The following is a 56,306-nucleotide window of genomic DNA, read 5'->3' on the forward strand; positions in this document are numbered from 1 at the left end:
TGTGAAGCTGGCTCATCAGGTTGGCGTGTTCCGCCGTGCTGGTAGGGGCGCATTATAGGGAGCCGCGCCGGGATGACAAGGGCTTTTTGAAGAAATGCGTTCGTTTGCTGAAAAAGCAGGCTATAGCCCCTGAAACCAAGGCTTTAGCCCCCTTTTACGCCGCTTTTTTGCTCAACTCTTCGCTTTGAGCCTGAATATAGTTGACCCAGCTGGTTGCCCGCTGTTGCCAGTCATCCTGTTGCTGAAGTTCACGGGCCAGTTCCAGCGCCTGTGCATACTGCTCCTTATTAAGGTGTGCTTGCACCAGCAACGCTTTGGCGCGATTGCCTTGCTCACCTTTCACCGACTTGATGGCCACGAGCTGAGTCATGGCGGCATCCGTCTTGCCCTGTTGCAGCAACAGTTCGGCGGCGCGCATGGCGGCTTTGGGCTGACCATGCTGTTTGGCCAGCAGTTGCCAGCTATAGACCGCCTTCGGCCATTCCCGGGCACCTTCCCACAGCTGGGCCAGCAGTTGCTGGTTCTCGGTACTTTGCTTCATCTGTCCCTTCGCCATGGCGGTTTCCAGCAGACGGGCACCGCGATAGGGCAGCCCCTGCCACGCATAGAGGCGGATCAGCTGGTTGCGAGCGGCAGCGTCATCCATCAACTGACGGTCGATGGCGGTCTGCAACAGGGCCAGCGCCTGATCGCCGCGTTTGGCAGAGAGGTTGAGCGACACCGCCTGTTGCCACCACTTGCTCTCTTGCGGCTCGTGGCGGATCAACTCGGCGGCCTGATCGGCAGCTACACCGTAGCGCTGCAAGGCGGTGAGGGCGGAGAGGCGAATGATGGCGGCCTGCTTCTGCCAACCCTTCTTCAGTAACTGTTCGCTTTGGCTGGCAGCATCACCGTACTGCTTGTTGTGGTAATAGAGACCGGCCAGACGAAGACGCAGGGCATCGTCGGGTTTGAGTGCCAGAGCGGCCTTGTAGCTGGCGATGGCGCCGGTCCAGTTGGATTGCTGTGCCTGAATATCGCCACGCAGACGCAGCAACTGGAGTTGCTGCTGCTCCGGCCACTCTTTATAGGCCAGCGCCTGTTCGACGTAACGGCTCGCCTGGGCGGTCTGCTGCAAGTTGGCTGCCAGGGACGCCTGCAGCTGGGCCAGCCAGGCGCGCTCGGCATCGGACCCCGGCTTGAGCCCCGCCGCCTTGCTCTGGGCCTGTTGCCACTGACCGGATTGGTAGAGCTTCATCACAGGCTCAAGCTGACGAGAGAAATGGGGGCTCACCTCCATCGCCAGACAGGCTTGGCTGACCAGGGCCAGCAGGCAGATCCAGATCCGCAACATAGTTATGACTCCAGTTTGAATTTGAGCGTGATGACTTGCACCAGCTTGTCGCTGGCGCCGGGTCTCGGCTGATAGCGCCACTTGTTGATGGCCTGAATGGCTGCCCGCTCGAACTGACGCTTGGGTTTGGCCTCGATCACTTCCACATCCTGTACTCGCCCCTCGGCATCGACGCTGAAGCGCAGGGTCACTGCGCCTTCGATCCCCGCCTGCTGGGCGCGATAGGGGTAAACAGGCTCGATCCGTTGCAGCGGCATCAGCATGTCGCCGGCACCGACACCGGCACCCTGCTGCTGACCATGAAAATTGCCGCTCAGCACGGGGGCCGTGCTGGTCGCCACACCGGGGGCATAGACCTGCACAGCACTGAGGCTGGAGACCAGATCCAGGCTAGGTTGCACCGAAGGCAGCGGCGCCGCTGCCGGCAAGGGCATGGGGGTCGACGCCAGGGCGGCGGGAGGTTCCGGCAGAGGTTCGGGCTCTTGCGGCACAGGGCGTTCACGCACCTGCACCTCGGTCACTTCATTCTGCATGTTGATGACGATGGATTTTTGCTCACTCGCCACCTTCTTGCCCTTGGGGGGCTCCACCAGAGTGGCCATGAACAGCAGGATTGCCAGACTGAGGGCGATCCCCAGTCCCAGGCTCATCAACTTGAACTTCATTTCGGCGCCACCGCCACGGCGATGTTGGCAATGCCCGCCGCCTTGGCTTCATCCATCACCCGTACCACCTTGCCGTGGGGCACCCGCTCGTCGGCCTGGATCACCAGGCTGGCATCGGGCTGCTCCGTCAGCAGGCGGGCGATACTGGCCTGAACCCGCTCCACGTCTATCTGCTTGCGGTCGAGGAAGATCTGACCCTGGGCACCGATCGCCAGCATGATGCTGGAGGATTTCTGCGCCTTGGCCTGACTGGCCTGGGGTCTGTGCACCTCGAGCCCGGCTTCGCGCACGAAGGAGGTGGTGACAATAAAGAAGATCAGCATGATGAACACGATATCCAGCATGGGGGTCATGTCGATCTGTACTTCGTCACGCTGGCGTTTGGATTGCCGTCTCATTGCATTACCTTCTCTTCTCGCAGGCCGTCCCGGGTCTTGGCCAGCGCACGCCTGGCCTGGCTCTCGAGCCGGCTGAGTAACAAGACGCCGGAGAGGGCCACCACCATGCCTGCCATGGTGGGTATGGTGGCACGGGAGATACCGCCTGCCATGCTCTCCGGGTTAAAGCGGTTGGCCGCAGCCAACGCATCGAATACGCCTATCATGCCGGTCACTGTGCCCAGCAACCCCAGCATGGGGCAGAGCACCACCAGGGTGCGGATGAAGATCAGATGACGGTTCAGCTCCAGCTCGGCCTGGGCCAGCCAGCGGCTGCGAATGGCCCTGGCATGCCAGCTGTGGCGCTCGCTGCGCCCCTGCCAGCGGCTCAGCAGCTGTTGCTGCAAGGGACCAAAGCCCAGATTGAGGTAGAGCAGCCGCTCGATCATCAAAATCCACATCAGCACCAGCAGGGCCAGAATGACCCAGAGCACGGGGCCGCCACGGCCCATGAAGCTCTGCAACTGTTGCCAGATGTCGAGCATCATGCTGCTCGCTCCATCCCGCCGTTATTGCTCTCGGCGCGCTCGGCTAGGATGCCGGCGACTTGCTGCTCCAGCACATTGGAGAGCTCGGTGAAGCGGGACTGCAGCAGGCTGTGAGCCAGGATCAGCGGAATGGCCGCGACCAGACCCTGTACCGTGGTGATCAGCGCCATCGAGATGCCGCCGGCCATGATCTTGGGATCACCGGTACCGAACTGGGTGATGGCCTGGAAGGTGCCGATCATGCCGGTCACGGTGCCGAGCAGACCCAGCATCGGGGCTATGGCCGCGATCACCTTGACCATGCCGATGCCACGCTCCATGCGGGGCGTCTCCTGCAGTATGGCCTCGTCCAGCCTCAGTTCGAGGGTCTCCATGCTCAGCTCGGGATGCTGCTCCGCCACCGTCAGCACCCGGCCGAGGGCGTTGTCGGCGTGATATTCGCCGCTCTTGAGCTGGCGACGCACCCGGCCCAGTTCACGGGAAAGGCTCCACAGCCGCGCGGCGGCAATGCCCAGACCTATGGCTGCCAGCAGCACTATGATGGCGCCAACCTGACCACCCTGCTGGACTTGCTGCCAGAAGGTGGGGGCCTGCGCCAGCATCTCCAGCAGGGAGCCATGGGATGGATCCAGCGGCAGCGCTTCCCCTTCCTGACCCTGATAGGCCGCAACGTCGGAGAGCACGCCACTTGGCAGACCCAGCACAGGGCTCAGACCCTCTGCGGTGGGTTGCAGAAAGCCTTCCCCCCCCAGCAGGGCAAAGCTGCCGACCCGGGTCAGCGGCTGCTCGCTGGCAGCTCCCTGGGCATCGAGCACCTTGCCGTCGAACCGGGCGATCCGGCCAGACTCGTTGATCTCTTGCAGCAGAGTCGCGGGCAACAGGGCGAGGGCGGCGCGATCCGGCACCTGCTTCTCCTGCGCCATAGCCTTGAGCGGGGCGAGGCGCTCGGGATACTGGCCCTCGACCGCGGACTCGGCCAGCAGCTTGACCGCATCGCTTGCGCCCTGACGGGTGACCGCGAAGATCTCGTTCATGTCGCCGGAGGCCTGCTCCCACTGGGCGTTGAGCTCCACCAGCTGCTTCTCGTTGCCGGCAAACTCGGCCGCCAACTGCTTGCTGAGGCTCTGGGCCGCGGCCAGTTTGGCACGAGCATCGTTCAGCTCCTTGGAGACGGAGGCCAGATCCTGCTGCGCCTGCTGTTCACGGGCTTGCTCCTGCTGCTGCCAGGCTTCATCGGCAACGGCGGCAGTGGTGCCCAGAGAGAGGGCAATAGCGAGGGGGAACCACTTCATGGTGACGCTCATGACTGGGCCTCCTGACCACGGCTGACGGAAAGGGGGACATTCAACAACTGGGGGACCTTCTTGTCGGCAGCCATCTCCAGCGCCTCGGCGATGGGAGAGAGCCACTGGCTGTCGAGGGCCTGCCACTGCTTGCTCTGCGCAGACCAACGCCACGCCTGGGAGCGATCGGCGGTCATCGCCAGCAGGGAGACCCGGCCCACTGCCAGCACATCGACCCGGCGCGGTGCGCCGTCCAGCGCCAGCTCGGCGGAATAGCTATCCAGCCGGCTGCCGTATTCGGCTTCGATCTGATAGGCCTGCAGCAGCTGACGGAATTTCTCCGCCTCGCTCACGTCGGCTCTGGCAAGGGTCGCTTTCAACTGTTCAACCCGCGCCAACCGATCTTCCCTGCGCAGCGGGATGTCATTTTGTACCAGCTGTTCCAGATCGGTTTGCATCTGCAGCATCAGCGGGATCAGGCCCTTCCGGGTCTCTTGCACCGCCTCCAGCTGTTGGCTCAGCTTGCCCAGCTCATTTTGCTGATCGGCTACCAGAGACTGCATGTAGCGGTTGTAGGCTTCCAGATCGCGCAGTTGCAGCTGGGCATTTTGCAGCTCCAGCCGGGCGGCAACGGCCGCATCGGCGGCTTTTTCCACCCGCTGCTGGGAGACTTTTCCGGCAGCTATGCTGCTCTTCAGTGCCGGTGCGACCAGCTCGTCGGCGCCGGCAGCAAAGTGGACTGACAATGGCAACAAGGCCAAACCCCAAAACTTATTCATGATATAAATCTTAACAATGATAACTATTCTCATTGTCTCAAAGAGTGGGGTCAGTGGCAATCAGATGATTTTCTTGGCCTTCGGCCGAAAAAACAGGATAATTTTTAAGCAAGCACGGGAGTCACTGGCGTTGGTAGTCACAACACCAAATTAATAAATAAAAAATATCTTTTCGATCAATGTGATAGAGATCGAAAAAGGAGATGTACATGTTTAACGATGCGATCTGGGAACACATCGATCGGTTCACCAAGGCCAAGAAGACCAGCGATATCCAGCAGCAACTGGAGCGCTTCAGTCATCAGATGGGCTTTGATTACTTCCGTCTGCTGATTATTTTCCCCATCAGCATGCAGAAATCCCACGTGGCGTTGTTCAACAACTGCCCCACCAGCTGGTTCGATGCCTACACGGAGCGGCACTACCTGACCCAGGATCCTGTGGTCTTCCTGGGCCTGAAGCAGACCCAGCCCATTTTCTGGAACAAGCTCGACTGCGACTCTCCCTGGCTGCCCAGCGCCAGCCGGGAGGTGATGAATCTAGCCGCCGACTTCGGGGTGAGGAACGGTGTCTCCTTCCCGCTGCACACCCCGCAGGGGGAGCACGGCATCCTCTCCTTCATCAGCAAGGAGAAATCCAACTCCGATCTGATGTTTGAAAACGTTCCCCTGCTGTCGTTCTGCGCCAGCTACATCTTCAACTCGGCGCTGCAGCTGATAAAGAGCAGGCCGGATCTGATGAAGTACCTGACCGAGCTGTCGGACCGGGAGAAGGAGTGCCTGTTCTGGGCCAGCGAGGGCAAGACCTCCTGGGAGATAGCCACCATACTCGGCATCAGCGAGCGGACCGTGAACTTCCACCTCAACCAGGTCACCAACAAGACCGACTCGAAGAACCGCAACCAGGCGATCGCCAAGAGCATCTCCAGCGGCATCATAGTGCCCTCGCTGGACGACGTGACCATCACCAACCTGCGGCTGTCATAGCGCCCCCACCAGACAACCAAAAAGAGCCGCAATGCGGCTCTTTTTCATTTCTGACTACGGCTTATTCCACGGTCACGGATTTCGCCAGGTTGCGTGGCTGATCCACGTCCGTGCCCTTGATGAGGGCGACGTGGTAGGAGAGCAGCTGCAACGGCACAGTGTAAACGATGGGGGCTATCATCTCTTCCACATGGTTCAGGCTCATCACCCGCATGGTCTCGTCGCTCTTGAAGCCGGCATCGGCATCGGCGAACACGTAGAGAATACCGCCACGGGCACGCACCTCTTCCACGTTGGACTTGAGCTTCTCCAGCAGATCGTTGTTCGGCGCCACCACTATGATCGGCATCTCGGCATCGATCAGCGCCAGCGGGCCGTGCTTCAGCTCACCGGCGGCATAGGCTTCGGCGTGGATGTAGGAGATCTCTTTGAGCTTGAGCGCCCCCTCCATGGCGATGGGGTACTGGCTGCCACGGCCGAGGAACAGGCTGTGGTGCTTGTCGGCGAACTCTTCGGCCAGGGCTTCGATATCCTTGGCCAGCGCCAGGCTCTCCTTGATGCGCAGCGGCAGGGCTTGCAGCGCCTTGACCAGCTCGGCCTCGGCGGCGGCGCTCAGGTTGCCACGGCAGTGACCGACCGAGGCCACCAGCATCAGCAGGCCGGCCAGCTGGGTGGTGAACGCCTTGGTGGAGGCCACACCGATCTCGGCACCAGCTCGGGTCATGAAGGCCAGATCCGATTCACGCACCAGGGAGGAGCCGGGCACGTTGCAGATGGCCAGCGAGCTCATGTAGCCGGACTGCTTGGCCAGCCGCAGGGCGGCCAGGGTATCGGCAGTTTCGCCGCTCTGGGACAGGGTCACCAGCAGGCTGTTGGGGCGCACCACGGATTTGCGATAGCGGAACTCGGAGGCGATCTCCACGTCGCAGGAGACGCCGGCTATCTCTTCGAACCAGTAGCGAGCCACCATGCCGGAGTTGTAGGAGGTGCCGCAGGCGACGATCTGGACGTGCTCGACCTTGTCGAAGATGGCGCGAGCGCCGTTGCCGAACGACTCGACCACAACGTGATCCGTGCCCAGACGGCCTTCCAGGGTGTTGGTGATGGCCTTGGGCTGCTCGTAGATCTCTTTGAGCATGTAGTGACGGTATTCGCCCTTGTCACCGGCATCGTGGGAGAGCTCGGATTCCAGCTCTTCGCGCACCACGGCGTCACCGTGGGTATCGAAGATGTGCACGTCGCGGCGGGTCACCTCGGCCACGTCACCCTCTTCCAGGAAGATGAAGCGACGGGTCACCGGCAGCAGTGCCATCTGGTCAGAGGCAATGAAGTTCTCGCCGATGCCGCGACCGATCACCAGCGGGGAGCCGGAGCGGGCCACCACCACACGGCTGTCGTCACGGCTGTCCATCACCACGGTACCGTAGGCGCCGCGCAGCTGCTTCACCGCTACCTGCATGGCCGCCAGCAGGCTGGGGGCGGATTTCAGCTCGTGGTGCACCAGGTGGGCGATCACCTCGGTGTCGGTGTCTGAGCTGAACACATAGCCCAGCCCTTGCAGCTCGGCCCGCAGCTCTTCGTGGTTTTCGATGATGCCGTTGTGCACCACCACGATATGCTCGGAGATATGGGGGTGAGCGTTGCGCTCGGACGGCTCGCCATGGGTAGCCCAGCGGGTGTGGGCAATGCCGGTACCACCGTGGACGGACTGCTCTTCCAGCGCCTTGGCCAGCTCGGCCACCTTGCCCAGACGGCGAACCCGCTGCAGCGGCTGGCTGGCGCTGAACACGGCCACACCGGCGGAGTCATAGCCACGGTATTCCAGACGGCGCAGGCCTTCTACCAGGATTTCAGCCACATCACGTTGGGCGACGGCCCCGACGATGCCACACATACACTTCTCCTCGATTGAATTCAGAAATAGGTTTGGATAACGGGATATTTGATTGGCGATATCAGCCGGCCACGGGGGCGCAGATCAGCGTGATCCCCCGGGCTTGAATTTGTTCTCTGGCCGAGCTGGCCAGCCCTTCGTCGGTCACCAGGGTCTGGATGTTTGCCCAGGGCAGCTCGAGGTTGGGGATCTTGCGGCCTATCTTCTCCGACTCGACCATGACGATGACCTCCCGCGACACCTCGGCCATCACCCGTGACAGACCCACCAGCTCGTTGAAGGTGGTGGTGCCCCGCTCAGGGTCTATGCCATCGGCGCCGATGAACAGCTGGTCGAAGTCATAGGAGCGCAGCACCTGCTCCGCCACCTGACCCTGGAAGGATTCGGAGTGGGGATCCCAGGTGCCGCCGGTCATCAGCAGGGTGGGTTCGTTCTCAAGCTCGCGCAGGGCGCCGGCCACGTTGAGGGAGTTGGTCATGACGATGAGACCGCGCTTGTTGCCCAGCATGGGGATCATGGCGCTGGTGGTGCTGCCGCTGTCGATGATGACGCGATTGTGATCTCGGATCCGTTCGGCGGCGGCACGGGCTATGGCCAGCTTTCGTTTCGAAACTTGCTCGGGATTGCTGTCCACCACCATCTCGCTGGGCAGGGGCACGGCACCACCGTAACGACGCAACAGCAGGCCACCGGTTTCCAGCACGGCCAGATCTTTGCGGATGGTCACTTCGGAGGTGGAGAAGTGCTTGGCCAGGGTATCGACGCTCACTTCCCCCTGCTCCTGCACCAGGCTCACTATGGTGTGGCGGCGCTGCTGGGTATTACGTTTGGTCATCTTTAAGTTTCGATTCGAAAGAATATCGAAATGTTAGCGCCTTTTTTGGAAAAATAAAACAGCAAATAGGATCCGATTTGGTTCGATGCCAGAATGGGACAACGGATTTACGACGAGGACGCCATGCAAAAACGAGTCATCTGGCTGGTGGAAGATGAGGCCAGCATAGCCGACACCCTGATCTATGCGCTGCAAACCGACGGCTTCGAGGTGGAGTGGTTCCCCCTCGGCCAGCCGCTGCTGGCGCGACTGGAACAGACGCGACCGGATTTTCTGATCCTGGATGTGGGGCTGCCGGACATCAGCGGTTTCGAGCTGTGCAAGCAGGTGCGAGCCCGCTGCGACACTCCGCTGATGTTTCTCACCGCCCGCAGCGAGGAGATAGACAGGCTGATCGGGCTGGAGATAGGGGCCGACGACTATGTGGCCAAGCCCTTCTCGCCGCGGGAGGTGTGCGCCAGGGTGCGGGTCATCCTGCGCCGCAGCCAGCCAACCACGCCCCCACAGAGCCAATTGCTGGCGCTGGATGAGGAGCGGGCCCGCATCAGCTTCCACGGCCAGCCGCTGGCGCTCACCCGTTACGAATACCTGCTGCTCAAGACCCTGATGCAGGCGCCGGGCCGGGTCTACTCCCGCCAGCAGCTGATGGATCTGGTGTGGAGCGGGGCGGAAGAGAGCCTGGATCGCACCGTCGATACCCACATCAAGACCATCCGCGCCAAGCTGAGGGAGCGCGACCCGGACGCCAACCTGATCCTGACCCATCGCGGGCTGGGCTACAGCCTGGAGCTGGCATGAACATGCTGCTGCCGTGCAGCGGCCGGGAGCCGACATGAGAATTGGACTGCAACTGCTGTGCGGACTGGTGCTGATCTTCGCACTGGCCGCCTGGTTCGTGCTGGAGATCTTCGTCGAGGAGATAAAACCCGGGGTGCGCAGCGCCACCGAAGATACCCTGGTCGACATGGCCCAGATGCTGGCGCCGCTGGCACTGGACGATCTGCAGGAAGGAAAGATGGCGGATGGCAGGCTGGCCAGCGCCTTCGCCCGCCTCAACCAGAGTCCCATCAACGCCCTGATCGACGGCCACCTCAAGCAGCAGGCGGAGTACCGCATCTATGTGGTCGACCGCTGGGGCAAGGTGGTCTACGACTCGGACGGGGTGGATCTGGGCAAGGACTACTCGCGCTGGAACGATGTCTATCGCACCCTGCGCGGCGAATACGGAGCCCGCAGCACCCGCAGCGACCCCGACGATCCCGCCAGTTCCGTGATGCACGTGGCCGCGCCGTTGCGGGAGGGGGACGACATCCTGGGATCCCTCACGGTCGCCAAGCCCAACCGCACTTTGCTGCCCATGATAGAGCGCAGCGAACACCAGCTGTTGCAGGGGGCGGCCCTGCTGCTGTTCATCTCGCTGCTGATCGGCGCCCTGCTGGTGTGGTGGCTCAACCGCGCCATCGGCAAGCTGGTGCACTACGCCGATGCGGTCAGCCACAACCAGCCGGCCAGCCTGCCGCGCCTCTACAGCCCCGAGCTGGATCGGCTCGGCCGATCTCTGGAGACCATGCGTCGCCAGCTGGACGGCAAGGCCTATATCGAAGCCTATGTGCACAGCCTGACCCACGAGCTGAAGAGCCCGCTGGCCGCCATTCGCGGGGCAGGGGAGCTGCTGGCCGAGGCGCCGCCGCTGGACGTCGCAAAGCGCTTTATCGGCAACATCAATCTGGAGACGGCCCGCATGCAGCAGCTGATAGAACGCATGCTGCAACTGGCCAAACTGGAGTCGGGGCAGGGGCTGGACAGACAGTCCATAGCCCCCGCCACACTGGGCAGGCGGGCCCTCGATGCCCGCCAGATCCTGGCCCAGCGCCGCCAGGTGACGCTGGTGGCCGAACTCGGCGAGGCCCAGAAACAGAAGTGGGACTCGCTGCTGGTGGAGCAGGCCCTCGGCAACCTGCTGGACAACGCCCTCGATTTCTCGCCCGCCGGCAGCACGGTCAGATTGACCGGCGAGATGAGCGCAGACGGTTACTGTTTCCGGGTGCGGGATCAGGGACCCGGCATTCCAGACTATGCCCTGCCACGCATCTTCGAGCGTTTCTACTCCCTGCCCAGGCCCGACAAGGGCAAGAGCAGCGGCCTGGGGCTCAGCTTTGCCACCGAGGTGGCCCGCCAGCACGGCGGCCACCTGAGCCTCGGCAATCAGCCCGATGGCGGTGTGCTGGCCGAGCTCTGGCTGCCCACCGGCTGACACTTCACACTGGCCACATAAAGCGGCGTTATGCTGCCGCCTCCCGGCCCTCAGCCCCATTTGTCCAAGGAGACCCCATGTCCCGCATTCTGTTACCCGGCCTGCTCGCCGCAGGCCTGCTATTCTCGCTGCCGGCCAGCGCCGCCTCCGGCTGCATGCTGTTTGCCGATGGCAGCGGCAAGCCCATCAGCAGCCAGGGGGATTGCTCAAGTCAGCTGCCTCCCGCCTCCACCTTCAAGATCCCGCTGGCACTGATGGGGTATGACAGCGGTTTCCTGGTGGATGAAAAACTGCCGGCCCTGCCATTCAAGCCCGGCGACGACGACTGGCTGCCCGCCTGGCGCGAGACCACAACCCCGAGCCGCTGGCTCACCTACTCTGTGGTCTGGTACTCCCAGCGCCTCACCGAGTGGCTGGGGATGGAGCGCTTCCAGCAGTACGTCGATCGCTTCGACTACGGCAACCGGGATCTCTCTGGCAACCCCGGCAAGCACGACGGTCTGACCCAGGCCTGGCTCAGCTCCAGCCTCGCCATCAGCCCGCAGGAACAGGCCCGCTTCCTCGGCAAACTGGTGAGCGGCAAGCTGCCTGTCTCCGCCCAGACCCTGCAGCACACGGCCAATATCCTGCGTCAGCCCGACATCGACGGCTGGCAGATCCACGGCAAGACCGGCATGGGCTACCCCAAGCTGCTGGATGGCAGCCTCAACCGGGATCAGCAGATCGGCTGGTTCGTCGGCTGGGCCAGCAAGCCGGGCAAGCAGCTCATCTTCGTCCACACAGTCGTGCAAAAGCCCGGCAAGCAATTCGCCTCGATCAAGGCGAAGGAAGAGGTGTTTGCCGCCCTGCCCGAACAGCTGAAGAAGCTGTGATGCCAAGACCGGCGCAAGGCGCCGGTTTTTTTATCGCCCTTCACCCCCACTTCACACGGCCCCATCGCCTCTTCACCCGAGCCAGACACACTTGTTCCCGTCAACAAGGAGACGTGTCATGGTCAAACAGATATTCAGCCACAAAATCTTTCTGCTGCTGTTGCTCAGCCTGCTGCTGATGGTGCCGGTGCAATCCATCATGGAGCTGAACCGGGAGCGTCAGGCCTATCGCAGTCAGGCCATCCACAGCATCATGGCCAGCAGCAGCGGACCGCAGCGGCTGCTGGGGCCTGTCGTGGTGCAGCCTTACACCCGCACAGTCACTGTGGAGCAGGATGGCAAGCGCTTCGAGCGCAAGCTGCAGCTCTACCGCTACCTGCTGCCGGAGCAGCTGGATGTGCGGGCCAGCATGGAGGTCACCCCCCGCAAGCTCGGCATCTATCAGGCTCAGGTCTATCACACCCGGCTCTCCCTCTCGGGGCGCCTGCCCACCGGGCTGAACGGCAAGGCCCTGATAAGCGGCGAACCAGACCTGATCGTCGATAGCGCCGATCCGGCGCTGGTGGCGGGTACTCCCTATCTGAGCCTGGTGCTGTCCGATGCCCGCGGCATCAACAGCGTGCCGGAACTGCAGCTGGGTGAGCAGCGCATCCCGTTCACCCCCGGCGCCCTGCTGGGTGACGGTCTGGCCGGTATCCATGCGCCGCTCAATGCCCTGCCGGGTGAGGGAGACGCCTTTCATATCGAGCTGGATCTGCAGGGAATGAATGAGCTGGAAGTGGTGCCCCTCGGCCAGGACAGCAAGCTGCAGCTGAGCGGCAATTGGCCGCATCCCAACTTCATCGGTGACTTTCTGCCAGGCAGCCGCACCCTCACAGCCCGGGGGTTCGACGCCAGCTGGCAGAGCAGCTGGTTCGCCACCGACATGGAGACCCGTTTCAACCGCATGATGAAGGGCGCCGGCGGCGATCTGCCCGCCTTCAGCGTCAGCCTGGTGCAGCCGGTGGATCACTATCAGCTGAACGAGCGGGCGGCCAAGTATGCCCTGCTGTTCATCGGCCTCACCTTCCTCAGCTTCTTCATGTTCGAGCTGCTCAGGGGATTGCGGGTACACCCGATCCAGTACGCCCTGGTGGGCATGGGGCTGGCCATCTTCTATCTGGTGCTGCTGGCGCTGACCGAGCACCTCGGCTTTGGCTGGGCCTACCTGCTTGCCAGCCTGGCCAGCGTTGCCCTCAACGGTTTCTATCTCAGCCATGTGCTGGGCGGCCCCAAACAGGGGCTCGGCTTCGCGGCCCTGCTCGGGCTGGTCTACGCCATCCTGTTCGGCCTGCTGCAAGCACAGGAGACAGCCCTGCTGCTCGGCGCCCTGCTGCTGTTCGCCATACTGGCGCTGGTCATGGTGCTGACCCGCAAGCTGGACTGGTATCGGGTGATGGGCAACCCCACCCAGCATCAGGATCCATAACCCGCAGGCCATAACAAAACCGGCGCCATCAGGCGCCGGTTTTATTTTATTGATCGGGCATCACTTCTTCTTGACCGGACGAGCCCAGTTCTTGATGTGACGCTGGGGCACCCGGGTAATCACGAGTTCATGCTCACCCACATCCTTGGTAATAGTAGAGCCCGCACCCAGGGTTGCTCCCTTGCCGATGCGAACTGGCGCTACTAATTGAGTATCGGAACCGACGAACACATCGTCCTCGATGATGGTCTGGAACTTGTTGACCCCGTCGTAGTTGCAAGTGATGGTACCGGCCCCGATGTTCACCTTAGCGCCGATCTCTGCATCCCCCAGATAGGTGAGATGACCACACTTGGAACCAACCCCGAGACGGGATTTTTTCATCTCGACGAAGTTGCCAACGTGCGCATCCTGCTCCAGAACGGAGCCGGGACGCAAGCGGGCAAATGGACCGACCGAACACTGATCCGCGACCTGGGCGCCCTCGATGACGGAGTAGGGCTTCACCTCGGTGTGGTCGCCGATCACGCAATCCTTCAGCACGCAGCCGGCCCCGATGCGCACGTGGTTGCCGAGCGTCACCTTGCCCTCAATGATGACATTTACATCAATAACCACTTCCTCGCCAATTTCCAAAACTCCCCGTAAATCAAAGCGTGCGGGGTCGATCATGGTGACGCCGGCGATCATCAGCTGCTCGGCCTGCATTTGCTGATAACTGCGCTCCAACTGAGCCAGTTGAACCCGGTTATTGGCCCCTTCCACTTCCATGGCATGGTCCGGATGCACGGCGGCTATGGGGCAATTATCCCCGTGCGCCATGGCAATCACATCCGTCAGATAGAACTCGCCCTGGGCATTCTTGTTGTCCAGACGTGACAGCCATTGACGCAACTGGCCACCGTTGGCCACCAGCACGCCTGTGTTGACCTCGCGAATGGCGAGCTGCTCGGCGTTGGCATCCTTCTGCTCGACGATGCCGACCACCTGGCCGTTGGCGCGCACTATGCGGCCATAACCGGTCGGGTTGTCCAGCACCACTGTCAGCAGCGCCATGCCGTCGTCGGCCTTGGCGGCCAGCAGCCGCTGCAGGGTTTCCGGCTGGATCAGCGGGGTGTCGCCGTACAGCACCAGCACGTCATCCTCATCTTTCCAGAACGGGATGGCCTGGGCGACGGCATGACCGGTACCCAGTTGCTGGGCCTGCAGTACCCAGTTCAGATCGGCGGCCTGGATCCGCTCCTTCAGCAGCTCGGCACCGTGGCCATAGACCAGATGCAGTTGCTCGGCACCGACCTTGCGGGCGGTGTCGATCACATGGGAAACCATGGGTTTATTGGCTACCGGGTGCAGCACTTTGGGCAGGGCTGAGCGCATGCGGGTGCCTTTGCCTGCGGCCAGAATGACAACGTTAAGAGACATGACTGCGACCTTGAATTCGTGTGGAAATATCCGCCGGAGTCTATCCAACGAGTAAAAAAAAAGCGACCCGAAGGTCGCTTTTTGCATCACCGAACTTAACGGTAATTCTTTTTGACGATATCGATAACCCGCAGTTGGGCCATCGCCTTGGCCAGCTCGGTAGCGGCCTGGGCATAGTCGATATCACCATGGGAGCTGTGGATCCGCTCTTCGGCCGCACGTTTGGCTTCCTGGGCTTTCGCCTCATCCAAATCATTGGCACGAATCGCAGTATCCGCCAGCACGGTCACGGCTTCGGGTTGCACTTCCAGCATGCCGCCGGAAATATACAGCACCTCTTCGCTACCATTTTGCTTGATCAAGCGGACCAGGCCCGGCTTGATGGCAGTCAGCAACGGAGCATGACCGTGACGGAGACCCAGCTCACCTTCGGAGCCTGATACCTGAGCAGATTGCACCCGACCGGAAAAAAGTTTCCCTTCGGCGCTCACCACATCCAGGTGAAAGGAGATCATCTCAGCCATGGGCCCTCCTATCGAGGCTTACAGTTTCTTGGATTTCTCGACGACTTCGTCGATGCTGCCAACCATGTAAAACGCCTGCTCAGGCAGATCGTCGTACTCGCCTTTCAGGATGCCCTGGAAACCACGGATGGTCTCTTTCAGCGGCACGTATTTGCCCGGAGAACCGGTAAACACTTCTGCCACGAAGAACGGCTGGGACAGGAAACGCTCGATCTTACGGGCACGGGCTACGGTCAGTTTGTCTTCTTCTGACAGTTCATCCATACCCAGGATGGCGATGATGTCCTTCAGCTCTTTGTAGCGCTGCAGTACTGTCTGAACACCACGAGCGGTCTCGTAGTGCTCCTTGCCTACCACCAGCGGATCCAGCTGACGGGAGGTGGAGTCCAGCGGGTCAACGGCCGGGTAGATACCCAGAGCCGCGATCTGACGGGACAGAACGACGGTGGCGTCCAGGTGGGCGAAGGTGGTCGCCGGAGACGGGTCGGTCAAGTCATCCGCAGGCACGTAAACGGCCTGGACTGAAGTGATGGAACCGGTCCGGGTGGAGGTGATGCGCTCTTGCAGAACACCCATCTCCTCGGCCAGGGTCGGCTGGTAACCTACTGCGGACGGCATACGGCCCAGCAGTGCGGATACCTCGGTGCCCGCGAGCGTGTAACGGTAGATGTTGTCCACGAAGAACAGCACGTCACGACCCTCGTCACGGAACTTCTCGGCCATGGTCAGGCCGGTCAGCGCCACGCGCAGACGGTTTCCGGGCGGCTCGTTCATCTGACCGTAAACCAGAGATACTTTGTCCAGTACGTTGGACTCCATCATCTCGTGGTAGAAGTCGTTACCCTCACGGGTACGCTCACCTACACCGGCGAACACGGAATAACCGCTGTGCTCGATAGCGATGTTACGGATCAGCTCCATCATGTTGACGGTCTTGCCTACACCGGCACCACCGAACAGACCGACTTTACCACCCTTGGCGAACGGGCATACCAGGTCGATAACCTTGATGCCGGTCTCCAGCAGGTCGTTGCTGTTGGACTGATCTTCGTAGCTGGGAGCCGCGCGGTGGATGGACCAACGCTCTTCTTCACCGATCGGACCTTTTTCGTCGATCGGATCGCCCAGTACGTTCATGATCCGACCCAGAGTCGATACGCCGACCGGCACCTGGATGGATTTACCGCTATTCATTACTTCCAACCCACGACGCAGACCGTCGGAGGAGCCCATGGTGATGCAACGAACGACGCCGCCGCCGATCTGTTGCTGCACTTCCAGCACCAGACCCAGGCCTTGACCTTCGCTGACGACCTTCAGTGCATCGTACACCTGGGGCACGGCATTCTGCGGGAACTCGATGTCCACCACAGCGCCGATGATTTGGACGATGAAACCGTTACTCATGTCAAATCCTCTAAACCTTTGATAACCCTTGCCTTACACCGCAGCAGCACCGGATACGATCTCTGTCAGCTCCTGGGTAATACTGGCCTGACGGGCCTTGTTGTATACCAGTTGCAGATCGTTAATCAGGTTACCGGCGTTGTCAGTCGCGGCTTGCATGGCAACCATTCGGGCTGCCTGTTCACTTGCCAAGTTTTCTACCACCCCCTGGTACACCTGGGATTCGACGTAGCGAATCAACAGGGTATCCAGCAGCTGCTTGGGATCCGGCTCATAGAGGTAATCCCAGTGTTGCTTCTTGGCGAGCTTGCTGTCTTCAGTTACGGGCAAAGGCAGCAGTTGATCGACTCGTGGTTGCTGCACCATGGTGTTGACGAACTTGTTGTACACCAGGTACAGCTTGTCAATCTCACCGTTGTCGTAAGCCTTCAGCATGACCTTGACTGAACCAATCAGGTCATTGACGCTCGGGTTGTCACCCAGTCCTGCGACATGAGCTTTCACCTTGGCGCCGTGCCGTTCAAAGAAGTTGGAGGCCTTGTTGCCGATCAGAGCCAGGTCAACCTTGGCACCTTTCGCGCTCCATTGCTTCATATCATTGAGGGCAGCCTTGAACAGGTTGATGTTCAAACCGCCACACAGGCCACGGTCGGTGGAGACGACTATGTAACCCACTCGCTTGACCTCACGTTCCATGAGGTAGGGGTGCTTGTATTCCAAGTTCCCCTGGGCGATATGGCCGATCACCTTGCGCATGGTTTCAGCGTACGGACGGCTGGCAGACATGCGTTCCTGCGCACGGCGCATCTTGCTTGCTGCCACCATTTCCATAGCGCCGGTGATCTTCTGAGTGTTTTTCACACTCCCGATCTTGTTACGTATCTCTTTTGCGCCGGCCATCTCTTACTCTCCATCAGGTGGCAGCTCGCGCTGCCACACACGCTTACCAGGTCTGGGTTGCCTTGAAGTCATCCAGCAACGCAGTCAGCTTGCCAACGATCGCGTCGTTGTAGTCTGCTTTGGCATTGATTTCAGCCATCAGCTCAGCATGCTGGGTATTGGCGTAAGAGAGCAGAGCGGCTTCGAAGTCGACGATCTTGTTCAGCTCGACATCGGAGAGATAGCCTTTCTCGGCGGCGAACAGCACCAGCGACTGCTGGGCCACGCTCATCGGAGAGTACTGTTTCTGCTTCATCAGCTCGGTCACTTTCTGACCATGGTCCAGCTGCTTGCGAGTCGCATCGTCCAGATCGGAAGAGAACTGGGCGAATGCCGCCAGTTCGCGATACTGGGCCAGTGCGGTACGGATACCACCGGACAGCTTCTTGACGATCTTGGTCTGAGCGGCACCGCCCACACGGGATACGGAGATACCCGGGTCAACCGCCGGACGAATACCGGAGTTGAACAGCTGTGACGTCAGGAAGATCTGACCATCTGTGATGGAGATCACGTTGGTCGGTACGAATGCAGATACGTCACCGGCCTGGGTTTCGATGATCGGCAGCGCGGTCAGAGAACCGGTCTGGCCTTTCACGGCACCATTGGTGAACTTCTCTACGTACTCGGCGTTGACGCGAGCAGCACGCTCCAGCAGACGGGAGTGCAGATAGAAAACGTCACCCGGATAGGCTTCACGTCCTGGCGGACGGCGCAGCAGCAGGGAGATTTGGCGATAAGCTACGGCCTGCTTGGACAGGTCATCATAGATGATCAGCGCGTCTTCACCGCGGTCACGGAAGTACTCACCCATGGAGCAACCGGCATAGGGTGCCAGGTACTGCAGGGCAGCGGCTTCGGAGGCAGAAGCAACAACGACGATGGTGTTGGCCAGCGCGCCGTGCTCTTCCAGCTTGCGCACCACGTTGGCGATGGTGGAGGCCTTCTGGCCAATCGCAACGTAGACACACTTAATGCCGGAGTCTTTCTGGTTGATGATGGTGTCGATCGCGATGGCGGTCTTGCCCACCTGACGGTCACCGATGATCAGCTCACGCTGGCCACGACCGATTGGGATCATGGCATCGATGGCTTTCAGACCGGTCTGAACCGGCTGGTCAACGGATTTACGCTCGATAACGCCCGGGGCGATCACTTCGATCGGCGAGAAGCCGTCGTTGTCGACCGGACCTTTGCCGTCGATCGGCTGGCCCAGGGTGTTCAGCACCCGGCCCAACAGACCACGACCGACCGGCACTTCCAGAATACGGCCAGTGCCTTTTACTTTCATTCCTTCTGACAGACCGTCATAGGAACCCATGATCACAGCACCGACGGAGTCACGCTCCAGGTTCAATGCCAGAGCGAAGCGGTTGCCCGGCAGCTCGATCATCTCACCTTGCATGGCATCGGCCAGGCCGTGAATACGAATGATACCGTCGCTCACAGAGACGATGGTACCTTCGTTACGCGCTTCGCTTTTGACATCAAACTGCGCGATGCGCTGCTTGATAAGCTCGGCGATTTCAGTGGAATTCAGTTGCATGCTCTAATACCCCAATCAAGATTGCAGCGCGTCAGCCATGCGACCCAGCTTACCGCGGACAGAGCCGTCGATTACCAGATCACCGGCCTTGATGAGCACCCCGGCCATCAAGGACGCATCCATGCTGCAATTCAGCTTCACTTTGCGCGCGAGACGTTGTTCCAGAGAAGCCTGAATAGCGGCTTTCTGCTGGTCGGTCAGTTCGGTCGCCGAAATCACGTCAGCCTGAACTTCTTTATCCAGTTCAGCCTTGAACGCTACAAATTCAGCAACGACCGCCGGCAGCACACCCAAGCGACCATTCTCAGCCATCACCCGGATCAGGTTCTGGCCATGCTCGTCGAGTTGCTCACCACAGATACCGACAAAGAGATTTGCCAGTTCTTCGGCAGCGACAGAGCCGTTCACCAGGTTGTGAATGGTCTCGTTCTCCGCTACTTGTGCAGCGAAGCCGAGCATCCCCAGCCACTGGTCAACCGCCTTGTGCTCAACGGCAAACTCGAAAGCAGCCTTGGCGTAGGGGCGAGCGATTGTAGTCAGTTCAGACATAGCCCCGTTCCCGTTACAGTTCTGCTACCAGTTTGTCGACGATGTCGCTGTTGGCAGCCTGGTCGATGTGACGCGCCAGGATCTTCTCTGCACCAGCAATGGCAAGAGCAGCAACCTGCTTACGCAGTTCTTCTTTGGCACGATGACGTTCAGCTTCGAGCTCGGCGCGGCCCTGAGCCAGGATTTTTTCCCGCTCAGTCTGGGCTCCGACAGCAGCCTCATCAATGATCTGGGCTTTACGTTTGTTAGCCTGTTCAATGATTTCTGCAGCCTGGAGCTTGGCTTCTTTCAGCTGATCGGTGGCGTTGGCCTTGGCCAAATCCAGATCTTTCTTGGCACGCTCTGCGGAAGAGAGACCATCAGCAATTTCTTTCTGACGGGCTTCGATGGCTGCCATCAGCGGCGGCCACACGTACTTCATGCAAAACACTACGAAGAAGAAAAAAGCAATTGCTTGGCCGAGGAGGGTGGCGTTGATATTCACAGCCTATGTCCTCTTAGTTAGTTAATGGGTTATGCCTGGGAGTCGTTGAGACTTAGCCAGCAACCGCAAACATCACGTACAGACCCAGACCAACGGCGATCATCGGGATCGCATCCACCAGACCCATCACGATGAAGAACTGGGTACGCAGAACAGGGATCAGGTCAGGCTGACGAGCTGCACCTTCCAGGAACTTGCCACCCAGGATACCGATACCGATGGACGCGCCGATAGCCGCCAGACCCATCATCATTGCAGCAGCGATGTACAGCAGGTCCATGTTCAAGTTTTCCATGAGGATCTCCATTTATTTAGATGTAATTGATTGTATAAAAAGGATTATTTGAGTTGCATCAACCATGGTCTTCTTGTGCCATCGACAGATATACGATGGTCAGAACCATGAAGATAAACGCCTGCAAAGTGATGATCAGGATGTGGAAAATTGCCCAAGGCACGGACAGGATCCACTGTGACCACCAGGGTAACAAACCCGCAATCAGGATAAAGATCAGTTCGCCAGCATACATGTTGCCGAACAGTCGTAGACCCAGAGAAACAGGTTTGGAAATCAACGTGACGGTTTCAAGGATGAAGTTAACCGGGATGGCAGCCGGGTGGTTGAAAGGCTGAAGCGTCAGCTCCTTCACAAACCCGCTGATACCCTTGACCTTGATGCTGTAGTACAGGATCAAGAAGAACACGCCCAAAGCCATGGACATGGTGATGTTAACGTCAGCAGAGGGAACCACACGCAGATAGGGAACACCCATCAACTGTGCAGCGTGGGGGATAAAGTCAACTGGGATCAGATCCATGAGGTTCATCAGGAAGATCCACACAAACACCGTCAGGCCCAAAGGTGCGATGACCTTGTTACGACCATGGAAGATGTCCTTGACGTTACCACTCACAAACTCGACCAGCATCTCCACAAAGCACTGCAGCTTACCGGGGACACCACTGGTAGCGTTGACGGCTACACGGCGGAAAGACCAGATAAACAGAATGCCCAACAGAACAGAAAATATCATTGAGTCGACATTGACTGTCCAGAACCCAGACCCGACTTGCAGATGGGTCAGATGGTGGGAGATATATCCCTGAGGAGTCAGGACTTCTCCGGTTGCAGACATGAGTTTTCCTAATAGTGGTTGTTAAGCGTGAATGAGACTATCCACTGTACAACGAGGGCGAGGATATAAGTGGCAAAGAACGAGACGGTATCGACCTCGATCCCGGCGCCAAACATCAGGGCGAAAAGTCCTGTTGTAGTAATGAGCTTAATCCCTGCCCCACCATAAAAGTCCCGCAGAACCAGGCCCACACTCTCCTTCGTCACCTTGCGGCGCAGAACCCAGAGCGTGAACAGGGCTTGAGGAACCCAGTACATGCTCCCCCCATAGAGGGAGGAACGTCCGGCAAACGCACCGGTCTGGTAAAACCAGACGGTACTGATCGCCAGGATCAGGACGAGCTGACAAACGAGCATAGCCAAGGCCAGCGTCAAACCTTCCAAGGCTATTTTCTGCTTCACCAACCTACCCCTGAACATTACAGAACTGTAAAAAATCGGGATCCGAAGACCCCGTGTTTACAGCCCTAAAAGCCGGTCAAATTATACCCTTGAAGACAGCTATTGCAACATGGCAAAAATCCTTAATTTTTGCGGCTTTCCGCACAGAATCAAGGTTATGTCCATATCAAAAGGAATGGATGTTTTATTACTACAAAAAGCGTAAAAATCACGTTTCTGACAGGCCAAAATAGCCCAATACCCGGTCCAAATCCGCCAAGTTCTCGTAACTTATTACTAACTTGCCGCTATCCTGTTTTCCCGGCTGAAGTTGTACCTGATTGCCAATTTTTTCTGAAATCTGGCGCTCCAGGTAACCAAACTGGGGATCACGGACGGGTTCAACCCTGGCTTTTGCCGGTTCCAGCGCTTTTTGAACCAGCTTCTCGGTATCTCGCACTGTCAGCCCCTTCTGGGCGACCAGCTTGGCCAGTTCGGACTGGGCCTGGCCGCTCAACGCCAGCAAGGCGCGGGCATGGCCCATGTCGAGATCGCCGTGTTCGACGAAACGCTTGACGTCGTCGTTGAGCTGGTTGAGACGCAACAGGTTGGTCACAGTAGTGCGGGACTTGCCGACCGCCTCGGCCACCTGCTGGTGGGTCAGCTCGAATTCGGTCAGCAGCCGCTGCAGGGCGACCGCCTCTTCGATGGCATTGAGATCTTCACGCTGGATGTTCTCAATCAGCGCGATGGCGACGGCCGCCTCGTCGGGCACATCCTTGACAATGCAGGGCACCACATCGAGCCGGGCCAGCTGGGAGGCACGCCAGCGTCGCTCGCCGGCGATGATTTCGAAGGATTGCTCGCCGAGAGGGCGTACCACGATCGGCTGGATCACGCCCTGGGCGCGGATGGAATTGGCCAGATCTTCCAGTGCATCCTGCGACATGTCCTTGCGTGGCTGGTACTTGCCGGACTGCAACCACTCCACCGGCAGCCTGCGCAGCTCACCCTGATTGGTGGGGGCCATGGCCTGCTCGGTACGCTGGTCGCTCATCACCTGTTTCTGGCGTGCGGCCGTGCTGGTGCTGAGCAGGGCGTCCAGCCCCTTACCCAGTCCACGTTTTTTCGGCGTCATATGCTCTCTCGGTCTGCGATGGTCACCTGACGCTCCTGCTCCTGGCGGCGCAGCATCTCGCCCGCCAGCGCCAGATAGGCCTTGGCGCCCACCGATGATTTGTCATAGTGCATGGCCGGGGCACCGAAGCTCGGCGCCTCCGCCAGTCTTACGTTGCGGGGGATTATGGTGCGATAGACCTTGTCCCCGAAATGCTGTTTCAGCTGATCGGACACATCATTGGCCAGCCGGTTGCGGTGATCGAACATGGTGCGCAGCACCCCTTCGATCTTCAGCTCCGGATTGACCACGGCTGCCAGCTTGCTGATGGTGTCGACCAGGGCGGTAAGCCCTTCCAGCGCATAGTATTCGCACTGCATGGGCACCAGCACGGAATCGGCGGCGGCCATGGCGTTCACGGTCAGCATGTTGAGAGAAGGCGGGCAGTCGATGAAGATGTAATCGTATTTGTCCCGTACCGAGGCCAGCGCATTGCGCAGGCGGATCTCGCGGGCAAAGAATTCCATCAGGCGGATTTCGGCCGCGGTCACGTCGGCGTTGGCGGCGATGAGGTGATAGCCCCCCGAGGTTTCGGGGATGATCACCTCGCCAATGGGGGCGTCTTCGATCAGCAGCTCATAGGCGGTGCGTTCGACTTCGTACTTGTCGACGCCACTGCCCATGGTGGCATTGCCCTGCGGATCCAGATCGATCACCAGCACCTTGCGCCGGGTGGCGGCCAGGGAGGCGGCCAGATTCACACAGGTGGTGGTTTTACCCACTCCACCCTTCTGGTTGGCTATGGCGATGACTTTTCCCACACTATCCCCTAAATGAAACTGCGACCCTATTCGGGCTGGACATGTTTGAATTCCAGCAGATGACGTTCGCCTTCCAGTTCCGGCACCACCAGTTGATGGGAGGCGACCAGACGTATGTTGGCAGGCAGTTGAGCCAGCTCGGGCCCGGGGTATTGCCCCTTGAGCGCCAGGAAGCTGCCCTGGGCCGACGGCAGATGATGACACCAGGTCAGCATGTCCTCCAGCGAGGCAAAGGCCCGACTGAGTACGCCATCGAAGCCCACCTCGGGCCGATACTCTTCAACCCGGGATTTGACGGGCGTCACATTGGTCAAGCCCAGCTCCTGGATCACCTGGCGGATGAAGTTGATCCGCTTGCCCAGACTGTCCAGCAGCACGAACTGCTTGTCCGGATTGATGATGGCCAGCGGCAAGCCAGGCAGCCCAGGGCCAGTGCCCACATCGATGAAACGTTCACCGTGCAGGTGAGGGCTCACCACCAGGCTGTCGAGGATATGCTTGACCAGCATGGCGTCCGGATCACGCACCGAGGTGAGATTGTAAGCCTTGTTCCACTTGTGCAGCAACTCGACAAGCTGAACCAACTGGGTCTTTTGGGTGTCGGTGATAACAATACCGGCCTGCATGAGCAGGCCGTTCAATCTTTCCAGCATGGGGATCCTCAGGCGGTTTTACGCAGCAGGCCGTGTTTTTTCAGGTGAACCAGCAGGATGGAGATGGCTGCCGGGGTGATGCCGGAGATGCGGGAAGCCTGACCTATGGTCTGCGGCCTGGCATCGCTCAGCTTGGCGATCACCTCGTTGGAGAGACCGTTGACGTCGCGGTAGTTCATGTCCAGTGGCAACAGGGTGTTCTCGTTGCGCAGCTGCTTCTCCACCTCGTCGTGCTGACGTTCGATGTAACCGGCGTACTTGATCTGGATCTCCACCTGATCGGCGGCGGCGCGATCGCTCAGCGCCGGACCCACGCCTTCGATGGCCATCAGCGCATCGTAGGTCACCTCGGGACGACGCAGCAGCTCTTCCAGACTCTGCTCGCGGGTCAGCGGGGCATTGACCAGGGCGTTGACCGCCTCCAGCGATGGATGTTGCGGGTGGATCCAGGTCGACCGCATGCGCTGCTGCTCCAGCTCCACCTGTTCCATCTTGGCGTTGAATTTGCCCCAGCGCTCGTCATCCACCAGACCCAGCTCGCGGCCGATGGCGGTCAGGCGCAGGTCGGCGTTGTCTTCCCGCAGCAGCAGGCGATATTCGGCACGGCTGGTGAACATGCGGTAGGGCTCGCGGGTCCCCAGGGTGGAGAGATCGTCCATCATCACGCCCATGTAGGCCTGATCCCGACGCGGATGCCAGGGATCCTTGTCCTGGGCACGCAGACCGGCGTTCAAACCGGCCATCAGGCCCTGGGCCGCAGCCTCTTCGTAACCCGTGGTGCCGTTGATCTGGCCGGCGAAGAACAGGTTGCCGATGCACTTGCTCTCCATGTTGGCCTTGAGATCCCGCGGATCGAAGAAGTCATATTCGATGGCGTAGCCGGGGCGGGTGATGTGGGCATTTTCGAAACCACGAATGGAACGCACTATCTGCACCTGCACGTCGAATGGCAGGCTGGTGGAGATCCCGTTCGGATAGAGTTCGTGGGTGGTCAGGCCTTCCGGCTCGACAAAAATCTGGTGTGCCGTCTTGTCCGCGAAGCGGGTGATCTTGTCTTCGATCGACGGGCAGTAGCGCGGGCCTATCCCTTCGATCACCCCGGCGTACATGGGACTGCGATCCAGATTGTTGCGGATCACGTCGTGGGTACGCTCGTTGGTGTGGGTGACGTAGCAGGGCACCTGACGGGGGTGCTGGCTGGCGTTGCCGATAAACGAGAAGACGGGGCGCGGATCATCGCCGTACTGGGCCTGCATCACGGAGAGATCGACGCTGCGGGCATCGATCCGCGGCGGTGTACCCGTCTTGAGGCGATCGATACGCAGCGGCATCTCGCGCAGCCGTTGAGCCAGGGCGATCGAGGGAGGATCCCCGGCGCGGCCGCCCTTGTAGTTTTCCATCCCTATGTGGATCAAGCCATTCAGGAAGGTGCCTACGGTCAGCACTACCGTCTTGCCACTGATGCGGATCCCGCTCTGGGTGACCACACCGGCAACACGATCCCCGTCCATGATCAGATCGTCACAGGCCTGCTGGAAGATCTTCAGGTTCGGGTAGTTCTCCAGCATCTGGCGCACGACGGCTTTGTAGAGCAGTCGATCCGCCTGAGCACGGGTGGCTCGTACCGCTGGTCCCTTGGAGGAGTTCAGGGTACGGAACTGGATCCCGCCAAGATCTATGGCTCGCGCCATGATCCCGCCGAGGGCGTCAACTTCCTTGACCAGGTGTCCCTTGCCGATCCCGCCGATCGCCGGATTACAGGACATGTGTCCCAACGTATCGATATTGTGGGTCAACAACAGGGTATTCAGACCCATACGGGCTGCTGCTGTTGCTGCTTCGGTTCCTGCATGACCGCCACCGACGACGATCACATCAAATTGTTCATGGTATTGCATTGGGGATCACCTTGATCTGCACGCCTGAAGATCGTTGTTTGCCTGGGCTGAGGGGCGGAACATTCTATCTGTTTCGCGTCCTGAGGGGAACGTCTACTTAACGGTCAGTATGGAGGGAGGATCCACTTAATAGATCTTAAGGATCTTTAGATCGATCTTTTATTGGATCTTTTATTAGGATCCACCATTTCTGTTGATAAGCGCTTTTTGATCATAAAGATCATCTGGTTAAAGGCGATCTCAGCTTGTGGAAAAGCTTGGATCCTGGCCCCGTGAACAGGGGGATAACCAGTGCTTTTATACACAGGTGGCTGGCAGGCTGGATCTCATACATGGATAACTATAGGTTTTGCAGAGCTTTACACGGTAGTTATACACATTGCCCCCGGTCGTTGTGGGTAACCATGTAGAACAAGTCGTCAGGATCAATCTGTTAATAACCTGGTGGATAGCGATCTGGGGATAAACGGGGAGATCAAGGCTTTTCTGCCGGATCTCCCAGGCCCTGATCAGGCGATCAATGGCATCCAGCCCTGGATCCAGGCTTCTGCTGCATCTTCCGGGATCTCGTGCTGGGTGACATCTATGTCGAGACGATCCCCGATCCGGCTGGCGCCGCACTCGGCCAGCAGCCGATCCAGCGTCTTACCACCCTGGCAAAAGGTGTCATAACTGCTGTCGCCGAGGGCGATCACGCCATATTTCAAGGCATTAAGATCCGGATGCTGCTCGGCAAGATCCTTGGCGAAGGGTTGCAGGTTGTCGGGCACGTCGCCAGCGCCGTGGGTGGAAGTGACCACCAGCAGGATGGCGTCCGGTTCGGCCAGCACCTCGGCCAGCGTGGCCGGATTGTGGATCTCGGCCTGATGGCCTGCCTTTTCCAGCAGGTTGGCGACGTGGTCTGCGACATATTCGGCGGCGCCCAGCATGGAGCCGACGACGAGATTGAGTTTGGCCATGGAATGGATCCTGAAAAATGCGGAACCCGGATTCTACCGTCAAAGGGTGTGGATAAATATGGATAAAGCTTGGGGATAATGGATCCTCTTTTCTTTCCTTATATAAAGCAGGATCCCTCGATTTCCTCTTTCCTCCGATCTTTTTAGCAGAGATGCCTCCGTCTGCTCCCTTCCTCTTCTGCCCGAAAATCGCCTGCTTGATACGTTAAGTAACAATGCAGATGCAAATGATTAGCAATTATTGAATCGATTCGATCATGGCTCCTGTAGTAGCATGACGCTGCTTTATTCGCCTGAGGAACCGGGCCGACCGGCATGACCGGGCACCAATAATAAGAAACCAGAAACAACTCATTGATATTTGAGACACTTATATGATTGCGCAAAAAAACACCCCAATCGCAGCGATGCGAAAGAGAGGGGCACAGCATCTGCTGCCGCTCTCCTGCCTGCTGGCAAGCCTGCCAGTGCTGGCTGAACAACCGAAAGAACTGCCCAAGGCCAGCGAGACCATGGTGGTCACCGGCACAGCCATGAAGGTGGAAGTGCCCATGGCCGAGACGCCTCGCTCCGTCTCAGTGGTCAACCGCGAGGATCTGGATCAGCGCGCCGTGCAGCAGCTTGACGAGTCCCTGCGCTACCGCTCCGGTGTGCTCAGCGGCCTCTATGGATCCGACAACAATACCGACTGGTTCAAGGTGCGTGGCTTCGATGCCGCCTCCTATCTGGACGGCAACCGCCTGTTCGGCACAGGTTACTATGTCTGGACGCCCGAGCCGTTCGGCCTGGAGAGCGTGGAAGTGCTGAAAGGGCCGGCCTCGATCCTCTACGGCGAGGCGCCTCCCGGCGGTGTGATCAATGCCATCAGCAAGCGGCCGACCGCCACCCCGCAGGGGCTGCTGGATCTGCAGCTGGGCAGCCGGGATCATCGCCAGATCGGGGTGGATGTCTCCGATGCGCTGACCGACAACAGCCGCTACCGCATGGTTGCCCTCTATAAAGAGCGTGATGGTGTGCTGGATGGCACTTACAACGATCGCGTCTATCTGGCGCCGAGCGTGACCTTTGATCTCTCGGATCGCACCAGCCTGACCCTGCTGGCCAGCTTGCTGCACGACGAAGGGGTTCCGACCAACGGCTTCTTCCCCGTCTACGGCACCCTCAATACCAGCGGCGGCCAGATCGACCCCTCCACCAACCTGAGCCAGCCGGATTACGATCGCAACCGCAACACCCAGATCTCCACCGGTTACGAGCTGGCCCACCAGCTCAACCAGACCTGGGAGTTCAAGCAGAACGTCCGCTTCAACTACAACGATCTGCTGCTGCGTCAGACCTATATCTTCCCGACCTATGAAGGCACCACCGCCTTCCGCGGTCTGGTCTACCGGGATGGCAACACCAAGAGTGCCACCATGGACAACCAGATGGTGGGGTACTGGAACACCGACAGCACGGAACAGACCCTGCTGCTGGGGCTGGATCTACAGCGTCACGTCAATGAAGGCCAGGAAGCCGACAACTACGGCATGGGCTCCATCAACACCATGAACCCGGATTACAGCGGCTTCCCCGGTTTTGATGAATCCACCGCCACCCACCAGAAGAGCACCAAGGGCCAGAGCGGCCTCTATGCCCAGCACCAGGTTCGCTGGGACGATCGCTGGTTGCTGACCGGCGGCGGCCGCTTCGACTACGTGGAGACCCACAACATCAGCGAAGCCAAGGGCAAGAACGAGAAGCAGTATGATCACGAGCTCTCCCTCTCCGGCAGCCTGATGTACCTGGCCGACAACGGTCTCTCTCCTTATATTGCCTACGCCGAGTCGTTCGAGGTGTTGCCCGGGATCGACCCCAACACCAGCGAGTCCTACAAGCCGCTCAAGGGCACCCTGTATGAGACAGGCGTCAAGTATGCGCCCAGCTTCCTCGACGGCTACATCAACCTGGCGCTGTTCGATCTGGAGCAGACCAACTCGCTGGTCTCCACCGGTTCAGGCCAGCAGACCCAGGCCGGCGAAGTGACCTCCCGGGGCGTTGAGCTGGAAGGGAGCGTGCAGGCCACCGAGGCACTGCGTCTCACCGCCGCCTACACCTATACCGATGCCAAGACCAACGACACCGGCAAGGGCGATCGCCGTGCCAGCCTGATCCCGCGCCACCAGGCCTCCTTCTGGGGCAACTACAAGGTGCAGCAGGGTCCGGTTTCCGGTCTGGAACTGGGATCCGGCGTGCGTTATGTCGGCTCCAGTGTCGGTATAGGTGCCGTGAATGCGGACTACACCCCCATCTATGGTTCGGCTCAGGTGCCGGCCCATACCGTGTGGGATGCGATGATCGGGTATGACTTTGCCAAGAACTGGCGAGCCCAGCTCAACGTCAACAACCTGCTGGGTGATACCTATGTGGCCAGCTGTGACTACTACTGCTACTACGGCGAGCCGCGCAGCGTAGTGGGCAGCATCAACTACCGCTGGTAATAGAGGAGGGGTGGGGGTCCAGGCTCCCGCCCTCCTTTTTCCCTGCACATTGCTCCTAGCATATCTCTAGAATACCGGTCCGTTATGGAACTCTTGTCTCTGGTTTACCGCCAATATCGTTGGCCCTTCATCGCCATTACCCTGCTCAGCCTGCTCAGCGCAGTGAGCGGGATCGGCGTCATTGCCTTTATCAATCACTCTCTTGTCGAATCCGTCGGCGATCCGCTGCCGGTACTTGGCCAACTGCTTGGCTTGATCCTGTTGCTGCTGGTGATCACACTCGGCTCTCAATTGGCCTTGACCACACTCGGTCATCATTTTGTCTACCGGTTGCGGGGCCGTCTGCTCAAGCAGCTGCTGGATACCGATGTCGCCCGCATTCGCCATCTTGGCCAGGGGCCGCTGCTGGCGTCCCTCTCCAGCGACATAGGCCAGATCACCATCGCCTTCGTGCGCCTGCCCGAGCTGGTGCAGGGGCTGGTGCTCACCCTGGGCTCGGCCCTCTATCTCGGCTGGCTCTCGCCGGCCCTGCTCGGCGTCACCGCCCTCTGGGTCACCGTCACCATGGTGGTGGGCTGGCTGCTGGTGAACCGCGTCTATCACCACCTGTCCCATATGCGTCAGGCCGAGGACAGGCTCTACCAGAACTATCAGGCCATCATAGCCGGCAGCAAGGAGCTGGCGCTCAATCGCGAGCGGGCCCATTTCGTCTACCACCAGCTCTATGAGCAGAACGCCCGTGACTATCGCCAGCAGATCATCCGCGCCGACACCTATCACCTGAGCGCGGTGAACTGGTCGAATATCATGATGCTGGGGGCCATCGGCCTGGTCTTCTTCCTGGCCAACGGGCTGGGCTGGGCCAACACCAATGTGGCCGCCACCTTCGCGCTGACCCTGCTGTTCCTGCGCACGCCCTTGCTGCAGGGCATTGGTGCCCTGCCGACCCTGCTCTCCGCCCAGGTGGCGTTCGACAAGATTGCGGCCCTCAATCTGGCCGCGCCTGACGCCGACTTCCCGCTGCCGTCCGCGCCCCGTGCCTGGCAACGCATCGAGCTGGAGCAGGTGAGCTTTCACTATCAGGGGGAGGGCGGCTTCGCCGTGGGCCCCATCAATCTGGTGATCGAGCGGGGGGAGCAAGTCTTCATCATAGGCGGCAACGGCTCCGGCAAGTCGACCCTAGCCATGCTGCTGACCGGCCTCTATCAGCCGGCGTCGGGCCGGATCCTGCTGGATGGCGAACCCGTCACGGATCGCAACGCCTATCTGGCCCTCTTCTCCGCCATCTTCACCGACTACCACCTGTTCCAGCACCTGCTGGGGCCCGAGCCCAAGGCCGAGCTGGTGGCCGAGTGGCTGGATCGGTTGCAGATGGGCAGCAAGATCGCCATCGAGGATGGCTTCATCGCCGATATCGACCTCTCCCAGGGGCAGCGCAAGCGGGTCGCCCTGCTGCTGGCGCTGGCCGAGCAGCGCGAGGTGATGCTGTTTGACGAGTGGGCCGCGGATCAGGATCCCCAGTTCCGCCGCATCTTCTATCAGCTGCTGTTGCCGCGCCTCAAGGCGATGGGCAAGACGGTGATCGCCATCAGTCACGACGATCACTACTTCGCGCTGGCCGATCGCCTGCTGGAGATGCGCCAGGGTCAGCTCACCGAACTGACCGGCGAACGACGCGAGCAGGTCAGCCGGGATGCCGTCGCCCATCTGGATTGCGAGGTGCCGGCTTGATGCCTTCACCGATGAGACTGGCATCAGGCCAGCACAGGAATTGCTTATGTTTGAGATGAAAGCCGCCAGCTTCGCGGTAAACGACCGCCAGCTGCTGCACCCCACCGACTTGAGTTTCGAGCAGGGCCGGGTCTATGGCCTCATAGGCCACAACGGCTCGGGCAAATCCACCCTGCTCAAGCTGCTGGCGCGCCAGCAGCCCCTGAGTGACGGCGAGATCCTGTTCGATGACAAGCCGCTGCAGGCATGGGGCAACCGGGACTTCGCCCGCCAGGTGGCCTATCTGCCCCAGCATCTGCCGAGCGCCGAGAACCTGCTCGGGCGCGAGCTGGTGGAGATGGGTCGCTATCCCTGGCGCGGCCTGCTGGGCCGCATGGGGGAGGAGGATCAGCGTCAGGTCGAGCGGGCCATCGCCCTCACTCATACCGAACGCTTCGCCGACCGGCTGGTGGATACTCTCTCAGGTGGTGAGCGGGGGCGGGTCTGGCTGGCCATGCTGCTGGCGCAGGAGAGCCGCTTCATCCTGCTGGACGAGCCGCTGGCCGCGCTGGACGTGGCCCATCAGGTGGAGGTGCTGACTCTGGTCAGGCAGCTCAGCCGTCAGCTCAACCTCGGGGTCATCATAGTCATCCACGACATCAACATGGCCTCCCGCTTCTGCGATCGGCTGGTGGCGCTGCACTCGGGCCGCCTGCTCACCCATGGCGAGCCAGAGCGGATCATGACCAGCGAGACCCTGCACGCCATCTATGGCATCCCGATGGAGGTCATTCGTCACCCGGCCCATGACCACGCCATCGCCATCGTTTAGATAAGGCTTGTTATCCCGATGAGTTTATTTGTTCCCATATCACTGCAGACTGGCGAGACCCTGCACTCCATGTACCATGGGCTCCCGATGGAGGTCATGCGTCACCCGGCCCATGACCACGCCATCGCCATTGTCTGACTGAGGGCCTCTCTTGAACCGTTTATTGAAGAAGATGGCGCTCTGCCTTGTCGGTCTGCTGCTGCCGCTTGCGGTGCATGCCACCTCCGCGCCGGAACCCCGCATCGCCACAGTCGACTGGACCATAGCCGAAACCCTGCTGGCGCTGGGGGTGACCCCGCTGGCGGTGGGGGATGTCAGCTCCTACCGCGCCTGGGTCGGCGAGCCGCTGCTGCCGGCCGAGGTGGTGGATATAGGCCTGCGGGCCCAGCCCAACCGCGAGCTGCTGGCCGAGTTGAAACCCGATCGCATCCTCATCTCCCCGCTGGCGGCGCCGCTGGCACCGACCCTGTCCCGCATCGCACCCGTGCAGTCCATCGCCCTCTATGATCCGCAAACCGATCTGTGGCAGCGGCTCCATGAGGCGACCCTGACCATAGCGGCGCTGGTGAACAAAACGGCCGAGGCCGAGAGGCTGCTGGCCGGGCTGGATCGGGATCTGGCGCAGATGCGGACCGAGTTGCCAGTGGATCTGCCGCCCCTGCTGGTGGTGCAGTTCATCGATGAGCGCCACGTGCGGGTGTTCGGCCGCCACAGCCTGTTCGAGGCCGTGATGCAGCGACTCGGCCTGCGCAACGCCTGGCAGGGGGAGACCAATGCCTGGGGTTTCTCGGTGGCCAGCATAGAGCAGTTCATGGCGCTGCCAGCCGCGCGGCTGGTGGTGGTGGATCCCATCCCCGTCGGGGTGAGCGAGCGGCTGCAGGAGCCCGGCCTGTGGCAGCATCTGCCGCTGGTGCAGCAGGCACCTGTGCTGCATCTGCCCGCAGTCTGGAGCTTCGGTGGCGTGCTCGCCGCCCGCCGCTTCGCCAGCCTGCTCAACGAGGCATTGCAGCAGGATGTCAGGGGAGATAGCCAATGAAACATTTATTCCCATCCCCGTTGCTGCGGCCGGCCTTGATCCTGTTGGGGCTGACACTTTCGCTCGCTGGCTGGGATCTGGCCCGCCAGGTGCCGGGTGCGCTCTGGTGGCAGACCCTCTTCTCGCCCAATCTGGAGGATGTCCGCCAAGCCGTGGTGCACTTCAGCTGGCTGCCCCGGCTGACGGTGACTCTGCTGGCCGGAGCCGCCCTCGGTCTGGCCGGCACCCTGATGCAGCAGGTGCTGCGCAACCCGCTCGCCTCGCCGACCACCTTGGGGGTGGCCTCCGGCGCCCAGCTGGCGCTGATGATGGTGACCCTGTTTGCCCCCTCCTGGCTGCTGCTGGGGCGGGAGTGGATCGCCATGGCCGGTGGCAGCCTCGCCATGGCGCTGGTGTTCGCCCTGGCCTGGCGCCGTCAGCTCAATCCTGTGGTCATCGTATTCGCGGGACTGGTGATCAACCTCTATCTGGCGGCCATCAGCATGGGGCTGCTGCTGTTCTTTCAGGAGGAGCTGAAGGGACTGCTGGTGTGGGGCAGTGGCTCCCTGGCCCAGAACAGCTGGAGCGGAGTGAGCTACCTGCTGCCACGGCTGCTGGTGGCGGGGGGGCTGGCGGCTGTGCTGGTGCGCCCGTTGGCGGTGCTGGAGCTGGATGATGCCAGCGCCCGCAGCCTGGGCGTCTCCTTGCAGCAGCTGCGACTGGCCGGACTCGGGCTGGCGGTGTTCGTCACCGCCTGCGTGGTGAGCGTGGTGGGGCTGATAGGTTTCATCGGGCTGGCGGCGCCAGCCATGGTGCGGCTGCTGGGGATCCGTCAACTCGGTCAACGGCTGTTGTGGGGGCCAATCCTGGGGGCTCTGCTGCTGACGGCCACCGATCTGCTGCTGCAGACCCTGAGCAACGTCTGGCCCGTGCTGATCCCGACCGGTGCCATGACGGCCTTGCTGGGGGCGCCGCTGCTGCTCTGGCTGATCCCGCGGCTGGCCCTGAAGTCCGGCTCGCCTAAGGGGGCAAGCGGCCTGTCGGTCGCACGGCATCTGGCCCCGACTCGGCTGCTCACCTTGCTGCTGCTCGGCCTGGGGTTCGCCATCATAGGCTCCCTGCTGGTCGGGCAGGGGATGGCTGGCTGGAGCTGGTCGAGCTGGCTCAGGTGGCAGGCCCAGCTGGAGTGGCGGCTGCCGCGCACCCTGGCGGCCGGTGCCGCCGGCGTCTTGCTGGCGCTGGCGGGCACCCTGCTGCAGCGGGTCAGCAACAACCCCATGGCGAGCCCTGAGCTGCTGGGGGTGAGCGGCGGTACCTTCATGGGGGTGATAGCGACGGCTTTGCTGCTGCCGGCTTTGCCATTGCCCATTATGCTGCTGGGCGGCCTGCTTGGCGCCTTCGCTTGTCTCTTGCTGCTGGTGCTGGTCAACCGCAAGCACGGCTTCCAGCCGGAGCGGATCCTGCTGTCCGGCATCGCCATCACGGCGCTGTTCGAGCCGCTGCAGGCCATCGCGCTGGCCAACGGCGACATGCGGGTGCAGCAGCTGCTCTCCTGGATGTCCGGCTCCACCTATTACGTCACCCTGCCGGTGGCTTATGGGCTGGTGGCACTGGCGGTATTGATGCTGGCAGCCTGCCTGCTCATCAGCCGCTGGCTCGATCTGCTGCCGATGGGGTCGGCGCTGGCGACCGCATTGGGCATTCGCCTCAACCGGGCCCAGCTCGCCATACTGCTGCTGGTGGCCGTGCTCACCGCCAGCGCCACCCTGGTGGTGGGGCCGCTCTCCTTCGTCGGTCTGCTGGCCCCGCACATGGCCAAGCTGATGGGACTGGTGCGGGCCCGTTGGCATCTGCTCGGTGCCGCCGCGTCCGGCGCTCTGCTGATGGTGTCGGCGGACTGGATCGGCCAGCAGATCCTGTTCCCGCAGGACGTGCCGGTCGGGCTGGTCTCCACTCTGTTAGGGGGCGCTTACTTCATGTGGTGTCTGCGCCGGCTATAGGTTTTAGAATAAAAAACGCACAAAAAAGCCCGGGATGAACCCGGGCTTTTTATTGCCTGCCGTGCGGCATTATTTGCCGATGCAGAAGCTGGAGAAGATGCGGCCCAGCAGATCGTCCGAGCTGAATTCACCGGTGATCTCGCTCAAGGACTCTTGCGCCAGGCGCAGCTCTTCGGCCACCAGTTCACCGGCGACATAGATTTCCAGCTGATCCCTGGCCACCAGCAACCGCTCGGCGGCGCGCTCCAGCGCATCCAGGTGGCGGCGGCGAGCCATGAAGCCCCCCTCTGTGTTGCCCTGGAAGCCCATGCAGGCTTTCAGGTGTTCGCGCAGGGCGGGCAGCCCCAGCTCTGTCTTGGCGGAGATGCGGTAGACGGCGTGCCCCAGCTCCTGGCTGGGTGCCAGATCTTCGCCGGTCAGGTCAGCCTTGTTGCGCACGACCGTGAGGCCGATGTTTTTTGGCAACCGATCAACAAATTCCGGCCAGATCTCCCGCGGGTCGATCGCATCTGTCGTGGTGCCATCCACCATGAAGAGCACACGGTCGGCCTGTTCTATCTCGGCCCAGGCGCGCTCTATGCCAATCTTTTCCACCTGATCCTGGGTGTCGCGCAGACCGGCGGTATCTATTATGTGCAGCGGCATGCCGTCCAGGTGGATGTGCTCGCGCAGCACGTCGCGGGTGGTGCCGGCTATCTCGGTGACGATGGCGGACTCGCGCCCGGCCAGGGCGTTGAGCAGGCTCGACTTGCCGGCGTTGGGACGACCGGCGATCACTACCTTCATCCCTTCCCGCAGCAGGGCGCCCTGCTTGGCTTCGCCGCGCACGCCATCCAGCTCGTCCATGATGGCGTACAGATCGCCCGCCACCTTGCCGTCGGAGAGAAAATCGATCTCCTCGTCCGGGAAGTCGATGGCCGCTTCCACATAGATGCGCAGCCGGATCAGGCTCTCCACCAGCTGCTGGATTTTGCTGGAGAACTGCCCCTGCAGGGAGTGCATGGCGCTGCGGGCGGCCTGCTCGCTGGAGGCTTCGATCAGATCGGCGATGGCCTCGGCCTGGGCCAGGTCCAGCTTGTCGTTCATGAAGGCGCGCTCGCTGAACTCGCCGGGGCGGGCAGGGCGCAGCCCCTTTATCTGCAGAATACGGCGCACCAGCATGTCCATGATGACGGGACCGCCGTGACCCTGCAGCTCCAGCACATCTTCGCCGGTGAAGCTGTTGGGGGCCTTGAACAGCAGGGCTATGCCCTGATCCAGCGGTTGGCCTTGCTCATCCTTGAACGGCAGATATTCGGCGTAGCGCACCCGGGGGCGCTTGCCGAGCACTATCTCGGCGACCTGTTCGGCGGCGGGGCCTGAGACCCGGACTATGCCAACGCCGCCACGGCCGGGCGCGGTGGCCTGGGCCACGATCGTATCTGTTGTCATCTTGCTTGGCTCATTTGCTCGGTAATTGGGGGACATTGTAATAAAAAAGGCGGCCCCAAGGCCGCCTCTTTTGTCATCAGGGGGAAGATTAGCTGCGGGTGTGCAGGCCTTTCTTCTCCAGCTGACGATAGATGATGGTCTGCTGGGTAATGGAGATGACGTTGCTCACCAACCAGTACAGAGTCAGGCCAGCCGGGAACCAGAGGAACATGAAGGTGAAGATGATCGGCATGAACTGCATCACCTTCTGCTGCATCGGGTCTGTCACCGTGGTCGGGCTCATCTTCTGCAGATACCACATGGAAGCACCCATGAGGATTGGCAGCACGAAGAAGGGGTCCTTCACCGACAGGTCGGTGATCCACAGTGTGAACGGCGCGTGACGCAGCTCAACGGATTCCATCAGGGCCCAGTAGAGGGCGATGAAGATCGGCATCTGGACCAGAATCGGTAGACAGCCACCCAGCGGGTTGACCTTCTCTTTCTTGTACAGCTCCATCATGCCCTGAGACATCTTCTGGCGATCGTCGCCGAAGCGCTCACGCAGTGCGGCCAGCTTGGGCTGCAGCATGCGCATCTTGGCCATGGAGGTGTACTGGGCCTTGGTCAGCGGGAACATGATGCCGCGCACCAGCAGGGTCAGCATTATGATGGCTAGACCCCAGTTCTGGACGAAACCGTGGAACACGGTCAGCAACCAGTGCAGCGGTTGGGCGATGAACCAGAGCCAGCCGTAGTCGACGGTCAGGTCGAGGTGGTTTGCCACCTTGGCCATCTGGTCTTGCAGCTTGGGACCGACCCACAGCTTGCTGGTCACTTCGGCCTGCTGGCCGGCAGCCACGTCTACCAGCGGCGCCTTGTAGCCAATGATGGCCTGGTCTTTACCAGGGATCACGCGGCTGTAGAAGCTGTTGGTATCGTCGGCATTCGGTGCCCAGGCAGAGACGAAGTAGTGTTGCAGCATGGCGACCCAACCACCCTTGGTGGTCTTGTTCAGGTCGGCATCCTTCATCTCGTCGAAGGTGTACTTCTTGTAACGGCTCTCTTCGCTGGAGAAGGCGCCACCACGGTAAGCACTGGCTACCATGGCGTGACCTTCCTGATCCTTGGGCGTGGTCACGGTCTGCTTCAGCTGACCGTAGAACTGCACCTGGACCGGCTCGGCGGATTTGTTGTCGATCTTGTAATCGACGCCAATCGCATAGTCACCGCGCTTGAGCACGAACTCTTTGGTGAAGACCACACCCTTGCTGTCGGTCCAGGTCATCGGTACGACGACTTGATCCTGACCATCGGCCAGCTGGTAGCTGGTCTGGGTGGCTTCATAGGTGGGACGACCCTGGGCCTGGCTGTCAGGACCATCGCGACCCACCAGGCCGCTCTGGGCGACATAGAGGCGGTCAGGTTGACTGGTCAGCAGGACGAAGGATTGATCCTTGCCTTCTTCCAGCTTGTGGGCCAGCAGCTCGGCAGAAACGATGTCACCGCCCTGGGTGTCCAGGGTCAGCTTGAGCACGTCGGAGGAGACTGTGATCAGCTTGCGTGCGGCGTTCGCGTTGGCTTGCTCGGAAACCTGAGGAATATCACCGGTCTGACCGGCTTCAGGTACGAAATGTTCGGTTTGGGCCACGGTAGTCGGGGCCGGCTTCGGAGCCTTGTCAGACTCCCACTGTTGCCAGAGCAGAAAGCTCACGAACAGCAAACCGATCAGGATGAGATTGCGTTGTGATTCCATAGTCTTCAGTTTCTTCGCTTTGGTTGCGGAACCGGGTCATAACCACCCTCGGATAAGGGATGGCATTTTAATAGACGTTTGCTGGCTAACCAAACGCCTTTTATGAAACCGTGAAGTCGGATTGCTTCTATCGCAAATTGGGAACAAGTTGGCGTGAAACGGCAGCGCGGCCCGAGCAGAGGGCTAATGATTAGCTGATACAGGCGTATCAGTTTGACAGCTACCCATTGCAACGGCGTGACAGAGTGCGCCATAGCTTTTCCAGTAACTTGAACAGCTCCTCGTTATCCATCTCTTTGACGCCGCCCTTGGCGATCACGACTATGTCGATAGCGGGCAGGTTGGCTTGATTGAGACGGAAACTTTCCCGGACCACTCGTTTGACACGATTACGCCAGACGGCACGCTTGAGTGCTTTTTTGGGCACAGCGAGGCCAAGACGGGGATGTTCGAGGGTATTGGGACAGGCGAGAAGAGTAATTTGCGGAGAAGCGGCCCGGACAGGCTCGGCGAAAACGCGTTTGAAGTGTTCGGGAGTTAACAGACGTAACTCCCGAGAGAAGGTGTGCGGCGTTGGCATTAAACTACCAGACGGGCACGACCCTTGGCACGACGAGCGGCCAGAACTTTACGACCGTTGGCAGTTGCCATGCGGGCGCGGAAACCGTGAGAGCGCTTGCGCTTCAGGTTGGACGGTTGAAAAGTACGTTTCATGATTCGATTCCGTATTTCTGTACAGTTTTGATTGTCACACTTAGCCGACGCGCCAGCTATAGCGTGTGACGACTAGCAAAAGAGGCCGAATTCTAAACAGAGTTCGGCTTTTAGTCAATCCGCCGTTCCCTCTCATCTTGCCCTGACTCATAAAGAAGCAGGAGAAGCTGGCAGGATCCGGAGGATCAAGGGCTCCGGATTATACTGGCAACCCGGGGTTAAACAAGGATCCTCCAATAAAAAAGGCGGCAAGGCCGCCAAAGAGAGAGCTATTTAAGCACTTTTCGCAAGAACTCCCGGGTACGGGGATCCTTGGGATCGACCAATATCTGATCCGGCGGGCCCTGTTCCACGATCCGGCCCCCCTCCATGAAGATCACCCGATCGGCAACATCACGAGCAAATTCAATCTCATGGGTCACCACCACCATGGTCTGGTGCTGGCGGGCGAGTTCCTTCATCAGCCCGAGTACCTCGTCGACCCACTCGGGATCGAGGGCCGAGGTGGGCTCATCGAACAGAATGACCTTGGAGTGAGCCGCCATGGCGCGGCCTATGCCGACCCGTTGCTGCTGGCCGCCGGAGAGGGACGCCGGGTAGGCATCCTGCTTGTCGGCAAGCCCTATGTCCTTGAGGATGCCCAGCGCAGTGGCTCGGGCCTCCGCCTTCGGCTGCTTCCAGACGGTGATCAGCCCCTCGGCTATGTTGTCGAGCGCCGTCTTGTTGGCGAACAGGGCATAGTTCTGGAACACGAAGGAGGCGCGCTTGCGCAGCTCGATGGCCTGCTGCTCGCTGGCCTTGGCCAGATCCAGCTGCAGGTCGTCGATGGCAAGGGTGCCTGCATCCGGGGTCTCCAGCAGGTTGAGGCAGCGCAGCAGGGTCGACTTGCCGGTGCCGGAGGGGCCTATGATGACCACTATCTCCCCCTTCCTGACCTCCAGATCTATGCTGTTGAGCACCTTGTTGCCGTGAAATGCCTTGGAGAGGCCGGTTAATTTGATCATCGCAGACCTCCCTTAATAGGCTCGGTTCAGGTGAATTTCCAGCAGGTGCTGCAAGCGGGTGAAGATGATGACCACCACCCAGTAGACCAGGGCCACCGCCATGAAGCTCTCGAAGAACTTGAAGGAGGAGGAGGCTTCCATCTGCGCCTTGCCCATGATCTCGGCCACCCCCAGGGTGAAGGCCAGCGAGGTGCTCTTGATCATGTCGATGAAGTAGTTCATCAGCGACGGGGTCGCTATGCGGGCAGCCTGCGGCAGTATGATCCGCTGCATCGCCTGGTAACGGCTCATGCCGATACTGAGCGCCGCCTCCATCTGGCTCTTGTGAATGCCCAGAATGGCGGCGCGGATCGACTCGGCCATGTAGGCGGCGAAGTGCAGGGTCAGGCCGACGATGGCGGCGGTAAAGGCATCCATCCCCACGAAGACGGGGAACAGTTGCGGCAGTCCGTAGTAGAGCAGGAACAGCTGGACGAGCAGGGGAGTACCTCGAAAGAACGAGATATAGAGCATCGCCAGCCAGTGGATCACGGGGACGCGAAACACCCGCACTATCGCCAGGGTCAGCGACAGTACGAGTGCCAATACGAATCCCCACAGAGCCATTTCCATCGTGGTGCCCAGGTATTTGAGCAGGATGGGGAACAGCCCTAGTGTGTACTCGAGGTCAAATTCCATCATTTATTTGTCGGTGATGTCGGAAGCGAACCATTTTTCGGAGATTTGACGCAGGGAGCCATCCTTGCGCATGGCGGTCAGGGCGTCGTCGACTTTCTTCAGTACGGCCTGTTTCTCCGGCGTCTTCAGGAAGGGCAGGGCGTTCTCGATGGTCTCGAACGGTGCGCCGGCCTGTTGCAGCGGCAGCTTGGATTCCTTGATCAGCTGGGCGGTGGAGACGCGGTCCATCACGAAGGCGTCGATGCGACCCAGGGCGACATCCTGCTCGAAGCTGGAGTCGTAGGTGCGGATATCGATCTTCTTGTTCGGGTCGTTCTTGCGCAGCAGCTCTTCGAAGTTGGAGCCGAGGTTGACCGCGACCTTCTTGCCTTCCAGATCCTTGATGCCGTGGATGGTGCTGTTGCCCTTGCGGACCACTATCTGGGCGCCGTCATAGACATAGGGCTGGGAGAAGGCGTACTTGGCCTTGCGCTCGTCGGTGATGGTGATCTGGTTGGAGATGGTATCGACACGGCCGGTTTCCAGCATGCCGAACAGGCCGGAGAAGCTGGCGGTCACGAACTCGACCTTGTAGCCGGTGCGCTCACCGATCTGATTCCACATATCCACCTCGAAGCCCTGCAGCTTGTCCTGCTTGACGAAGGTGAACGGGAAATACTTGCCGGACATGCCGACCTTGATGGTTTCCTGGGCGATGGCTTGACCGGATAGGGCTGCCAGCAGAATGGCGGCACCGGAGACCAGCTTGATGGATGATGTCATGGGGATTCCTCTCTCTGTTGTTCTGTATTTTTAGTTGTAATCACTGGATTTGCGCTGATGTTATTGGAATAAAAGCCAAAGAATAAATGATATTTGGTTATATAAAATAACCGGTTCAGGTCTGGATCTTTGGTGCCATCCTGGATGGATCAGGCTGTGGGTAACTTTGGGGATGAAATCAGATCCAGCGGTGCTGGATCCTTGAAAGTCAAGGATCTTATTTGCCGGATCCGCAAGGTGGCGGCTAGAGATCCAGCCGCTAAAAACGTAGAATAGCCGGTCTTTAGTTAATCAATTGACGGGAGTTTAGAGTGACTGCTTCGCTATGGCAGCAGTGCCTTAACCGGCTGCAAGATGAGTTGCCCTCGGCAGAATTCAGCATGTGGATCCGGCCGCTTCAAGCGGAGTTGAGTGACAATACTCTGACCCTGTATGCACCGAATCGCTTTGTTCTGGACTGGGTACGAGACAAGTATCTCATCCGGGTTAACGGCATCATCAATGAACTCTGTGGGGTCGATGGCCCCACCCTGCGTTTTGATATAGGTAATCGTCCTCATCCCGTCGCGGTCGCAAGAGCGCCGGCGCGTGGTGCTGCGCCTGTGAATAACTTGCAGAAGAGCTGGGAAAGCAAGGCTGAAGCCAAGCCTGAGCCGAACCACAAAAGCAACACCAACGTGAACTATACCTTCGAGAACTTCGTCGAGGGTAAGTCCAACCAGTTGGCCCGCGCGGCTGCCCGTCAGGTAGCCGACAACCCGGGTGGCGCTTACAACCCGCTGTTCCTCTATGGCGGCACCGGCCTGGGCAAAACCCACCTGCTGCACGCCGTTGGCAACGCCATCAAGGAGCGCAAGAAGGACGCCAAAGTCATCTACATGCACTCCGAGCGGTTTGTGCAGGACATGGTGAAGGCGCTGCAGAATAACGCCATTGAAGAGTTCAAGCGTTATTACCGTAGCGTCGATGCCCTGCTCATCGATGACATCCAGTTCTTCGCCAACAAGGAGCGCTCCCAGGAGGAGTTCTTCCACACCTTCAACGCGCTGCTCGAAGGCAACCAGCAGATCATCCTGACCTCGGATCGCTATCCGAAGGAGATCAACGGTGTCGAGGATCGTCTCAAGTCCCGCTTTGGCTGGGGCTTGACGGTGGCGATCGAGCCGCCGGAGCTGGAGACCCGCGTCGCCATCCTGATGCGCAAGGCGGATGAGAACCAGATCCACCTGCCGGACGAAGTGGCCTTCTTCATCGCCAAGCGTCTGCGATCCAACGTCCGTGAACTGGAAGGCGCCCTCAACCGGGTGATCGCCAACGCCAACTTCACCGGTCGTGCCATCAACATAGATTTCGTGCGCGAAGCGCTGCGGGACTTGCTGGCGCTGCAGGAGAAGCTGGTCACCATAGACAACATCCAGAAGACGGTGGCGGAGTATTACAAGATCAAGCTGGCGGATCTGCTGTCCAAACGCCGCTCACGCTCCGTTGCCCGTCCACGTCAGCTGGCGATGGCACTGGCCAAAGAGCTGACCAACCACAGTTTGCCGGAGATAGGTGATGCCTTTGGTGGCCGTGACCACACTACCGTTCTTCATGCCTGCCGCAAGATAGAGCAGCTGAAGGAGGAGAGCCACGACATCAAGGAAGATTATTCCAACCTGATCCGAACCCTTTCCTCCTGATAACAACGGTGAGTGGACAGATGCAGCGCGAATATTCCAACCTGATTCGAATCCTTTCGTCCCGATAACAACGGAGAGCACAGATGCAGCTCGAAATTAGCCGTGAGGCCCTGTTACGTCCTCTGCAACTGGTGTCCGGTGCCCTGGGTGGCCGGCCGACCCTGCCGATCCTCGGCAATGTCCTGCTTGATGTCAGCCAGGGTCTGCTGTCGCTGACCGGCACCGACCTGGAAGTTGAGATGATAGGTCAGGTCTATCTCAATAATGAGAGCCAGGATGGCCGCACCACAGTGCCGGCGCGCAAGCTGCTGGATATCTGCCGTGGCCTGCCGGAAGGGGCGGACATCCGCCTCAACACCGAAGGCGAGCGCCTGATCATCCGCTCCGGTCGTTCCCGCTTCAACCTGTCGACACTGCCGGCGACCGAATACCCGAATATCGAGGATTGGGAATCTGTGCTCGAATTCGACATAGGCCAGCTGGAGCTGAAGAAGTTGATCGATGCCACCCAGTTCTCCATGGCCAGCCAGGACGTGCGTTACTACCTGAACGGCATGCTGTTCGAGAGCGAGGGCCACGGCCTGCGTACCGTGGCGACCGACGGTCACCGTCTGGCGACCTGCCGTCGCGAGGTAGTGGAAGAATCGCTGCCCGATCATCAGGTTATCCTGCCCCGCAAAGGTGTGCTTGAGCTGGTGCGCCTGCTGGAAGCGGAAGACAAGCCGGTACGGCTGCAGATCGGTCGCAGCAACCTGCGCGCCGCGCTGGACGGCTTCATCTTCACCTCCAAGCTGGTGGATGGCCGCTTCCCGGATTGGCGTCGGGTCATCCCGCGCAACAGCGACAAGGCCCTGATCGCCGGTCGTGAGGATCTGCGTCAGGCGTTTGCCCGCGCGGCCATCCTCTCCAACGAGAAATTCCGTGGGGTGCGTCTCAATCTGCAGGAAAACCTGCTGCGCATTACCGCCAACAACCCGGAACAGGAAGAAGCCGAAGAGCTGCTTGACGTACAATACGAGGCCAGCGAGATGGAGATAGGTTTCAACGTCTCTTATGTGCTGGACGTGCTGAATACGTTAAAATGTGACCAAATTCGGATTAGCCTGAGCGATTCCATCAGCAGTGCCATTATTGAGGATTTTGATCATCAGGATGCTCAGTACGTGGTGATGCCGATGCGGATCTAGTCGTGGCCCTGGTCAAACTCCAGCTCAGCGACTTTCGCAATATCCAGCAGGCCAGTCTCAAGCTGTCCCCCGGCCTCAACATCCTGGTCGGGTGCAATGGCAGCGGCAAGACCAGCGTGCTGGAAGCCATTCACTACCTTGGTCTCGGTCGCTCCTTTCGTACTCACCTGACCGGGCGGGTCATCCGCCAGGGGGAGCGGGCCTTTACCCTGTTTGCCCAGTGCGAACTGGAGGGGCGTCAGGTGCCCATCGGACTCGCCAAGGACAAGAGTGGCGAGACCCAGCTCAAGATCGCCGGGGCCCAGGCCCAGCGACTGGCCGATCTGGCCGAGCTGTTGCCGGTGCAGTTGATCCATCCCGATGGCTTCAACCTGCTGACGGGCGGGCCCCAGGCTCGCCGGGCCTGGCTGGATTGGGGCGTCTTCCATCAGGAACCGGCCTTTTTCTCCCTGTGGGGACGAGTGCGGCGTCTGCTGAAACAGCGCAATGCGCTGCTGCGCCAGAGCACCCAGTATCGCCAGCTGGCGTTCTGGGATCAGGAGCTGGTGCGGCTCGGGGGTGAACTGGCCGAGTTTCGCGCCAGTTATTGTCAGGCCATTACGCCCCTGATCAAGGAGATGACGGCAGATTTTCTGCCGGAATTCGACATCAGTCTCGGTTTCTATCGGGGCTGGGAGAAAGAGACTCCCCTCGGCGACTTGCTGGAGGCGGGGTTTGAGCGGGATCGTTCGCTGGGTTACACAGGGGTAGGCCCACAGAAGGCCGATGTGCGACTCAAGGCGAATGGCGTGCCCGCTCAGGATATTTTGTCCAGGGGTCAGCTGAAGTTGTTGGTCTGTGCCATGCGACTGGCCCAAGGGCTCTATTTGAATCAACATAGCAGCCGTGGCTGTATTTTTTTAATTGACGATTTTGCCTCTGAACTGGATGTCGACAAGCGCCGCTTGCTGGCCGCAAGGCTGAAGCAGTGTGCGTCCCAGGTGTTTATCACCGCCATCGATACCGGTCAGCTCGCAGACATGATGGATGCGAATGACTGCAAGTTGTTCCACGTGGAACAAGGCAAGATCTCCGAAACGTTAGAGAAGGCAGAGAGTAAGCTATGAGTGAAAATACTTACGACTCCTCGAATATCAAGGTACTGAAGGGCCTGGATGCGGTCCGCAAGCGCCCGGGGATGTACATCGGCGATACGGATGATGGCTCAGGTCTGCACCACATGGTGTTTGAGGTCGTCGATAACTCCATTGACGAGGCTCTTGCTGGCTACTGCTCCGATATTCTGGTCAAGATCCATTCCGACGGTTCCGTCTCCGTGCGTGACAATGGCCGGGGCATCCCGGTAGACATGCACGAGGAGGAGGGCCGCTCCGCCGCAGAGGTCATCATGACCGTACTGCACGCCGGCGGTAAGTTCGATGACAACTCCTACAAGGTGTCCGGCGGCCTGCACGGCGTGGGCGTCTCAGTGGTTAACGCCCTCTCTGACAAGCTGTTGCTGACCATACGTCGCAACGGCCATGTCTACGAGCAGACCTATCACCTGGGTGAGCCACAGGCGCCGCTCAAGCAGATTGGCGACAGCAGCAGCGGCACGGGTACCGAGGTGCGCTTCTGGCCGAGCCCGACCATCTTTACCGATACCCTGTATCACTACGAGATCCTGGCCAAGCGTCTGCGCGAGCTCTCCTTCCTCAACTCCGGTGTCTCCATCCGTCTGCAGGACGAGCGGGATGGCCGTGAGGTGCATTTCTGCTACGAGGGCGGTATCAAGGCGTTCGTTGAATACCTGAACCAGAACAAGACCCCGATCCATCCCAAGGTGTTCCACTTCTCCACAGAGCAGGACGGCATCGGTGTCGAAGTCGCCATGCAGTGGAACGATGCCTATCAGGAAGGGGTTTACTGCTTCACCAACAACATCCCGCAGCGGGATGGTGGTACTCACCTGGTGGGCTTCCGTACCGCGCTGACCCGTACCCTCAACACCTATATGGACAAAGAGGATTACAGCAAGAAGGCCAAGTCGGCCGCCAGTGGCGACGACGTGCGTGAAGGTCTGATTGCGGTTATCTCGGTCAAGGTGCCGGATCCCAAGTTCTCTTCCCAGACCAAGGACAAGCTGGTCTCTTCCGAAGTGAAGACCGCCGTTGAACAGGCGATGGGCGAGAAGCTCGGCGAGTTCCTGCTGGAAAACCCGGGCGATGCCAAGATCGTGGTCAACAAGATCATCGATGCGGCCCGTGCCCGTGAAGCGGCCCGCAAGGCGCGCGAGCTGACCCGCCGCAAGGGTGCGCTGGACATCGCCGGCCTGCCCGGAAAGCTGGCAGACTGCCAGGAGAAAGACCCGGCCCTCTCCGAACTCTACATAGTGGAAGGGGACTCTGCTGGCGGCTCCGCCAAGCAGGGTCGCAACCGCAAGAACCAGGCCATACTGCCGCTCAAGGGCAAGATCCTGAACGTGGAGAAGGCCCGTTTCGACAAGATGATCTCCTCGCAAGAGGTGGGCACCCTAATCACGGCCCTGGGCTGCGGCATAGGTCGTGACGAGTACAACCCGGACAAGCTGCGTTACCACAACATCATCATCATGACGGATGCGGACGTCGATGGTGCGCACATCCGTACCCTGTTGCTGACCTTCTTCTATCGTCAGATGCCGGAGATCATCGAGCGTGGCTACATCTACATAGCCCAGCCGCCCTTGTACAAGGTCAAGAAGGGCAAGCAGGAGCAGTATCTGAAAGACGAAGATGCGCTGCTGCAGTACCAGACCGCCATGGCGCTGGATGGTGCTACCCTGCACGTCAACGAGTCAGCCCCGGCCATAGGTGGCGAGGCGCTGGAGCGTCTGGTCAACCAGCACCGTGCCGTGTCTCACCTGATCACCCGCATGTCACGTCGGGCGCCGGATGCCGTGTTGACCCAGCTGATCTATCAGCCTGAGTTGAACGAAACCCTGCTGGCCAGCGAGAGCGACCTGCTGGCCTGGTGTCAGGCAATGGAAGCCGTGCTCAACGAGAGCAACCACGGTATCCAGTACCAGATCCAGGTGCGTCGTGATGAAGAGCGCCGCCTGTTCGTGCCGCACGCCGTGGTGCGTCAGCACGGGGTCGACCGTGAATACGCGATCAGCTATGACTTCCTGCAGTCCGGTGAGTACCGTCAGCTGGTTTCCCTCGGCAAGGAGATCGCCAACCTGATCGAGGAAGGTGGTTTCATCAAGCGTGGCGAGAAGGTCAAGCCGATTGCCAACTTCGTGGAAGCGGTCGACTGGCTGATGAGCGAAGGCAAGCGCGGCATCTACATCCAGCGCTATAAAGGGCTGGGCGAGATGAACCCGGACCAGCTGTGGGAAACCACCATGGATCCGGAAGCGCGCCGCATGCTGCGCGTCACCATAGACGACGCCGTTGGTGCCGACCAGCTCTTCTCCACCCTGATGGGTGATGCGGTCGAGCCTCGTCGTGACTTTATCGAGACCAACGCCCTGCGGGTCGCCAACCTCGACGTCTAATCGACCTATGTGGGATCTCATTGCAAATGAAATGACGTCTCATATACGTGCAATGGCGTCTCATTGAAAATGCAATAGGTTATGAGCACCAAAGAGAGGGACTTATGTCCCTCTCTTTTTTATCCATGGCTATTTAAAAATTGATCATCATTGGGATTGTAGTAATAAATACAACTAGGGTTGTAATTCAACCCTAGTTGTTAGGAATGCAATTTTTTGTGTCTGAATTATTTGAAAATAAAAATGGAATTAAATTCTATTTCTTTCAACCAATCTTCTGTAATGTTCACCAAGAGCAGTTAATCTGCATGCTTTGCTTTCCATTGCTGCATTCCACATGTGAGTCGCTCCATCTGGTACAACTAGATTTAATCGATTATATTTCTGAAGTAAAGAGAAGATCCTTGTGTTTTCTTCAATAGGTTCTGGCATCCACTCATCTCTTCCTTTCATTTCTGGTTCGAACGTTGGGTCGAGTGGGAATGAGTAGCCGGGTGTAGGAAACAATGTTGTAATTTTCCTTAAATCCTCAATAGATATAGCTGGGGCGGATTTTCTAAGCGATACAAATTGCTTCACATTCGTTTTAAAAATAGGTCGCTGATCCCAAGCTCCAAGTGATTGGTCTATATGAGCATAAATGCTGCCTGGAGTTATATCTCCAGTTAAGTTTGCTGCACTGCCACTTAGTGCATCAACAAGCAATGTTGTAAAAACCCCATGCCCATTTACTTCGGATGCGTACTGATCCTTTGTTGAAGCAGTTAACACGGTAACTCCTTCTGCAAGAGTGGCGAGTTGTCCTGCCTCAGGGGGAGTTCCGGCAATACCTGAGTGGCAGCTATCAAGAATAATAATTTTGTTTTTTGCAGGTGCTTTATTTGCAAGAGTCAATATTTCAGTAAGTGAAACACCTTCATCACCACGTGAAGCATCAGATGTCAGCAAGTATCCACCTGTAGGTTCTATGTGACCGTGCCCCGCGAAATAAAATAATGCAATATCTGCATCAGTACTGAAAAGTTTAGATATTTGGTCTTTTAATTGGCCTCGATTAACTTTCTCAGTTGGTCCTGTTCCTGCAAGTAATTGACAGTCAAAATTAACAGAGCCACCATCATGTCTTTCTAAGATTGCCTTTACTGAATGTGCATCATTAACACACCCATATAGATGACTTCCATGTTCATAATAATTTATACCAACGATTAATGCGATTCTCATGAGCAGATCCTTACAGACTATTTATGAAGTTTTTAATGGCATCCCATGACCAAACTACGGTTCTCACACCTTCAATATTTGTTCTGTCATCGGAGTATGCCCAAATACCAATAACTTTCTTGCCTTCTTCCCTTGCGCATGTGATTTCCCACATCTGTCCGCTAGAGTTGAGAGAGTTTTTACTTATGAGTGCAATTACTCCATCAGATCTTTTAATGCGAGTTCTCACCTTACTCTTCCATTCTGTTTCATAGGCTTCTTTTACGGACATATCGATATACTCAAATGGTGAGTTTGTATTTAATGACTGTCCTTTTAAGAAATCTCTCTGCCTTTCATCTTCAATGGCAAAAGCTACGAAAATAGTTTTTTTAGAAGTCATGGTTTCATCCTGAATCGTTTGGCGAATATGTTTCATTTCGTGTAAAATAAAATAGGGGGCTTTAATTGCCCCCGTGTTTTATTGTCCCAAACTCTGCTTAAGTACTCTGTGAAACTCATCAGCGGTTGTAGTATACCCGCGAGATTTGTATATTCTCCGGTACTCCTCATTTCCAGAAAGGCTTTCCATCATTGGCGTATACTTCATGTCATTCTTATAAGATGAAATGAAGTGCTCAATTTGATTTAGATTTTTTATTTTAGGCCATTTTTTCAAATAGGATGGGAGTTGATAGTCAAGAATATTCAATTGAAATGTAGCAATACGGTTTTCTGCATATGTAGCTTCACCAATTTCAAAGGGAACCCACCAAGATTTCGATGTATCATCAGAAATAATAGCTAACAAATGAGTGCATTCACTCATACGCTTAGTTATGATGTCTGTTATTTCGTCAGCACCTTGTCTGGATTCTTCATCCAACACATCAAGATAGGTTTTAATTCCAGCAACCTTCAATCGTTGATCTATTTTAAAGGCGTGATCTCGGTCTGTATGTCTATAGCTAATGAATACTGGCATTATTACTTGTTCTCCGCTAGATTTATTATTCCATCAACAATAGACTTGCTATTCCAACCAACAATTTTATTCGCAGCATCTTTTACTGTTTTAGATGTTTTCTCTGACGCCCATGGCTCAATAGCTAATATTTTTTTCCCCATTTCTTGAGCAAGTTCAATCTCTATATTAATCCACTTGCTGTAGGTGGAATAAACTCCTGCCATAATGACAACTACAGATGCGGGTTTGATTTGTGCTCTGATGGCCTCTTTCAGCTTTGCAGCACTTGGTGCGTTATGTATGGGGTCATCTTTTGGGACACTGTAGTTCTTGTAGTTGAAACCATTGGTTGTCACTTGAGAGTCAAGCATTTCACATACTCTGACGTATGCATCACCATATGCCCAACTATGACTGATAAAGAGATTGTATAGAGCCATCAGAAGCACCTTCTTAGTTTGGATCGCCAAAAGCACAACATACTGATGTCAGTTGTAACTATGACACTACATATGATGCTGTGTTTACATACAGCACCCAAGATACTCGATCCAATTGAGGCGCTCAATATAAACGTTTGATGTATCAGAAAGATTGTTTTACAAGCAAAATGAGTTGTATTTCGATCAAACAACGACACATAAGTGATCAAAACAATAACAGATGTTATTAATCAAAATGCATGATGTTGATGGTCGATATATATCATATTGATATTGTTGGTTTTTTGTCTTTTTTGTGATTGTTTTTTGAGTTCTTTTTCCTATATTCTGGACAGTAAATGCACAAATCTGGGCGTGTGTTTATGACTCCCTTCGGTATCTATCTTGAAAATCTCCGGCGTAGTCGCCGTATGCAGCAAAAACAGCTTGCGGATCTGATGGGCATCAATCCTTGCTATGTAAGCACTCTTGAGCGAGGGCGTAAGGGGCCACCATCGTCAGAAGTGCTCAATCGGCTAATCAAGAACTTGAACTTATCTCGAGACGAGCAAGAAGGGCTGTGGCGCTCTGTTGAGCTATCAGAGATGACGTTCCGTTTGCCCGAAGGTATGTCTCAAGATGAGTTTGAAATGGTCCACGATTTACGAAATCACTTAGGTACGCTGAATGAAGACCAGGTACTGATCATACGGAAGGTTATTGGCTTGGGGGTCAACTCTCAGGAGGGTATTGCAATGTAGATATAACGGGACGCACCGGGTGGATTGTCCCGCTATTTGGCGCAAGTAATGGTACTCACGACGTCAGAAATCTAAGTATCTCCACTTGCTCCATTGGCGTCAATCTGCCTGCCTAGACATTAATCCAGCTAGTTAACTTCGTTACTCGTCAGAGTAAGGGGAACTTATGTCTTCAAAGAACACTGTCGTGCCGTTTGGCACAAGGCAGAAGGCGAAGCTATGCCAAAAATCTGTGCGACAACGTAAAGATGTTCGCGTTCGTGAGCCGGTTCGGCCGACAACTGGGCGAGTTGTCGGGTTCTACCCGTCAACGAAGAACAACCGACTCGTTGCCTGGGAATCACAACTGGAGCAGAAAGCTTGCGCTCTATTTGAGTTTTCAGCTGATGTGGTGAGTTATCGAGAACAGCCGATCACTATCTACTTCGAAAGCGATGGTCAAATGCGGCGTTATACCCCTGATTTTGAGCTGAGGTTTCATGACGGCAGATCGATGTACTTGGAGGTTAAGCCTTTTGCCAAGCTCCAAGGTCATTCTGTCAAAAGACGGTTTCAGCAGGTTGCAAGATTTTGGGAGATGCACGGCCAACAATTTGGCGTTATCACGGATATAGAACTTCACCACCCGACCTTACAACGTAACCTGAAGTTACTCAGGGCCCATCAACGTGTCCATGTACCTGATGAGGTGTGGTTGCGAATTGGGCATTGGCTCCGTGCTATAGGTTCCGTCACTTTCGAACAATTAGCCGAGCTACTGAACTCACCAACACAGGTCTATGCGCTGATTGCCCAGCAAGTCCTGCACGTCGATCTTCTCACTCCTTTTTCTCCTACTACCACATTGCATTCGCCGGAGGGTATCGGCCATGAAACTTGCCTCTTTTCATACCGGACTGCGCCTGACTTTGAATAGCACGCGATACCGCATCGATAGGATTCTGGTATCAGGAGAGTGCTACCTGGAGCGGCTGTCCGATGGCGGAGTTCTTGTTAAGACTAAGCCAGAATTGGCCGCTTTACTGGCAGCAGGAGAGCTGAGCATTGAGTCTCCCAACAACCGGGAGTCGAATTCCGATGCAGGATTGAGCTCCCGACCTTCACGCGATTTAAAGGCGTTATCCAAGTCACAGCGCGAAGAGGTTCTGCGTAAGTACGAATACATCAAGGAGGCCATCAGTCGGCTTGGGAAGGAGCCTAAAGCGGCAGGTCTGGGGCCCGTTATCGAAACTGTTTCCGCTAATATTGGGGAAATCAGGCCCCCTAGCGCGACAACGGTTTATCGTTGGTGGAGGCGGTGGCTAGAATCCGGCCAAGACCTGATGTGTTTGGCCCCCCAATACCAAAAGCCTTCTACTCAAAGAAAATTCTCCAAAGACATGATGGATGAACTTCATGCACTCGTTGAGCGCTTATGGTTTTCTAGGGAAAAGCTACCCATACAGGCTGTCTACGATGCTTTTCGCCACCGTATCAACGAGCTTAATGCGGAGCGGCTCAAGCCGTTAAAGATTCCGAGCCGCGCCCAGTTCTACCGGATCGTAGATCAGATCGATAAATACGATGCCATGGCAGCCAGAGAAGGGAAGCGAGCCGCCGATAAGCATTTTCGGGCAACCGGCGCCGGGGCGGTTACACAGCACATTCTTGAAAGGGTCGAGGTCGATCATACCCCTCTGGATGTGATTGTTATTAACGAGCGGACAGGTCTGGCGGATGGCCGACCTACCCTGACCCTCCTGTTGTGCCGTCACTCACGTATGGTGTTGGGTTTTTCCATCGGGTTTGAGCCGCCCTCAGAGCTGTCGGTGATGAGGGCCTTACGTCACGCGATTCTGTCCAAAGCCTACGTTAAAGAGCATTACCCGGATATTTGCTATGAATGGCCAGCGTACGGGATTCCTCACACTCTGATCTGCGATAACGGTTTGGAGTTTCACTCCCATCAACTGAGGCGCGTCTGCGCCGAGCTCAATATTGAGCTTCAGTTCTGCCCCAAGCAGCAACCCCACTACAAAGGGGCCGTGGAGCGTTTTTTAGGCACGTTAAACCGAGCGGTCTGCCACCGTATCCCTGGCACCACTTTCTCTAACATTGTGCATCGTGGTGACTACAACTCCGCCGACATGGCACGGATCACTCTGGCTGATCTGAAATCGCTTATCCATGAGTGGGTTATCGATATCTACCACCAAGAGGTGCACAGAGCCACGCATCGAATGCCAACAGCGATGTGGAAGGATGGACTCGGTATGGTGGAGCCAATGTTGCCTGAGAGCCTGATGCAGCTGAACTTGATCCTCACCAAGGAAACGACCCGCCGACTTTCCCATCAGGGCGTTCAGGTGTATCACCTGTTCTATAACTCGGCGGAACTTGGGCTTTTGCGCATACGCTCGAACGCCCGGTATGACGTGTCGGTGCGCTACGACCCGGAAGATATGGGCGCGGTATGGGTTTATGACGAGCTGCAGGGGGATTACATCCATGTGCCCTGTACCAACCCTGACTACGCGGAAGGCCTGACGCTACGTCAACACGATCAGATCCTGAAGGACACTAAGCAGCGCGGACTGGATGAACAGGACGAGGAGGCGCTACTGGAGAGCAAGGCCAGGTTCCAGCAGAAGATTGAGGATCTGAGCCGCAACAAGCTGATTCGCGAACGTAAGAAAGCCGCCAGGGACGCCATGCCTGTTCCTCCTTCCTGGAGCTCAAACCCGGCACTGGAGCGCCCCAAGGAGTCTGATACGACTGCTGAGTCACTCTTCGAGCCCCTGAACTTCAAGGTGGTGACGAGGGGGCAAGGCGATGACTGACAGCCTAAACATCCATCAGAAAATCGCTGAACTCCGAAAAGTTGTGATCTTCCACCCTCAATGCCAGACGGCTTTCGATGCTATTCGGGATGCCTACTTGATGAGTGCCCAGGTAGGGTTTCCTCAGCATCTGCTGTGCGTCGGCCAGTCCGGTACCGGCAAGTCGACGCTGAAGTCCCTGATATTCGATGAGTACCCACCCGAACTACTGCCAGACCGCGAGTTACTGCCTGTGCTCTGTGTGGATACACCATCGCAGCCAACCATACGCAATATGGCAGAAGCGATGCTGGTTCAGTTGGGGGAACCCTGTTTTATGCGCGGGTCTGCTATCGACAAAACAAACCGGATTCTCAACCTAATCAAAGAGAAGCAGGTGCGGCTGATCATTGTGGATGAACTCCAGCACTTCATCGACCGAGGCCGCCGCAGAGCGCCTTTGGAGGTTTCGGATTGGTTGAAGACACTGATTGATCAGTCCCAGGTCTCGACGGTGCTGATGGGCCTTCCGCGCTGTGAACAGATCCTCCAGGTAAACGAGCAACTGAGACGTCGCTATGGGCGGCGCCTAGAGTTGAATCCGTTCTCCATCGAATCGCCGCATGAACAGTCGATCTTTGCTGGTGTAATTACCCACTTCGATCAAAAGCTTGGTTTAAAGAGGCCCTTGCAGCTGGATGGCGACCTGTTAAGACGTTTCCACTTCGCCACAAATGGCATTATCGATTACGTCGTTCGGTTGATGACGGGGAGCTACGCCTGGGCTACTCAGCACTCCGTGCCGGCCATCGATCGCTCCGTACTCGGAAGGGCATTTGTCGATTGGGTGTGGCACGAAGGTAAGGGCGTGCTGAACCCCTTCAATGATGGGTTCTGTTGGAAGCGGCTCGATAGCCCCGGAATGCCATTTAATCTGTTCGAGCCTGCTTCTGCTGTACGGGCTTCCAAGACAGGAGGAGAGTCATGGAGTTGATCAAACCACCGCTGCATCCAGATCGCTTCCCGGACGAACTGCCTTATGGATATTTGAAGCGTCTGGCGGAACTGAATCAGTACGAAAGCCCAACCTGGTTATTCAGGAACCTGTCGTCACGATGCGTACTTCAAACCCCCGCGCTCTCCGTTGCTGAGCTATCAGCCGCTGATTGGGCAGGTAGTCAGCCAACAGCTAGTGCCGTTGGTGCGAATACCCAACACCTCAGATATTGTCCGCTTTGCATCGCGGAGAGAGGCTATTGGCGTAGCGCTTGGCAAAGCTGGGTATCCTGCGCTTGCACCAAGCACCAAATCTGGCTGGTTGATCGGTGCCCAAGCTGTCATTCCCGGCTCCCATTGGCATCAACGAACCTATCGTACTGTGCCTGTGGTGCGCGGTTAGCTGACGCGCCTGCGGAGATAATCGATAGTCCCATCGAGCAAATGCAGCTGTTCCTGGATGAAGGATCTGTGCCGGACGGAGCGTATTCGATACTCCCCATGGAACACGGTCTGGATTACCCGGCCCGGACCGCGCTGATCAGCTTGTTGTGTAACTGGTTAGACTATCCGAAGCTCACGGTGCATAACTTCAATCGCGAGCTGAAGCAGTGCGGCACGGCGCGGATTCACCTTGTGAATGCCGCTGAGCTGCTGTTTCAGCCTGAGGGGTTGGATACCTTTCTGTTCCGCTTGTCTCAGCTAGATAGTCCCGAGTATTACACATCTCTCATATTGAAGTTTGTTCTGCGGCTGAATATCGACTTTCCACAACCGTGCTTCGACACTCTGAAGCACCAGGCTCTCAGCTACTGGGTGTATCTGAGAAAGGCCTTAGACCAGGAACAGGGCCGGTCATCCGATATCGCCGACCTATGGGAGTACGCCGAGTGGCAGGTGCTGCCGCATGACCCGAAGTAAGGGCCTGGAGGGTATGCGGGCACCAGTCATAAGTCACGGCTGTGCATTGATATACCCTCCGATCTATCCTGCCAGCTGCCCGGACGAGTCACCGATAGGTTATTTGGTTCGCTTGGCGGAACTGAATTGCTATGGCTCTACCCGCTGGATGTGCGCAGTGGGGCAACTACCGAGACTATCGGAGCTGCATTTGTACCATGACCTGCTCGCAGGAGTGGGTTGGACTGGTTGGGGGACAGAAACGTCATCGATCTCGGCGGCGGTTTGTTTGGTCGATCAGAGCCACCGCCTGGGTCGCTTACGTTATTGCCCCGTCTGTATCAGGGAAACGCAACGATGGAAGGCTGCGTGGCATCTGAAAG

54 protein-coding genes and 1 pseudogene (1 of these 55 running past the window's edge) are annotated in these 56,306 nt (G+C 58.3%); 20 read left to right on the plus strand and 35 right to left on the minus strand.

Going from position 1 to position 56,306, the window contains the following annotated elements:
- Nucleotides 1–154: 154 nt before the first annotated feature.
- The 6 genes from AACQ95_RS01505 to AACQ95_RS01530 are packed head-to-tail and all read right to left on the minus strand — an operon-like array spanning nt 155 to nt 4,985.
- Complete coding sequence (locus AACQ95_RS01505) at nt 155–1,333, minus strand: tetratricopeptide repeat protein (protein ID WP_241280379.1); 1,179 nt, start codon at nt 1,331–1,333, stop codon at nt 155–157.
- 2 nt (nt 1,334–1,335) lie between these two features.
- Nucleotides 1,336–1,998, minus strand: coding sequence for an energy transducer TonB (locus AACQ95_RS01510; protein ID WP_241280380.1), 663 nt, complete (start codon nt 1,996–1,998; stop codon nt 1,336–1,338).
- Nucleotides 1,995–2,396, minus strand: coding sequence for an ExbD/TolR family protein (locus AACQ95_RS01515; protein ID WP_241280381.1), 402 nt, complete (start codon nt 2,394–2,396; stop codon nt 1,995–1,997). Before AACQ95_RS01515 ends, AACQ95_RS01510 begins: the two co-directional genes overlap by 4 nt.
- Entirely contained in the window at nt 2,393–2,923 is a 531-nt protein-coding gene (locus AACQ95_RS01520; RefSeq protein WP_241280384.1) for a MotA/TolQ/ExbB proton channel family protein, read from the minus strand. The genes AACQ95_RS01515 and AACQ95_RS01520 overlap by 4 nt, the downstream gene beginning before the upstream one ends.
- Nucleotides 2,920–4,227, minus strand: coding sequence for a MotA/TolQ/ExbB proton channel family protein (locus AACQ95_RS01525; RefSeq protein ID WP_241280386.1), 1,308 nt, complete (start codon nt 4,225–4,227; stop codon nt 2,920–2,922). Before AACQ95_RS01525 ends, AACQ95_RS01520 begins: the two co-directional genes overlap by 4 nt.
- Nucleotides 4,224–4,985, minus strand: coding sequence for a DUF3450 domain-containing protein (locus tag AACQ95_RS01530; RefSeq protein WP_241280388.1), 762 nt, complete (start codon nt 4,983–4,985; stop codon nt 4,224–4,226). The genes AACQ95_RS01525 and AACQ95_RS01530 overlap by 4 nt, the downstream gene beginning before the upstream one ends.
- 209 nt (nt 4,986–5,194) lie before the next feature.
- Here AACQ95_RS01530 and AACQ95_RS01535 point away from each other — a divergent pair, with 209 nt between their 5' ends.
- A complete protein-coding gene (locus AACQ95_RS01535; protein WP_042873460.1) occupies nt 5,195–5,971 on the plus strand; it encodes a helix-turn-helix transcriptional regulator in 777 nt (258 codons plus the stop codon).
- Between the two features lie 61 nt (nt 5,972–6,032).
- Here AACQ95_RS01535 and glmS read toward each other — a convergent pair whose 3' ends face one another.
- Entirely contained in the window at nt 6,033–7,865 is a 1,833-nt protein-coding gene (glmS, locus tag AACQ95_RS01540) for a glutamine--fructose-6-phosphate transaminase (isomerizing) (RefSeq protein ID WP_241280389.1), read from the minus strand.
- A 61-nt stretch (nt 7,866–7,926) separates the two neighbouring features.
- A complete protein-coding gene (locus tag AACQ95_RS01545) occupies nt 7,927–8,700 on the minus strand; it encodes a DeoR/GlpR family DNA-binding transcription regulator (RefSeq protein ID WP_041218325.1) in 774 nt (257 codons plus the stop codon).
- A gap of 123 nt (nt 8,701–8,823) precedes the next feature.
- On the opposite strand from AACQ95_RS01545, the gene blrA reads away from it, so the two are divergent.
- The 4 genes from blrA to creD all read left to right on the plus strand — a co-directional run bounded on the left by blrA (nt 8,824) and on the right by creD (nt 13,294).
- A complete protein-coding gene (gene blrA, locus AACQ95_RS01550) occupies nt 8,824–9,498 on the plus strand; it encodes a beta-lactam response regulator transcription factor BlrA (protein WP_241280391.1) in 675 nt (224 codons plus the stop codon).
- A gap of 34 nt (nt 9,499–9,532) precedes the next feature.
- Nucleotides 9,533–10,954 carry a beta-lactam sensor histidine kinase BlrB gene (blrB, locus tag AACQ95_RS01555; protein ID WP_241280393.1) on the plus strand — a complete coding sequence of 474 codons (1,422 nt, stop codon included), beginning with the start codon at nt 9,533–9,535 and terminating at the stop codon, nt 10,952–10,954.
- A gap of 77 nt (nt 10,955–11,031) precedes the next feature.
- Entirely contained in the window at nt 11,032–11,826 is a 795-nt protein-coding gene (gene blaOXA / locus AACQ95_RS01560) for a class D beta-lactamase (RefSeq protein WP_043557314.1), read from the plus strand.
- 118 nt (nt 11,827–11,944) lie between these two features.
- A complete protein-coding gene (gene creD, locus AACQ95_RS01565) occupies nt 11,945–13,294 on the plus strand; it encodes a cell envelope integrity protein CreD (RefSeq protein ID WP_241280394.1) in 1,350 nt (449 codons plus the stop codon).
- Nucleotides 13,295–13,354: 60 nt separating this feature from the next.
- Here the strand turns inward: creD and glmU are convergent, their stop codons facing one another.
- The 15 genes from glmU to mioC form a co-directional block, all read right to left on the minus strand.
- Nucleotides 13,355–14,716: a bifunctional UDP-N-acetylglucosamine diphosphorylase/glucosamine-1-phosphate N-acetyltransferase GlmU gene (gene glmU, locus AACQ95_RS01570; RefSeq protein WP_241280396.1), complete on the minus strand. Its 1,362-nt coding sequence runs from the start codon at nt 14,714–14,716 to the stop codon at nt 13,355–13,357.
- Between the two features lie 95 nt (nt 14,717–14,811).
- Complete coding sequence (locus tag AACQ95_RS01575; RefSeq protein ID WP_043135298.1) at nt 14,812–15,240, minus strand: F0F1 ATP synthase subunit epsilon; 429 nt, start codon at nt 15,238–15,240, stop codon at nt 14,812–14,814.
- A gap of 18 nt (nt 15,241–15,258) precedes the next feature.
- A complete protein-coding gene (gene atpD, locus AACQ95_RS01580) occupies nt 15,259–16,647 on the minus strand; it encodes a F0F1 ATP synthase subunit beta (protein ID WP_042037168.1) in 1,389 nt (462 codons plus the stop codon).
- A 33-nt stretch (nt 16,648–16,680) separates the two neighbouring features.
- Nucleotides 16,681–17,547, minus strand: coding sequence for a F0F1 ATP synthase subunit gamma (gene atpG / locus AACQ95_RS01585; RefSeq protein ID WP_043135297.1), 867 nt, complete (start codon nt 17,545–17,547; stop codon nt 16,681–16,683).
- Between the two features lie 43 nt (nt 17,548–17,590).
- On the minus strand, nt 17,591–19,132 hold the full coding sequence (gene atpA / locus AACQ95_RS01590; protein WP_043557317.1) for a F0F1 ATP synthase subunit alpha: 1,542 nt from the start codon (nt 19,130–19,132) through the stop codon (nt 17,591–17,593).
- A gap of 15 nt (nt 19,133–19,147) precedes the next feature.
- On the minus strand, nt 19,148–19,681 hold the full coding sequence (gene atpH / locus AACQ95_RS01595; RefSeq protein WP_043557318.1) for a F0F1 ATP synthase subunit delta: 534 nt from the start codon (nt 19,679–19,681) through the stop codon (nt 19,148–19,150).
- A 13-nt stretch (nt 19,682–19,694) separates the two neighbouring features.
- Nucleotides 19,695–20,165 (minus strand): F0F1 ATP synthase subunit B, encoded by a 471-nt coding sequence (atpF, locus tag AACQ95_RS01600; protein ID WP_042873489.1) that lies wholly within the window; start codon nt 20,163–20,165, stop codon nt 19,695–19,697.
- A gap of 52 nt (nt 20,166–20,217) precedes the next feature.
- Nucleotides 20,218–20,460, minus strand: a complete 243-nt coding sequence (atpE, locus tag AACQ95_RS01605; protein ID WP_005307205.1) for a F0F1 ATP synthase subunit C — start codon at nt 20,458–20,460, stop codon at nt 20,218–20,220.
- 58 nt (nt 20,461–20,518) lie between these two features.
- Nucleotides 20,519–21,301 carry a F0F1 ATP synthase subunit A gene (atpB, locus tag AACQ95_RS01610; protein WP_098981243.1) on the minus strand — a complete coding sequence of 261 codons (783 nt, stop codon included), beginning with the start codon at nt 21,299–21,301 and terminating at the stop codon, nt 20,519–20,521.
- Nucleotides 21,302–21,309: 8 nt separating this feature from the next.
- Entirely contained in the window at nt 21,310–21,720 is a 411-nt protein-coding gene (locus AACQ95_RS01615) for an ATP synthase subunit I (protein WP_043557319.1), read from the minus strand.
- A 190-nt stretch (nt 21,721–21,910) separates the two neighbouring features.
- Entirely contained in the window at nt 21,911–22,819 is a 909-nt protein-coding gene (locus AACQ95_RS01620) for a ParB/RepB/Spo0J family partition protein (protein WP_043557320.1), read from the minus strand.
- Entirely contained in the window at nt 22,816–23,619 is an 804-nt protein-coding gene (locus tag AACQ95_RS01625) for a ParA family protein (protein ID WP_042037160.1), read from the minus strand. Before AACQ95_RS01625 ends, AACQ95_RS01620 begins: the two co-directional genes overlap by 4 nt.
- A gap of 26 nt (nt 23,620–23,645) precedes the next feature.
- Nucleotides 23,646–24,272 (minus strand): 16S rRNA (guanine(527)-N(7))-methyltransferase RsmG, encoded by a 627-nt coding sequence (gene rsmG / locus AACQ95_RS01630; protein ID WP_043557321.1) that lies wholly within the window; start codon nt 24,270–24,272, stop codon nt 23,646–23,648.
- An 8-nt stretch (nt 24,273–24,280) separates the two neighbouring features.
- Nucleotides 24,281–26,170: a tRNA uridine-5-carboxymethylaminomethyl(34) synthesis enzyme MnmG gene (gene mnmG, locus AACQ95_RS01635; protein WP_043557322.1), complete on the minus strand. Its 1,890-nt coding sequence runs from the start codon at nt 26,168–26,170 to the stop codon at nt 24,281–24,283.
- Nucleotides 26,171–26,679: 509 nt separating this feature from the next.
- Nucleotides 26,680–27,129, minus strand: a complete 450-nt coding sequence (gene mioC / locus AACQ95_RS01640) for an FMN-binding protein MioC (protein WP_241280398.1) — start codon at nt 27,127–27,129, stop codon at nt 26,680–26,682.
- 374 nt (nt 27,130–27,503) lie between these two features.
- On the opposite strand from mioC, the gene AACQ95_RS01645 reads away from it, so the two are divergent.
- From AACQ95_RS01645 to fhuB, 5 genes are all read left to right on the plus strand, one after another.
- Nucleotides 27,504–29,609, plus strand: coding sequence for a TonB-dependent siderophore receptor (locus tag AACQ95_RS01645; RefSeq protein WP_241280399.1), 2,106 nt, complete (start codon nt 27,504–27,506; stop codon nt 29,607–29,609).
- Between the two features lie 84 nt (nt 29,610–29,693).
- The gene (locus AACQ95_RS01650) at nt 29,694–31,340 is read left to right on the plus strand and encodes a multidrug ABC transporter permease/ATP-binding protein (protein WP_241280413.1); all 1,647 of its coding nucleotides are present in this window, start codon (nt 29,694–29,696) and stop codon (nt 31,338–31,340) included.
- A gap of 46 nt (nt 31,341–31,386) precedes the next feature.
- Nucleotides 31,387–32,151 carry an ATP-binding cassette domain-containing protein gene (locus tag AACQ95_RS01655; RefSeq protein WP_241280414.1) on the plus strand — a complete coding sequence of 255 codons (765 nt, stop codon included), beginning with the start codon at nt 31,387–31,389 and terminating at the stop codon, nt 32,149–32,151.
- Nucleotides 32,152–32,323: 172 nt separating this feature from the next.
- On the plus strand, nt 32,324–33,187 hold the full coding sequence (locus AACQ95_RS01665; RefSeq protein ID WP_241280460.1) for an ABC transporter substrate-binding protein: 864 nt from the start codon (nt 32,324–32,326) through the stop codon (nt 33,185–33,187).
- Nucleotides 33,184–35,166, plus strand: a complete 1,983-nt coding sequence (fhuB, locus tag AACQ95_RS01670; protein WP_241280415.1) for a Fe(3+)-hydroxamate ABC transporter permease FhuB — start codon at nt 33,184–33,186, stop codon at nt 35,164–35,166. Before AACQ95_RS01665 ends, fhuB begins: the two co-directional genes overlap by 4 nt.
- A gap of 69 nt (nt 35,167–35,235) precedes the next feature.
- Here fhuB and mnmE read toward each other — a convergent pair whose 3' ends face one another.
- From mnmE to AACQ95_RS01710, 8 genes are all read right to left on the minus strand, one after another.
- Nucleotides 35,236–36,597 (minus strand): tRNA uridine-5-carboxymethylaminomethyl(34) synthesis GTPase MnmE, encoded by a 1,362-nt coding sequence (gene mnmE, locus AACQ95_RS01675; protein WP_098981225.1) that lies wholly within the window; start codon nt 36,595–36,597, stop codon nt 35,236–35,238.
- Between the two features lie 88 nt (nt 36,598–36,685).
- Nucleotides 36,686–38,332, minus strand: a complete 1,647-nt coding sequence (gene yidC, locus AACQ95_RS01680; protein WP_043135288.1) for a membrane protein insertase YidC — start codon at nt 38,330–38,332, stop codon at nt 36,686–36,688.
- 5 nt (nt 38,333–38,337) lie between these two features.
- Nucleotides 38,338–38,586, minus strand: a complete 249-nt coding sequence (gene yidD / locus AACQ95_RS01685; RefSeq protein WP_010635605.1) for a membrane protein insertion efficiency factor YidD — start codon at nt 38,584–38,586, stop codon at nt 38,338–38,340.
- Nucleotides 38,553–38,912 (minus strand): ribonuclease P protein component, encoded by a 360-nt coding sequence (rnpA, locus tag AACQ95_RS01690; RefSeq protein WP_042037151.1) that lies wholly within the window; start codon nt 38,910–38,912, stop codon nt 38,553–38,555. Before rnpA ends, yidD begins: the two co-directional genes overlap by 34 nt.
- On the minus strand, nt 38,912–39,046 hold the full coding sequence (rpmH, locus tag AACQ95_RS01695) for a 50S ribosomal protein L34 (protein ID WP_005307156.1): 135 nt from the start codon (nt 39,044–39,046) through the stop codon (nt 38,912–38,914). The genes rnpA and rpmH overlap by 1 nt, the downstream gene beginning before the upstream one ends.
- 269 nt (nt 39,047–39,315) lie before the next feature.
- Complete coding sequence (locus tag AACQ95_RS01700; RefSeq protein WP_241280416.1) at nt 39,316–40,050, minus strand: amino acid ABC transporter ATP-binding protein; 735 nt, start codon at nt 40,048–40,050, stop codon at nt 39,316–39,318.
- Between the two features lie 12 nt (nt 40,051–40,062).
- Nucleotides 40,063–40,731, minus strand: coding sequence for an amino acid ABC transporter permease (locus AACQ95_RS01705; protein ID WP_122974194.1), 669 nt, complete (start codon nt 40,729–40,731; stop codon nt 40,063–40,065).
- Nucleotides 40,732–41,490, minus strand: coding sequence for an amino acid ABC transporter substrate-binding protein (locus tag AACQ95_RS01710; protein WP_043557335.1), 759 nt, complete (start codon nt 41,488–41,490; stop codon nt 40,732–40,734). It lies immediately after the preceding gene.
- Between the two features lie 311 nt (nt 41,491–41,801).
- Here AACQ95_RS01710 and dnaA point away from each other — a divergent pair, with 311 nt between their 5' ends.
- The 4 genes from dnaA to gyrB all read left to right on the plus strand — a co-directional run bounded on the left by dnaA (nt 41,802) and on the right by gyrB (nt 47,876).
- Nucleotides 41,802–43,172, plus strand: a complete 1,371-nt coding sequence (gene dnaA, locus AACQ95_RS01715) for a chromosomal replication initiator protein DnaA (RefSeq protein WP_043135284.1) — start codon at nt 41,802–41,804, stop codon at nt 43,170–43,172.
- An 83-nt stretch (nt 43,173–43,255) separates the two neighbouring features.
- Nucleotides 43,256–44,359, plus strand: coding sequence for a DNA polymerase III subunit beta (dnaN, locus tag AACQ95_RS01720; protein ID WP_098981219.1), 1,104 nt, complete (start codon nt 43,256–43,258; stop codon nt 44,357–44,359).
- Nucleotides 44,360–44,361: 2 nt separating this feature from the next.
- On the plus strand, nt 44,362–45,465 hold the full coding sequence (gene recF, locus AACQ95_RS01725; protein WP_241280417.1) for a DNA replication/repair protein RecF: 1,104 nt from the start codon (nt 44,362–44,364) through the stop codon (nt 45,463–45,465).
- Entirely contained in the window at nt 45,462–47,876 is a 2,415-nt protein-coding gene (gyrB, locus tag AACQ95_RS01730) for a DNA topoisomerase (ATP-hydrolyzing) subunit B (protein ID WP_043135282.1), read from the plus strand. Before recF ends, gyrB begins: the two co-directional genes overlap by 4 nt.
- 249 nt (nt 47,877–48,125) lie before the next feature.
- Here gyrB and AACQ95_RS01735 read toward each other — a convergent pair whose 3' ends face one another.
- The 4 genes from AACQ95_RS01735 to AACQ95_RS01750 form a co-directional block, all read right to left on the minus strand.
- Nucleotides 48,126–49,100 (minus strand): caspase family protein, encoded by a 975-nt coding sequence (locus tag AACQ95_RS01735; RefSeq protein ID WP_241280418.1) that lies wholly within the window; start codon nt 49,098–49,100, stop codon nt 48,126–48,128.
- Nucleotides 49,101–49,110: 10 nt separating this feature from the next.
- Nucleotides 49,111–49,482: a TIR domain-containing protein gene (locus AACQ95_RS01740; RefSeq protein WP_167574043.1), complete on the minus strand. Its 372-nt coding sequence runs from the start codon at nt 49,480–49,482 to the stop codon at nt 49,111–49,113.
- A 78-nt stretch (nt 49,483–49,560) separates the two neighbouring features.
- The gene (locus AACQ95_RS01745; RefSeq protein ID WP_241280419.1) at nt 49,561–50,064 is read right to left on the minus strand and encodes a toll/interleukin-1 receptor domain-containing protein; all 504 of its coding nucleotides are present in this window, start codon (nt 50,062–50,064) and stop codon (nt 49,561–49,563) included.
- 2 nt (nt 50,065–50,066) lie between these two features.
- On the minus strand, nt 50,067–50,486 hold the full coding sequence (locus AACQ95_RS01750) for a TIR domain-containing protein (protein WP_167574039.1): 420 nt from the start codon (nt 50,484–50,486) through the stop codon (nt 50,067–50,069).
- A gap of 341 nt (nt 50,487–50,827) precedes the next feature.
- On the opposite strand from AACQ95_RS01750, the gene AACQ95_RS01755 reads away from it, so the two are divergent.
- The 6 genes and pseudogenes from AACQ95_RS01755 to AACQ95_RS22590 form a co-directional block, all read left to right on the plus strand.
- A complete protein-coding gene (locus tag AACQ95_RS01755) occupies nt 50,828–51,229 on the plus strand; it encodes a helix-turn-helix domain-containing protein (RefSeq protein ID WP_241280420.1) in 402 nt (133 codons plus the stop codon).
- 166 nt (nt 51,230–51,395) lie between these two features.
- Complete coding sequence (locus AACQ95_RS01760; protein WP_081398604.1) at nt 51,396–52,145, plus strand: TnsA endonuclease N-terminal domain-containing protein; 750 nt, start codon at nt 51,396–51,398, stop codon at nt 52,143–52,145.
- The gene (locus AACQ95_RS01765; RefSeq protein WP_241280421.1) at nt 52,099–54,048 is read left to right on the plus strand and encodes a Mu transposase C-terminal domain-containing protein; all 1,950 of its coding nucleotides are present in this window, start codon (nt 52,099–52,101) and stop codon (nt 54,046–54,048) included. The genes AACQ95_RS01760 and AACQ95_RS01765 overlap by 47 nt, the downstream gene beginning before the upstream one ends.
- Complete coding sequence (locus tag AACQ95_RS01770; protein WP_241280422.1) at nt 54,041–55,021, plus strand: TniB family NTP-binding protein; 981 nt, start codon at nt 54,041–54,043, stop codon at nt 55,019–55,021. The genes AACQ95_RS01765 and AACQ95_RS01770 overlap by 8 nt, the downstream gene beginning before the upstream one ends.
- Nucleotides 55,012–55,944, plus strand: coding sequence for a TniQ family protein (locus AACQ95_RS01775; protein ID WP_241280423.1), 933 nt, complete (start codon nt 55,012–55,014; stop codon nt 55,942–55,944). Before AACQ95_RS01770 ends, AACQ95_RS01775 begins: the two co-directional genes overlap by 10 nt.
- 13 nt (nt 55,945–55,957) lie before the next feature.
- Nucleotides 55,958–56,306: pseudogene (locus AACQ95_RS22590) on the plus strand (hypothetical protein); its annotated part runs 14 nt beyond the window's last position; the annotation flags it as partial.

It is taken from the genome of Aeromonas sp. MR19 (assembly GCF_963899305.1).
Lineage (GTDB): Bacteria > Pseudomonadota > Gammaproteobacteria > Enterobacterales > Aeromonadaceae > Aeromonas > Aeromonas bestiarum.

What these genes read in the sequence shown, in the direction of transcription:
- AACQ95_RS01505 (WP_241280379.1), bottom strand. Translation starts at nt 1,333, where the DNA reads ATGTTGCGGATCTGGATCTGCCTGCTGGCCCTGGTCAGCCAAGCCTGT.
- AACQ95_RS01510 (WP_241280380.1), bottom strand. Translation starts at nt 1,998, where the DNA reads ATGAAGTTCAAGTTGATGAGCCTGGGACTGGGGATCGCCCTCAGTCTG.
- AACQ95_RS01515 (WP_241280381.1), bottom strand. Translation starts at nt 2,396, where the DNA reads ATGAGACGGCAATCCAAACGCCAGCGTGACGAAGTACAGATCGACATG.
- AACQ95_RS01520 (WP_241280384.1), bottom strand. Translation starts at nt 2,923, where the DNA reads ATGATGCTCGACATCTGGCAACAGTTGCAGAGCTTCATGGGCCGTGGC.
- AACQ95_RS01525 (WP_241280386.1), bottom strand. Translation starts at nt 4,227, where the DNA reads ATGAGCGTCACCATGAAGTGGTTCCCCCTCGCTATTGCCCTCTCTCTG.
- AACQ95_RS01530 (WP_241280388.1), bottom strand. Translation starts at nt 4,985, where the DNA reads ATGAATAAGTTTTGGGGTTTGGCCTTGTTGCCATTGTCAGTCCACTTT.
- AACQ95_RS01535 (WP_042873460.1), top strand. Translation starts at nt 5,195, where the DNA reads ATGTTTAACGATGCGATCTGGGAACACATCGATCGGTTCACCAAGGCC.
- glmS (WP_241280389.1), bottom strand. Translation starts at nt 7,865, where the DNA reads ATGTGTGGCATCGTCGGGGCCGTCGCCCAACGTGATGTGGCTGAAATC.
- AACQ95_RS01545 (WP_041218325.1), bottom strand. Translation starts at nt 8,700, where the DNA reads ATGACCAAACGTAATACCCAGCAGCGCCGCCACACCATAGTGAGCCTG.
- blrA (WP_241280391.1), top strand. Translation starts at nt 8,824, where the DNA reads ATGCAAAAACGAGTCATCTGGCTGGTGGAAGATGAGGCCAGCATAGCC.
- blrB (WP_241280393.1), top strand. Translation starts at nt 9,533, where the DNA reads ATGAGAATTGGACTGCAACTGCTGTGCGGACTGGTGCTGATCTTCGCA.
- blaOXA (WP_043557314.1), top strand. Translation starts at nt 11,032, where the DNA reads ATGTCCCGCATTCTGTTACCCGGCCTGCTCGCCGCAGGCCTGCTATTC.
- creD (WP_241280394.1), top strand. Translation starts at nt 11,945, where the DNA reads ATGGTCAAACAGATATTCAGCCACAAAATCTTTCTGCTGCTGTTGCTC.
- glmU (WP_241280396.1), bottom strand. Translation starts at nt 14,716, where the DNA reads ATGTCTCTTAACGTTGTCATTCTGGCCGCAGGCAAAGGCACCCGCATG.
- AACQ95_RS01575 (WP_043135298.1), bottom strand. Translation starts at nt 15,240, where the DNA reads ATGGCTGAGATGATCTCCTTTCACCTGGATGTGGTGAGCGCCGAAGGG.
- atpD (WP_042037168.1), bottom strand. Translation starts at nt 16,647, where the DNA reads ATGAGTAACGGTTTCATCGTCCAAATCATCGGCGCTGTGGTGGACATC.
- atpG (WP_043135297.1), bottom strand. Translation starts at nt 17,547, where the DNA reads ATGGCCGGCGCAAAAGAGATACGTAACAAGATCGGGAGTGTGAAAAAC.
- atpA (WP_043557317.1), bottom strand. Translation starts at nt 19,132, where the DNA reads ATGCAACTGAATTCCACTGAAATCGCCGAGCTTATCAAGCAGCGCATC.
- atpH (WP_043557318.1), bottom strand. Translation starts at nt 19,681, where the DNA reads ATGTCTGAACTGACTACAATCGCTCGCCCCTACGCCAAGGCTGCTTTC.
- atpE (WP_005307205.1), bottom strand. Translation starts at nt 20,460, where the DNA reads ATGGAAAACTTGAACATGGACCTGCTGTACATCGCTGCTGCAATGATG.
- atpB (WP_098981243.1), bottom strand. Translation starts at nt 21,301, where the DNA reads ATGTCTGCAACCGGAGAAGTCCTGACTCCTCAGGGATATATCTCCCAC.
- AACQ95_RS01615 (WP_043557319.1), bottom strand. Translation starts at nt 21,720, where the DNA reads ATGTTCAGGGGTAGGTTGGTGAAGCAGAAAATAGCCTTGGAAGGTTTG.
- AACQ95_RS01620 (WP_043557320.1), bottom strand. Translation starts at nt 22,819, where the DNA reads ATGACGCCGAAAAAACGTGGACTGGGTAAGGGGCTGGACGCCCTGCTC.
- rsmG (WP_043557321.1), bottom strand. Translation starts at nt 24,272, where the DNA reads ATGCTGGAAAGATTGAACGGCCTGCTCATGCAGGCCGGTATTGTTATC.
- mnmG (WP_043557322.1), bottom strand. Translation starts at nt 26,170, where the DNA reads ATGCAATACCATGAACAATTTGATGTGATCGTCGTCGGTGGCGGTCAT.
- mioC (WP_241280398.1), bottom strand. Translation starts at nt 27,129, where the DNA reads ATGGCCAAACTCAATCTCGTCGTCGGCTCCATGCTGGGCGCCGCCGAA.
- AACQ95_RS01645 (WP_241280399.1), top strand. Translation starts at nt 27,504, where the DNA reads ATGATTGCGCAAAAAAACACCCCAATCGCAGCGATGCGAAAGAGAGGG.
- AACQ95_RS01650 (WP_241280413.1), top strand. Translation starts at nt 29,694, where the DNA reads ATGGAACTCTTGTCTCTGGTTTACCGCCAATATCGTTGGCCCTTCATC.
- AACQ95_RS01655 (WP_241280414.1), top strand. Translation starts at nt 31,387, where the DNA reads ATGTTTGAGATGAAAGCCGCCAGCTTCGCGGTAAACGACCGCCAGCTG.
- AACQ95_RS01665 (WP_241280460.1), top strand. Translation starts at nt 32,324, where the DNA reads ATGGCGCTCTGCCTTGTCGGTCTGCTGCTGCCGCTTGCGGTGCATGCC.
- fhuB (WP_241280415.1), top strand. Translation starts at nt 33,184, where the DNA reads ATGAAACATTTATTCCCATCCCCGTTGCTGCGGCCGGCCTTGATCCTG.
- mnmE (WP_098981225.1), bottom strand. Translation starts at nt 36,597, where the DNA reads ATGACAACAGATACGATCGTGGCCCAGGCCACCGCGCCCGGCCGTGGC.
- yidC (WP_043135288.1), bottom strand. Translation starts at nt 38,332, where the DNA reads ATGGAATCACAACGCAATCTCATCCTGATCGGTTTGCTGTTCGTGAGC.
- yidD (WP_010635605.1), bottom strand. Translation starts at nt 38,586, where the DNA reads ATGGCGCACTCTGTCACGCCGTTGCAATGGGTAGCTGTCAAACTGATA.
- rnpA (WP_042037151.1), bottom strand. Translation starts at nt 38,912, where the DNA reads ATGCCAACGCCGCACACCTTCTCTCGGGAGTTACGTCTGTTAACTCCC.
- rpmH (WP_005307156.1), bottom strand. Translation starts at nt 39,046, where the DNA reads ATGAAACGTACTTTTCAACCGTCCAACCTGAAGCGCAAGCGCTCTCAC.
- AACQ95_RS01700 (WP_241280416.1), bottom strand. Translation starts at nt 40,050, where the DNA reads ATGATCAAATTAACCGGCCTCTCCAAGGCATTTCACGGCAACAAGGTG.
- AACQ95_RS01705 (WP_122974194.1), bottom strand. Translation starts at nt 40,731, where the DNA reads ATGATGGAATTTGACCTCGAGTACACACTAGGGCTGTTCCCCATCCTG.
- AACQ95_RS01710 (WP_043557335.1), bottom strand. Translation starts at nt 41,490, where the DNA reads ATGACATCATCCATCAAGCTGGTCTCCGGTGCCGCCATTCTGCTGGCA.
- dnaN (WP_098981219.1), top strand. Translation starts at nt 43,256, where the DNA reads ATGCAGCTCGAAATTAGCCGTGAGGCCCTGTTACGTCCTCTGCAACTG.
- gyrB (WP_043135282.1), top strand. Translation starts at nt 45,462, where the DNA reads ATGAGTGAAAATACTTACGACTCCTCGAATATCAAGGTACTGAAGGGC.
- AACQ95_RS01735 (WP_241280418.1), bottom strand. Translation starts at nt 49,100, where the DNA reads ATGAGAATCGCATTAATCGTTGGTATAAATTATTATGAACATGGAAGT.
- AACQ95_RS01740 (WP_167574043.1), bottom strand. Translation starts at nt 49,482, where the DNA reads ATGACTTCTAAAAAAACTATTTTCGTAGCTTTTGCCATTGAAGATGAA.
- AACQ95_RS01745 (WP_241280419.1), bottom strand. Translation starts at nt 50,064, where the DNA reads ATGCCAGTATTCATTAGCTATAGACATACAGACCGAGATCACGCCTTT.
- AACQ95_RS01750 (WP_167574039.1), bottom strand. Translation starts at nt 50,486, where the DNA reads ATGGCTCTATACAATCTCTTTATCAGTCATAGTTGGGCATATGGTGAT.
- AACQ95_RS01755 (WP_241280420.1), top strand. Translation starts at nt 50,828, where the DNA reads ATGCACAAATCTGGGCGTGTGTTTATGACTCCCTTCGGTATCTATCTT.
- AACQ95_RS01760 (WP_081398604.1), top strand. Translation starts at nt 51,396, where the DNA reads ATGTCTTCAAAGAACACTGTCGTGCCGTTTGGCACAAGGCAGAAGGCG.
- AACQ95_RS01765 (WP_241280421.1), top strand. Translation starts at nt 52,099, where the DNA reads ATGAAACTTGCCTCTTTTCATACCGGACTGCGCCTGACTTTGAATAGC.
- AACQ95_RS01770 (WP_241280422.1), top strand. Translation starts at nt 54,041, where the DNA reads ATGACTGACAGCCTAAACATCCATCAGAAAATCGCTGAACTCCGAAAA.
- AACQ95_RS01775 (WP_241280423.1), top strand. Translation starts at nt 55,012, where the DNA reads ATGGAGTTGATCAAACCACCGCTGCATCCAGATCGCTTCCCGGACGAA.